The sequence below is a fragment of the Blastochloris sulfoviridis genome, assembly GCF_008630065.1.
Lineage (GTDB): Bacteria > Pseudomonadota > Alphaproteobacteria > Rhizobiales > Xanthobacteraceae > Blastochloris > Blastochloris sulfoviridis.
Genome location: NZ_VWPL01000017.1, coordinates 1 through 55,983 on the forward strand (window position 1 = coordinate 1; position 55,983 = coordinate 55,983).

Annotated in this window: 53 protein-coding genes, 1 tRNA gene and 1 pseudogene (1 of these 55 only partly in view); 21 read left to right on the forward strand and 34 right to left on the reverse strand. The window is 67.7% G+C overall.

Translation table 11 applies throughout. The features are described from left to right. Positions 1-227: 227 nt before the first annotated feature. The 3 genes from F1193_RS10540 to F1193_RS10550 form a co-directional block, all read right to left on the reverse strand. Positions 228-1,904, reverse strand: a complete 1,677-nt coding sequence (locus F1193_RS10540; protein WP_150097650.1) for an NAD+ synthase — start codon at positions 1,902-1,904, stop codon at positions 228-230. A gap of 150 nt (positions 1,905-2,054) precedes the next feature. Then, entirely contained in the window at positions 2,055-2,411 is a 357-nt protein-coding gene (locus F1193_RS10545; RefSeq protein WP_342781809.1) for a diacylglycerol kinase, read from the reverse strand. 177 nt (positions 2,412-2,588) lie between these two features. Then, positions 2,589-3,974, reverse strand: a complete 1,386-nt coding sequence (locus F1193_RS10550; RefSeq protein WP_150097651.1) for a class II 3-deoxy-7-phosphoheptulonate synthase — start codon at positions 3,972-3,974, stop codon at positions 2,589-2,591. A gap of 518 nt (positions 3,975-4,492) precedes the next feature. Between F1193_RS10550 and F1193_RS10555 the strand changes: the two genes are divergently transcribed. The 3 genes from F1193_RS10555 (at position 4,493) to F1193_RS10565 (ending at position 6,356) form a co-directional block, all read left to right on the forward strand. Continuing rightward, on the forward strand, positions 4,493-4,726 hold the full coding sequence (locus F1193_RS10555) for a hypothetical protein (RefSeq protein ID WP_150097652.1): 234 nt from the start codon (positions 4,493-4,495) through the stop codon (positions 4,724-4,726). 251 nt (positions 4,727-4,977) lie between these two features. Next, positions 4,978-5,832, forward strand: coding sequence for an archaeosortase/exosortase family protein (locus F1193_RS10560; RefSeq protein WP_150097653.1), 855 nt, complete (start codon positions 4,978-4,980; stop codon positions 5,830-5,832). Next, positions 5,829-6,356: a hypothetical protein gene (locus F1193_RS10565; protein ID WP_150097654.1), complete on the forward strand. Its 528-nt coding sequence runs from the start codon at positions 5,829-5,831 to the stop codon at positions 6,354-6,356. The genes F1193_RS10560 and F1193_RS10565 overlap by 4 nt, the downstream gene beginning before the upstream one ends. Positions 6,357-6,385: 29 nt before the next feature. Here the strand turns inward: F1193_RS10565 and gor are convergent, their stop codons facing one another. The 4 genes from gor to rpiA all read right to left on the reverse strand — a co-directional run bounded on the left by gor (position 6,386) and on the right by rpiA (position 10,006). After that, on the reverse strand, positions 6,386-7,750 hold the full coding sequence (gene gor, locus F1193_RS10570) for a glutathione-disulfide reductase (RefSeq protein ID WP_150097655.1): 1,365 nt from the start codon (positions 7,748-7,750) through the stop codon (positions 6,386-6,388). Between the two features lie 407 nt (positions 7,751-8,157). After that, positions 8,158-8,712 carry a DUF2059 domain-containing protein gene (locus tag F1193_RS10575; protein WP_150097656.1) on the reverse strand — a complete coding sequence of 185 codons (555 nt, stop codon included), beginning with the start codon at positions 8,710-8,712 and terminating at the stop codon, positions 8,158-8,160. A 35-nt stretch (positions 8,713-8,747) separates the two neighbouring features. Beyond that, positions 8,748-9,281 carry a DUF2059 domain-containing protein gene (locus tag F1193_RS10580; RefSeq protein ID WP_170263524.1) on the reverse strand — a complete coding sequence of 178 codons (534 nt, stop codon included), beginning with the start codon at positions 9,279-9,281 and terminating at the stop codon, positions 8,748-8,750. Between the two features lie 8 nt (positions 9,282-9,289). After that, on the reverse strand, positions 9,290-10,006 hold the full coding sequence (gene rpiA, locus F1193_RS10585) for a ribose-5-phosphate isomerase RpiA (RefSeq protein ID WP_246164303.1): 717 nt from the start codon (positions 10,004-10,006) through the stop codon (positions 9,290-9,292). A gap of 135 nt (positions 10,007-10,141) precedes the next feature. Between rpiA and F1193_RS10590 the strand changes: the two genes are divergently transcribed. Together F1193_RS10590 and F1193_RS10595 are read left to right on the forward strand one after the other, a co-directional pair. Further along, positions 10,142-10,819: an HAD family hydrolase gene (locus tag F1193_RS10590; protein WP_210247350.1), complete on the forward strand. Its 678-nt coding sequence runs from the start codon at positions 10,142-10,144 to the stop codon at positions 10,817-10,819. 250 nt (positions 10,820-11,069) lie between these two features. Beyond that, positions 11,070-12,860, forward strand: coding sequence for a methyl-accepting chemotaxis protein (locus tag F1193_RS10595; RefSeq protein WP_150097660.1), 1,791 nt, complete (start codon positions 11,070-11,072; stop codon positions 12,858-12,860). A gap of 572 nt (positions 12,861-13,432) precedes the next feature. Here F1193_RS10595 and F1193_RS10600 read toward each other — a convergent pair. From F1193_RS10600 to F1193_RS10610, 3 genes are all read right to left on the reverse strand, one after another. Next, the gene (locus F1193_RS10600; RefSeq protein ID WP_246164306.1) at positions 13,433-13,729 is read right to left on the reverse strand and encodes a high-potential iron-sulfur protein; all 297 of its coding nucleotides are present in this window, start codon (positions 13,727-13,729) and stop codon (positions 13,433-13,435) included. Positions 13,730-13,793: 64 nt separating this feature from the next. Further along, positions 13,794-16,280 (reverse strand): MtrB/PioB family decaheme-associated outer membrane protein, encoded by a 2,487-nt coding sequence (locus F1193_RS10605; protein ID WP_150097661.1) that lies wholly within the window; start codon positions 16,278-16,280, stop codon positions 13,794-13,796. A 275-nt stretch (positions 16,281-16,555) separates the two neighbouring features. Next, positions 16,556-18,019: a DmsE family decaheme c-type cytochrome gene (locus F1193_RS10610; RefSeq protein ID WP_246164307.1), complete on the reverse strand. Its 1,464-nt coding sequence runs from the start codon at positions 18,017-18,019 to the stop codon at positions 16,556-16,558. Between the two features lie 837 nt (positions 18,020-18,856). Between F1193_RS10610 and F1193_RS10615 the strand changes: the two genes are divergently transcribed. Then, positions 18,857-18,931, forward strand: a tRNA-Val gene (locus F1193_RS10615). Between the two features lie 328 nt (positions 18,932-19,259). Here the strand turns inward: F1193_RS10615 and F1193_RS10620 are convergent. The 4 genes from F1193_RS10620 to F1193_RS10635 form a co-directional block, all read right to left on the reverse strand. Beyond that, a complete protein-coding gene (locus F1193_RS10620; RefSeq protein WP_150097663.1) occupies positions 19,260-19,460 on the reverse strand; it encodes a hypothetical protein in 201 nt (66 codons plus the stop codon). A 13-nt stretch (positions 19,461-19,473) separates the two neighbouring features. Beyond that, positions 19,474-20,136 (reverse strand): acyl-homoserine-lactone synthase, encoded by a 663-nt coding sequence (locus F1193_RS10625; protein WP_150097664.1) that lies wholly within the window; start codon positions 20,134-20,136, stop codon positions 19,474-19,476. Between the two features lie 87 nt (positions 20,137-20,223). Further along, positions 20,224-20,961, reverse strand: a complete 738-nt coding sequence (locus F1193_RS10630) for a LuxR family transcriptional regulator (protein ID WP_150097665.1) — start codon at positions 20,959-20,961, stop codon at positions 20,224-20,226. Positions 20,962-21,365: 404 nt separating this feature from the next. After that, positions 21,366-21,782, reverse strand: coding sequence for a DUF2177 family protein (locus tag F1193_RS10635; RefSeq protein ID WP_150097666.1), 417 nt, complete (start codon positions 21,780-21,782; stop codon positions 21,366-21,368). 557 nt (positions 21,783-22,339) lie between these two features. Between F1193_RS10635 and F1193_RS10640 the strand changes: the two genes are divergently transcribed. The 4 genes from F1193_RS10640 to F1193_RS10655 all read left to right on the forward strand — a co-directional run bounded on the left by F1193_RS10640 (position 22,340) and on the right by F1193_RS10655 (position 26,280). Then, the gene (locus F1193_RS10640; RefSeq protein ID WP_150097667.1) at positions 22,340-24,187 is read left to right on the forward strand and encodes a heavy metal translocating P-type ATPase; all 1,848 of its coding nucleotides are present in this window, start codon (positions 22,340-22,342) and stop codon (positions 24,185-24,187) included. A 455-nt stretch (positions 24,188-24,642) separates the two neighbouring features. Further along, positions 24,643-24,924: a BrnA antitoxin family protein gene (locus tag F1193_RS10645; RefSeq protein WP_150097668.1), complete on the forward strand. Its 282-nt coding sequence runs from the start codon at positions 24,643-24,645 to the stop codon at positions 24,922-24,924. Between the two features lie 139 nt (positions 24,925-25,063). Beyond that, on the forward strand, positions 25,064-25,375 hold the full coding sequence (locus F1193_RS10650) for a hypothetical protein (RefSeq protein WP_150097669.1): 312 nt from the start codon (positions 25,064-25,066) through the stop codon (positions 25,373-25,375). Between the two features lie 314 nt (positions 25,376-25,689). Beyond that, complete coding sequence (locus tag F1193_RS10655) at positions 25,690-26,280, forward strand: L,D-transpeptidase (protein ID WP_150097670.1); 591 nt, start codon at positions 25,690-25,692, stop codon at positions 26,278-26,280. A gap of 46 nt (positions 26,281-26,326) precedes the next feature. Here the strand turns inward: F1193_RS10655 and F1193_RS10660 are convergent, their stop codons facing one another. The 6 genes and pseudogenes from F1193_RS10660 to F1193_RS10685 form a co-directional block, all read right to left on the reverse strand. After that, positions 26,327-26,635, reverse strand: coding sequence for a HigA family addiction module antitoxin (locus F1193_RS10660; RefSeq protein WP_150097671.1), 309 nt, complete (start codon positions 26,633-26,635; stop codon positions 26,327-26,329). Between the two features lie 82 nt (positions 26,636-26,717). After that, positions 26,718-26,912 (reverse strand): annotated as a pseudogene (locus F1193_RS10665) (type II toxin-antitoxin system RelE/ParE family toxin); the annotation flags it as partial. Positions 26,913-26,968: 56 nt separating this feature from the next. Further along, positions 26,969-27,577, reverse strand: coding sequence for a histidine phosphatase family protein (locus F1193_RS10670; RefSeq protein ID WP_246164309.1), 609 nt, complete (start codon positions 27,575-27,577; stop codon positions 26,969-26,971). Positions 27,578-27,633: 56 nt separating this feature from the next. Beyond that, complete coding sequence (gene fabI, locus F1193_RS10675) at positions 27,634-28,452, reverse strand: enoyl-ACP reductase FabI (protein WP_210247351.1); 819 nt, start codon at positions 28,450-28,452, stop codon at positions 27,634-27,636. Between the two features lie 147 nt (positions 28,453-28,599). Next, positions 28,600-29,604 (reverse strand): DnaJ C-terminal domain-containing protein, encoded by a 1,005-nt coding sequence (locus tag F1193_RS10680; RefSeq protein ID WP_150097672.1) that lies wholly within the window; start codon positions 29,602-29,604, stop codon positions 28,600-28,602. A 252-nt stretch (positions 29,605-29,856) separates the two neighbouring features. After that, the gene (locus F1193_RS10685) at positions 29,857-30,273 is read right to left on the reverse strand and encodes an RT0821/Lpp0805 family surface protein (protein ID WP_150097673.1); all 417 of its coding nucleotides are present in this window, start codon (positions 30,271-30,273) and stop codon (positions 29,857-29,859) included. Positions 30,274-30,408: 135 nt separating this feature from the next. On the opposite strand from F1193_RS10685, the gene pdxH reads away from it, so the two are divergent. Beyond that, positions 30,409-31,029 carry a pyridoxamine 5'-phosphate oxidase gene (gene pdxH, locus F1193_RS10690; RefSeq protein ID WP_150097674.1) on the forward strand — a complete coding sequence of 207 codons (621 nt, stop codon included), beginning with the start codon at positions 30,409-30,411 and terminating at the stop codon, positions 31,027-31,029. Between the two features lie 165 nt (positions 31,030-31,194). Next, positions 31,195-31,950 carry an SDR family NAD(P)-dependent oxidoreductase gene (locus tag F1193_RS10695; protein WP_150097675.1) on the forward strand — a complete coding sequence of 252 codons (756 nt, stop codon included), beginning with the start codon at positions 31,195-31,197 and terminating at the stop codon, positions 31,948-31,950. A gap of 443 nt (positions 31,951-32,393) precedes the next feature. Here F1193_RS10695 and F1193_RS10700 read toward each other — a convergent pair whose 3' ends face one another. The 6 genes from F1193_RS10700 to F1193_RS10725 form a co-directional block, all read right to left on the reverse strand. Further along, positions 32,394-32,678: a GIY-YIG nuclease family protein gene (locus F1193_RS10700; RefSeq protein WP_150097676.1), complete on the reverse strand. Its 285-nt coding sequence runs from the start codon at positions 32,676-32,678 to the stop codon at positions 32,394-32,396. 24 nt (positions 32,679-32,702) lie between these two features. Then, the gene (ygfZ, locus tag F1193_RS10705; RefSeq protein ID WP_150097677.1) at positions 32,703-33,587 is read right to left on the reverse strand and encodes a CAF17-like 4Fe-4S cluster assembly/insertion protein YgfZ; all 885 of its coding nucleotides are present in this window, start codon (positions 33,585-33,587) and stop codon (positions 32,703-32,705) included. 80 nt (positions 33,588-33,667) lie between these two features. Further along, positions 33,668-34,408, reverse strand: a complete 741-nt coding sequence (locus F1193_RS10710; RefSeq protein ID WP_210247352.1) for a hypothetical protein — start codon at positions 34,406-34,408, stop codon at positions 33,668-33,670. A gap of 168 nt (positions 34,409-34,576) precedes the next feature. Continuing rightward, on the reverse strand, positions 34,577-34,846 hold the full coding sequence (locus tag F1193_RS10715) for a hypothetical protein (protein WP_150097678.1): 270 nt from the start codon (positions 34,844-34,846) through the stop codon (positions 34,577-34,579). 260 nt (positions 34,847-35,106) lie between these two features. After that, positions 35,107-35,718, reverse strand: a complete 612-nt coding sequence (locus F1193_RS10720; protein ID WP_246164310.1) for a TIGR02301 family protein — start codon at positions 35,716-35,718, stop codon at positions 35,107-35,109. A gap of 219 nt (positions 35,719-35,937) precedes the next feature. Continuing rightward, a complete protein-coding gene (locus F1193_RS10725; protein ID WP_150097679.1) occupies positions 35,938-36,309 on the reverse strand; it encodes a gamma-butyrobetaine hydroxylase family protein in 372 nt (123 codons plus the stop codon). Positions 36,310-36,551: 242 nt separating this feature from the next. On the opposite strand from F1193_RS10725, the gene moaA reads away from it, so the two are divergent. The 4 genes from moaA (at position 36,552) to F1193_RS10745 (ending at position 41,076) form a co-directional block, all read left to right on the forward strand. Further along, complete coding sequence (gene moaA / locus F1193_RS10730) at positions 36,552-37,571, forward strand: GTP 3',8-cyclase MoaA (protein WP_210247354.1); 1,020 nt, start codon at positions 36,552-36,554, stop codon at positions 37,569-37,571. A gap of 87 nt (positions 37,572-37,658) precedes the next feature. Then, entirely contained in the window at positions 37,659-38,165 is a 507-nt protein-coding gene (locus tag F1193_RS10735) for a hypothetical protein (RefSeq protein WP_150097680.1), read from the forward strand. A 373-nt stretch (positions 38,166-38,538) separates the two neighbouring features. Continuing rightward, the gene (locus F1193_RS10740) at positions 38,539-39,195 is read left to right on the forward strand and encodes a TRAP transporter small permease subunit (protein ID WP_150097681.1); all 657 of its coding nucleotides are present in this window, start codon (positions 38,539-38,541) and stop codon (positions 39,193-39,195) included. A 120-nt stretch (positions 39,196-39,315) separates the two neighbouring features. Beyond that, the gene (locus F1193_RS10745) at positions 39,316-41,076 is read left to right on the forward strand and encodes a TRAP transporter large permease (protein WP_150097716.1); all 1,761 of its coding nucleotides are present in this window, start codon (positions 39,316-39,318) and stop codon (positions 41,074-41,076) included. A 157-nt stretch (positions 41,077-41,233) separates the two neighbouring features. Here F1193_RS10745 and feoB read toward each other — a convergent pair whose 3' ends face one another. Both feoB and F1193_RS10755 read right to left on the reverse strand, forming a co-directional pair. Further along, the gene (feoB, locus tag F1193_RS10750; protein WP_150097682.1) at positions 41,234-43,099 is read right to left on the reverse strand and encodes a ferrous iron transporter B; all 1,866 of its coding nucleotides are present in this window, start codon (positions 43,097-43,099) and stop codon (positions 41,234-41,236) included. Between the two features lie 13 nt (positions 43,100-43,112). Continuing rightward, positions 43,113-43,382, reverse strand: a complete 270-nt coding sequence (locus tag F1193_RS10755) for a FeoA family protein (protein WP_150097683.1) — start codon at positions 43,380-43,382, stop codon at positions 43,113-43,115. A 306-nt stretch (positions 43,383-43,688) separates the two neighbouring features. On the opposite strand from F1193_RS10755, the gene rimO reads away from it, so the two are divergent. Continuing rightward, positions 43,689-45,026: a 30S ribosomal protein S12 methylthiotransferase RimO gene (gene rimO / locus F1193_RS10760; RefSeq protein WP_150097684.1), complete on the forward strand. Its 1,338-nt coding sequence runs from the start codon at positions 43,689-43,691 to the stop codon at positions 45,024-45,026. A 192-nt stretch (positions 45,027-45,218) separates the two neighbouring features. Here the strand turns inward: rimO and F1193_RS10765 are convergent, their stop codons facing one another. From F1193_RS10765 to F1193_RS10780, 4 genes are all read right to left on the reverse strand, one after another. Further along, complete coding sequence (locus F1193_RS10765) at positions 45,219-46,196, reverse strand: quinone oxidoreductase family protein (protein ID WP_150097685.1); 978 nt, start codon at positions 46,194-46,196, stop codon at positions 45,219-45,221. Then, on the reverse strand, positions 46,193-46,972 hold the full coding sequence (locus F1193_RS10770) for a TerC family protein (protein ID WP_150097686.1): 780 nt from the start codon (positions 46,970-46,972) through the stop codon (positions 46,193-46,195). The genes F1193_RS10765 and F1193_RS10770 overlap by 4 nt, the downstream gene beginning before the upstream one ends. 6 nt (positions 46,973-46,978) lie before the next feature. Then, positions 46,979-47,707, reverse strand: coding sequence for a CDP-alcohol phosphatidyltransferase family protein (locus F1193_RS10775; protein ID WP_150097687.1), 729 nt, complete (start codon positions 47,705-47,707; stop codon positions 46,979-46,981). A gap of 209 nt (positions 47,708-47,916) precedes the next feature. Further along, positions 47,917-48,903, reverse strand: coding sequence for a DUF2182 domain-containing protein (locus F1193_RS10780; protein ID WP_150097688.1), 987 nt, complete (start codon positions 48,901-48,903; stop codon positions 47,917-47,919). A gap of 83 nt (positions 48,904-48,986) precedes the next feature. Between F1193_RS10780 and F1193_RS10785 the strand changes: the two genes are divergently transcribed. Further along, positions 48,987-50,204, forward strand: a complete 1,218-nt coding sequence (locus tag F1193_RS10785) for a UbiH/UbiF family hydroxylase (RefSeq protein WP_150097689.1) — start codon at positions 48,987-48,989, stop codon at positions 50,202-50,204. A gap of 189 nt (positions 50,205-50,393) precedes the next feature. On the opposite strand, the gene F1193_RS10790 is transcribed toward F1193_RS10785, so the two are convergent. Further along, positions 50,394-51,488, reverse strand: a complete 1,095-nt coding sequence (locus F1193_RS10790) for a CaiB/BaiF CoA transferase family protein (protein WP_150097690.1) — start codon at positions 51,486-51,488, stop codon at positions 50,394-50,396. A gap of 150 nt (positions 51,489-51,638) precedes the next feature. Between F1193_RS10790 and F1193_RS10795 the strand changes: the two genes are divergently transcribed. Together F1193_RS10795 and hspQ are read left to right on the forward strand one after the other, a co-directional pair. Next, positions 51,639-52,682, forward strand: a complete 1,044-nt coding sequence (locus F1193_RS10795; protein WP_150097691.1) for an HpcH/HpaI aldolase/citrate lyase family protein — start codon at positions 51,639-51,641, stop codon at positions 52,680-52,682. 188 nt (positions 52,683-52,870) lie between these two features. Further along, the gene (gene hspQ, locus F1193_RS10800) at positions 52,871-53,200 is read left to right on the forward strand and encodes a heat shock protein HspQ (RefSeq protein ID WP_150097692.1); all 330 of its coding nucleotides are present in this window, start codon (positions 52,871-52,873) and stop codon (positions 53,198-53,200) included. 85 nt (positions 53,201-53,285) lie between these two features. Here the strand turns inward: hspQ and F1193_RS10805 are convergent, their stop codons facing one another. Beyond that, positions 53,286-54,254, reverse strand: coding sequence for an invasion associated locus B family protein (locus F1193_RS10805; RefSeq protein WP_170263527.1), 969 nt, complete (start codon positions 54,252-54,254; stop codon positions 53,286-53,288). 16 nt (positions 54,255-54,270) lie between these two features. Between F1193_RS10805 and F1193_RS10810 the strand changes: the two genes are divergently transcribed. Next, positions 54,271-55,983, forward strand: partial view of an extracellular solute-binding protein gene (locus tag F1193_RS10810; RefSeq protein ID WP_210247356.1) — the 5' portion only. The gene runs 117 nt beyond the window's last position; the window shows 1,713 of its 1,830 coding nt (coding positions 1-1,713); the start codon lies at positions 54,271-54,273; its stop codon lies beyond the right edge, outside the window.

Genomic DNA, 55,983 nt, shown 5'->3' on the forward strand with positions numbered 1-55,983 from the left:
GGTTAGCTCCTGGGGTCATTCCTCCCCCCCCGCTTTGGGGGTGTGGGGGCCGCGCTATCTATTCCCGGCGGGGGGGGGGCGGGGCCAATTCTCCAGCCTACGCCATATCTACCCCTCACCCGGCTCGACCTCGCTTCGCTCGGTCTCGCCACCCTCTCCCGCAAGGGGAGAGGGAAGAAGCGGCTCCCGGCCAGCGGTTGTTCCGCGCTGATCGGCTGGAAACCGTGTCACCCCGCCGCGTCCGGCCCCGGATCGCGGAAGCGGTTGGTGATGGGGTAGCGCCGGTCGCGGCCGAAGTTCTTCTCGGTCACCTTGACGCCGGGCGCCGCCTGCCGGCGCTTGTATTCGGCCAGCATCAGCATGCGCTCGACGCGGCGCACCGTCTCGACATCGTGGCCGGCGGCGGCGATGTCAGCGATCGGCATCTCCTTCTCGACCAGCCGCTCCAGGATGTCGTCCAGCACCTCGTAGGGCGGCAGCGTGTCCTGGTCGGTCTGGTTGTCCTTCAGTTCGGCAGTCGGCGGCCGGTCGATGATCGCGTCCGGGATCACCTCGCCGTCCGGGCCGAGCGCGCCCGCCGGCTTCCAGCGGTTGCGCAGGCGCGACAGCCGCCACACCTCGGTCTTGTAGAGATCCTTGATGGGGTTGTAGCCGCCGTTCATGTCGCCATAGAGCGTGGCGTAGCCGGTCGACATCTCGCTCTTGTTGCCGGTGGTCACCACCATCGACCCGAACTTGTTGGAGACCGACATCAGGATGGTGCCGCGGGCGCGCGACTGGAGGTTTTCCTCCGTCACATCGCGCGGCCGGCCGGCGAACAGCGGCTTGAGCGCCGCCTCCAGCCCCTCGACCGCCGGGGCGATCGGCACGATGTCGTAGCGCACGCCCAGCCGGGTGGCGATGTCGGCGGCATCCGACAGCGACTGGTTGGACGTGTAGCGATAGGGCAGCATCACGCAGTGAACGCGCTCGGGCCCCAGCGCGTCCACCGCCATCGCCGCGCACAGCGCCGAGTCGATGCCGCCCGACAGCCCCAGCACCACGCCGGGAAACCGGTTCTTGTCGACATAGTCGCGCAAGCCCAGCACGCAGGCGGCGTAATTGGCCTCGTCCTCGGCCGGCACGCCGGCATTCGGCCCCTGCCAGCAGCGCCAGCCGGTGGCGGTCCTGGTCCAGCGGGTGAGCGCGACGGTCTCGGCAAAGGCCGCAAGCTGCGCGGCCGGCGCCCGGTCGGCATTGAGCACGAAGGAGGCGCCGTCGAACACCAGCTCGTCCTGGCCGCCGACCTGGTTGAGATAGGCCAGCGGCAGGCGGGATTCGCTGATGCGCACCGCCACCACCGCCCGGCGCTGCTCGGCGACGGTGCGGCGATAGGGCGAGCCGTTCGGCACCAGCAGGATCTCGGCGCCGGCCGCGGCGAGGTGCGCCACCGGCTCGGGGCCCCAGATATCCTCGCAGATCGGCAGGCCAATGCGCGCGCCGCGCAGTTCGACCGGCTCCGGCAGCGGCCCCGGCACGAACACCCGCTTCTCGTCGAACACGCCATAGTTCGGCAGGTCGGCCTTGAACCGCAGCGCGACGATGGCGCCGCCATCGAGCACCGCCACCGCATTGTGGAGCCGCCCCGCCTCCACCCACGGCGTGCCCACGATCAGCGCCGGACCGCCATCCGCCGTCTCGCTGGCCAGCGCCGCGATGGCGGCGCGGCAGGCGGCGAGAAAGGCCGGCTTGAGCACCAGATCCTCGGGCGGATAGCCGGCCAGGAACAGCTCGGAAAACAGCACGATCTCGGCGCCGCCGGCCGCGGCCTCGGCGCGGGCGCGCCGCACCTTCTCGGCATTGCCGGCGATGTCGCCGACCGTGGGATTGAGCTGGGCTAGGGCGATGGCGAGGGTCTGGGGCATGGCTCACGTGTACGCCGCGCGCCCGCTCGCCTCAAGAGCGCAATCTGGGCAGGAGCGGACCCCGGCCTCGCGACAGAGACCGCGGAAGATCAATGGCTTGCGGCCACGATCCGACTCGATCCGTCAGGTCGCTTCACAATCCAAGCCGTTTCACAAACCAAGCCGCACGGCGATGGCGGCAGCCCACACCAGCAGCGCCACCGTCAGCGCGAACGACACCGCGGTCGAGCCCATGTCCTTGATCATGCCGATGTGCGGATGGCGCTCGGGCGTGACGTGGTCGGCGAGCTTCTCGATCGCGGTGTTCAGCATCTCGACCGCCAGCACCACCAGGAGCGCCGCGATCATCGCCACGAACCAGCCGATCGACGGCGACAGCAGCCAGCCCACCGGCAGGGCGAGGGCGAGCAGCACCATCTCCTCGCGCACCGCTGACTCGGTGCCGAGCGCGGCGGAAAGCCCGCGGATGGAGTTCAGCGTCGCGCGGTAGAGGCGGTGCACGGCCATCCCCGAAATGCCCGTCGATGCCTCGACATAGCATCGCGGCGGGGATCGGCCAATTTCGGCCTCGTCACCCCGGCCGAGCGGAGCGGGAGCCGGGATCATCATCCGGAAAAGGTCCCCTTTCTGCAAACGGTCCCGGGTCGCGCAGCTTCGCTGCTTGCCCGGGACGACGCGTGAGGGTTACTCCGCCGCCTCGACGTGCGGCCGGGTCTTGCCGTTGCGGGCCTTCTTGAGCAGGTCGGCGATCAGGAACGCCAGCTCGATCGCCTGCTCGGCATTGAGGCGCGGATCGCAATAGGTGTGGTAGCGGTCCGACAGGTCGTTCTCGCTGATGGCACGGGCGCCGCCGGTGCATTCGGTGACGTTGCGGCCGGTCATCTCCAGATGCACGCCGCCGGGGTGCGTGCCCTCGGCCGCGTGCACCGCGAAGAACCCCCTCACCTCCTGCAGGATCAGGTCGAACGGCCGGGTCTTGAAGCCGGTTCCGGCCTTCACGGTGTTGCCGTGCATGGGATCGCACGTCCACAGCACGGCGCGGCCTTCCTGCTTCACCCGGCGCACCAGGGCCGGATACTGCTCGCCGATCTTGTTCGCGCCATAGCGGGCGATGAGCTGGATGCGGCCGGGCTCGTTCCCCGGATTGAGGATGTCGAGCAGCTCCATCAGCCCATCGGCCGAAAGCGTCGGGCCGCACTTGAGGCCGATCGGGTTCTTGATGCCGCGGCAGTACTCGACGTGCGCGCCCTCCGGCTGGCGGGTGCGGTCGCCGATCCACAGCATGTGGCCGGAGGTGGCGTACCAGTCGCCGGTGGTGGAATCGACCCGGGTCAGCGCCTCCTCATAGCCCAGCAGCAGCGCCTCGTGGCTGGTGTAGACGTCGGTGGTGCGCATCTCCGGATGCGTCTCGGGATCGATGCCGCAGGCGCGCATGAAGTCGAGCGCCTCGGTGATGCGGTCGGCGAGCTGCTGGTAGCGGGCGGACTGCGGGCTGTCCTTGACGAAGCCCAGCATCCAGCGGTGCGCGTTCTCCAGATTGGCGTAGCCGCCGGTGGCGAAGGCGCGCAGCAGGTTCAGCGTCGCCGCCGACTGGCGGTAGGCCGAGATCTGGCGGCGCGGATCGGGCACGCGCGCCTCGGGCGTGAAGGCGATGTCGTTGACGATGTCGCCGCGGTAGGACGGCAGCTCGACGCCGTTCAGCGTCTCGGTCGGCGCCGAGCGCGGCTTGGCAAACTGGCCGGCGATGCGGCCGACCTTCACCACCGGCACCGCGCCGGCAAAGGTCATCACCACCGCCATCTGCAGGAAAACGCGAAAGAAATCGCGGATGTTGTCGGCCGTGTGCTCGGCGAAGCTCTCGGCGCAATCGCCACCCTGCAGCAAAAACGCCTCGCCCGCCGCGACCTTCGCCAGCGACTTCTTCAGCTTGCGGGCCTCGCCGGCGAACACCAGAGGCGGAAAGGAGGCAAGCTGCGTCTCGGTGGCCGCCAGGGCGGCCTGGTCCGGATAGTCCGGCACCTGCACGATCGGCTTGTTCCGCCAGCTCGACGGGCTCCAACGCTCAGCCATGTATCCAATCCTGACACCGCCACGGCGGAAGCGCCACGGCGGCTGCGTGCTTATACACCAGGGGTGTGCCCTGCAAAATCATACGGGATGCTTAGAGCCTTCTCCGCAGGCATCGAATCCGGCCACGCCCGATAAAGCGCGCCCCCCGAACGGCTTGGCGCCGTTTCCGCAGACGCCGGGTGGACCCGGATCGCCGAAGGGCGCCGCCTCAACGCCTTGGAGCGCCTTCATGCAGATCCACAGGACCGTCAATGACGGCAGCCGCCGGCGCTGACTCAAATCCTCAAGAGGCGCGCCGATCCTCCTGACGGGACTCGGATATGGCCGGGGCGGCGGCCGGGCGGCGGCGCGAAGCATTGCCGGCTTACCTTCCGCCGCGACACCAAAGGACTCCTTTTTGCGCGCATGTCACCCTCGCTTGGTTGCGATCATTTGTATTACCTAAGAGTTGCAACCGATTGACACCAGAAATTGCGCTGGCTAGAAATTCAACCGTCATTAGCTAGGAGCCGTCAATCATGGCGAGAAGTTCTTTGGTTCTTTGCTTGCTCCTGAACTTGGCGTTGGTTTCGCCGGCAGGTGCGTGGGGCTTTCATCCGGGCAATCCAGATCGCCCTCATGATCGCTTTCATGACCGTTCTCACGGCCATCCTCGCGGCGCGCCTGGTCCCGACGTCGACATCGGCCTGATCGGCCTGGCGATGGTTGGGGTTGCGACGGTCGTCGCGCTCCGCCGCAAGGGCAAGAACTGATCGCGAACGTTCGGGCCGGACGGAACCGTCATGCCCGAAGCTGCAACCGAGCTTGCGCAGGCTGCGTGATTTCGCCTGCGCCTGCAACCGAGCCTGCGCGGGTCGCATGAATCCGCCTCTCGCGGGCATGCACGGCCAGAAATGTCTTTTGGAACAAAGATGTGGATGACCGAGACAAGGCCCGGCCATGACGGCTGCGGTTCAAATTCAGAGGCCGCTGCCATAAGCAGCCGAACTGATCCAGTCTTGCCGTGACCGAGTGGAACGGACGTCCCAGCAACAGCACCCTGCGCAACAGCCTGTTTCGCGACAGGCATGTTCTGCTGATATTCCTGTGCTGCGTCGTTGTCGCGGTTGCGTGGCCGCGCGGGCAAAGAGTCTCCGATTCAATCGATGTTTCGAACTTTCTCGTCGACGCGGCGGCGGTCGGCGCCGGTGAACTGGTCGCCCTCACCGCCCTGTTTGTCGTCATCCAGCGGTTTCGCGACGACGTCCTGCTGTCGGCTCGCGACAATTGGCTCCTGGCCGCCGCAAGCTTTCCGATCGCCCTGGCCCCGCTGCACGCCGCCAGTGCGGCGATGGCGGCGGTCGGGCTCGCCTTCGCGTTCCGGAAGGACGCGCGGCTGGCGGCGGTCGGCCAGCTTCTTCTGGCGCTGGCCTCCTACGAGACCTTTGGTCCGCTGATATTCCGGCTGGTCCTGCCGCTCGTTCTCGCGTTCGAAGCCAGCCTTGCCGGCCACCTGCTGTCGCTGTTCGGCGACTTCACCCGCGACGGCGACATGATCGTGGCACCGAACGGTCACGCCATCTTCATCGAGGTGCCGTGCTCTTCGTTCCACAACCTGACATTCTCGATGCTGCTGTGCATGTCGCTGCTGAAGATCGAGAAGCTGACCATTTCCCGTTCGGATGTTCCGTTGTTCCTGGCCATGGCAGGCATCACCATCGTCTTCAACCTGACCCGGATCGGGCTGATGGCCCAGTCCGTGGCGTATTACGAGTTCTGGCACGACGGGCTCGGCGTCAAAATCTATTCGGTCGGCCTGCTGGCTTGTCTTGTCGCAACCTACGGCCTGTTCCGTCCTTCGACGGCTGCCCAAACATGACGGCGCGGACGGTTGCCGCCGCCGCCATCGCCCTTGCCGCCCTGACAGGATTCTTGAGCAAGCTCGCCGACACCGTCTGGCGTCCCAAAGTGACGGCATCGCTGGATCTGCCGCCGGGGACGACGCTCGGCCCCGAGCCGGCCGCGCTCATCGTGACATCGATTGTCTCGTCGCCCGCCGTCGGGGTCGAGATGCAGGCCCCCGGCTGCGACAAATCGATTTTCGGATTTCCATTTTCAATGCTGGTCGTCACCGGTCCGGGCATTGTCGAATATCAATACCGGAGCCAGGGATATGTCGTCGTCGATGCGCTCTATGGCGAGATCATTCCGGAGAATTCGTACCACGTCCGGCTCATCTACTATGCGAGAGCCGCCACGGAGAGGATATACCTCTCAACGGCGCCCAGCATGATGCCGTTCTTCATCCGGTTTGCCGTGCCCCAATCGTGCAGGCTCAGCCCATCCACGCTGGAGACCGCCTCGCGCGAGCTGGTGGATGCAATTCTCCGCGAGCGAGACTGACGCGCATTCCAGGTGCGCAGGAAATAGCCTCACCCCGGCTGCCACTTGGTGCGCAGCGTCACCAGCTCCTCGGCGGCTGAGGGGTGCAGCGCCATGGTGGCATCGAAGTCGGCCTTCTTCGCCCCCATCTTCACCGCGATCGCCAGGCACTGCACCATTTCGGCCGCCGCCTCGCCGATGATGTGGACGCCGAGCACCCGGTCGCTCTCGCCATCCACCACCAGCTTCATGAACACCTTGGTGTCGCGGCCGGAGAGCGTCGCCTTCATCGGCCGGAAGCTCGTCTTGTAGATGTCGATCGGCGCGCCGCCCGCCCGCGCCTCGGCCTCGGTGGCGCCGACGGTGCCGATCTCCGGCTCGGTGAATACGGCCGTGGGGATGGCGCCGTAGTCGACCGCCTCCAGCCGGCCGCCGAACAGCCCATCGGCCACCGCGTGGCCCTCGCGGATGGCGACGGGGGTGAGCGCGACGCGGCCGGTGACGTCGCCGACCGCGAAGATATGCGCCACGCTGGTGCGCGAGACCGCATCCACTGCCACCGCGCCGCGGGGGTCGAGCGCCACGCCGGTGTTCTCCAGGCCGAGCCCGCTGGTGTTGGGCATGCGCCCGGTCGCCGCCATCAGCAGGTCGGCCTCGATCTCGTCGCCGCCGGCAAGCTCGATACGCAAACCGGCATCCGCGCGCGCCGCCGCCCGGATGGTCTCGGACAGGCGGAAGCGGATGCCCTGCGTCTCCATCTCCTTCTGGATCGCCAGCCGGATGTCCTCGTCGAAGCCGCGCAGCACTCGCTCGCCGCGGTGGACCACCGTGACCTCGGCGCCGAGCCCCTTGAAGATGCCGGCGAATTCCAGCGCGATATAGCCGCCGCCCTGCACCACCACCCGCCGCGGCAGGCGATCGAGATCGAACGCCTCGTTGGAAGTGGCGGCAAGCTCGCAGCCGGGGAACACCGGCCGGATGGGATGGGCGCCGGTGGCGATCAGGATGTTGCGGGCGCGGATGCGCCGGCCGGAGCCCTTGAGCAGGACCGTGTGGTCGTCCTCGAACACCGCGCGTTCGGCAATGACCGTGACACCGGCCCGCTCCAGATTGGCGCGGTAGATCTTCTCCAGCCGGGCGATCTCGCGATCCTTGGCGGCGATCAGCGCCCGCCAGTCGTGCGCCGGCGTGCCGAGGCTCCAGCCGAAGGCCGCGGCGTCCTCGAACGCGTGGTCGAAGCGCGCGGCATAGACCAGCAGCTTCTTCGGCACGCAGCCGCGAATGACGCAGGTGCCGCCGACCCGGAACTCCTCGGCCACCATCACCCTGGCGCCGTAGCCGGCGGCGATGCGCGCCGCCCTGACCCCGCCGGAGCCCGCCCCGATGACGAAGAGATCGGCGTCGAATTCGCTCATGTTCGCCTCAAGGGGGAGGATGTCTCCTGCGGAAACCGGCCGATCACGCCGGAAGCCGCCTCATGAGGTTTCCAGATGATCCGCTCGGCTTCTTTCTTCCCTCTCCCCTTGTGGGAGAGGGTGGCGAGACCGAGCAAACGCGAGGTCGCGCCGGGTGAGGGGTAGATACGACAAACTCTGGAAAATTCACCCCTCACCCGCCTCGCGATCTGACGATCGCTCGGCACCCTCTCCCGCAAGGGGAGAGGGAAGAAGGGCGGCACCCAGCCGCCAGCTAGAGCGTCCGCCGATCTGATTGGATCCGGCGGACGCTCTAGGTTTTTGTTTTATCGCATTTTCATTCGCAAAACCGGTATCCACTTATGCGGAAAATGCTCTATTTGGCGCCGATCACGCCGCAGCGCGCCTCAGAGCTTGAGATCCTTGCCCGACGCCTTGAGCCGCGCGGCCGCCGCCTTCACCGCCTCGGGGGCGGCACGGCGCGTCCATTCCTGCAGCGCCTCGGGCATCTTGGTGCCGAGCTGCGGCTGCTTCTTGATGATCGATTGGCCGACCGGCGTCGAATAGAAGGTCTTCAGCGCGATCAGCTCGTCCTTGGTGTAGATGTCGAGCAGCACATCGACCACCGCCGCCTCGATCTCGGCGGCGCGCTTGAGCAGGAATTCCTCGAACAGCGCGTCGGAGAACGCGTTCATCGTATCGTTGCTGGCGCCGGGGTTCCTCTGGCGCACATTTCGTACGATCTGTTCGGAGATCGCCGGCAGCGCGCGCGACAGGCTGGCCGCCAGCTCGGCCGAGCGGGCATAGTCGCGGGCGATCGCCACGACCTGCGGATCGCGCGGCGCTGCGGGCTGCGCCGGCTGCTGCTGGGCCAGGACCGGCGCCGGCACCATGGGCGCGGCAAGGCAGGCCACGGCAAGACAGGCCACCGCCGCCGCGAACACGCGAGTGCGAACAGTCATCATCTTTCCCTCGACTTCGCTGCGCTGCGAACCACTCAGAGCTCGTGACCCTTCTTGCGCATCTCGACGCGCATCCGCGCCACCATCTGTTCGGAGAGCTTGGCGCTCCAGGCCTGCATGCGCTGGAAACTGTCCTGCAGCACCGCCGGCAGCACCGAGATGAACTTCCTGCCGGTCGGCGACTGGTAGAACGTCACCAGTTCGCGCAGTTCGGCCTCGGTGAAGCGCGAGGCGTAGGCCAGCGCGATGCCGTCGACCACCTCGGTGCGCTGGGCCAGGAATTCCGGCCGCAGGCTGGCCGCCACTTCGGCCAGCGGCGCTGCCAGATCGGGGTTGGTGACGACGAACATGTTGCGGGCCTGTTCGAGATAGGCCGGCACCATGTCGTCGATGGCGCGCAGCGAGCCGTTCAGCTCGATCAGCTCGCGCGCAAGCTGAACCTGGGCCGCAGACGGCTTGGCGGCCACGGCCTGCTGCGCGGCGGCCGGCTGCGACGGGGCGAACGCCGCCACCGCCAGGCCGAGCGCGAGAAACCCGCCTCGCAGGGTGGGCGCAGACAGAGAGGGCATGTGCATTTTCAAGACTCCGTGTTGGCCGATCGCGTCAGCACCTGCACGCCGCCGTCTCCGGCAACGATGGCCTTGGTCGCCAGCCCTATGAACAATCCGTGCTCCACCACCCCGGCAATCCCGGCGAGCCCGCAAGCCAGCGCCGCGGGATCGGGGATGGCGCCGAACCCTGCATCGAGGATGAAGTGGCCCCCATCCGTGACAAAAACGTGGCCATCCCGGGTCCGCAGGCGGACTTCGCCCTTGAGACCCTGCGCCTCGGCAAGGCGAAGGACCGCGCGCCGCGTCGCCTCCGCGCCGAACGGCACGATCTCGATCGGCAGGGGAAAACGGCCGAGCGTGCCCACCAGCTTCGCGGCGTCGGCGATCACCACCATGGCGCCGGAGGCGGCCGCCACGATCTTCTCGCGCAGCAGCGCGCCGCCGCCGCCCTTGATCAGCGCCAAATCCGGGCCGATCTCGTCGGCGCCGTCGACCGTCAAATCGAGCTCGGGCATGTCGTCGAGCGTGGCAAGCGTGAGTCCAACCTGACCGGCCAGCGCCGCCGTCGCCTCGGAGGTCGGCACGCAGCGCACGTCGAGCCCGCCGCGCACCCGCTCGCCGAGCAGCTCGACGAAGGCATTGGCGGTGGAGCCGGTGCCGAGGCCGAGCCGCATGCCGGGCTTCACCTCTTCCAGCGCGCGCGCCGCGGCGGCGCGTTTCAAGGCCTCGCTGTTGGCAGCCATCGGTTCCCCCTCCCCTGTCATTGTTCTCGCCTTGCGCGCATCGGGCTTTAGCACGGTCGCTCCACGACAGCCACGCCAGGCTGGACAGGCCGCCGCCAAGCCGCGATAGGAAGGGCTCCCCAACTGGATGAACCGATGTCCGCGCCCCCGATCGCCGTTTTCGACCTTGATGGAACCCTTGTCGACACGCTGCCCGACCTGATCGACGTGCTGGCCGACACGCTGGCCAGCCTCGGCCTGCCGCCATTATCGATCGCCGAGGGCCGGCGGCTGGTCGGCGCCGGCATCAAGCCGCTGATCGCCCGCGCCTTGGCCGAGCTTGGCCGCGACACCGACCCCGCCGAGCTTGAGCGCATCTATGAAGACTATGTGGAGGCCTACGCCGCGCGCATCTCGCGCCTGTCGCGCCCCTTCCCCGGCGTGACCGGCGCCCTCGACCGGCTGCAGGCCCAGGGGTTCCGCTTCGCGGTCTGCACCAACAAGGTGACCGCGCTCTCCATCAAGCTCCTGACCGAGCTTGAGCTGATCGACCGCTTCGCCATGGTGGCCGGCTACGATACGTTCCCGGTCAGGAAGCCCGATCCCGGCCACCTCCTCGGCGCCATCGCCGGGGCGGGCGGCGATCCGCGCCGCGCGGTGATGGTCGGCGATTCGAAGACCGACGTCGCCACCGCCCGCAACGCGGCGCTGCCGGTGGTGGCGGTGAGCTTCGGCTACACCGACGTGCCGCCCGAGGCGCTGGGCGCCGACCGGCTGATCGACCATTACGACGCCCTGCCGCAGGCGATCGCCGACCTGCTGCCGAAGGCTTAGAGCATTCTCCGCAAAAGTGGGAACCGGTTTTGCGAAAGAGAATGCGACAACTCAAAGAGTTGGAGCGGTCGCGTGTCCGCCGGACCGGCGGGCACGCACTGCAGCATCTCGTACACGGCTACCGCTAAGGCGGAATTAACCTTGGTTCGTCACATTGGAAACTGGACGACCGGGCGCATGCCCGGGCTTCGCGCGCGTCAAGCCAAGTATCGAGCCAAGCTTCAAGCCAAGTTTCGAGCCGAGCCAAGCCATGCTGAAACTGACGTTCCGACGGCGGCCCGCCGCCGCGGCTCTCCCCGAGGTCGCAGCCCCCGAACTCGCCGCGTCCCAAGCCGCGCCTGCCGCGGCCGACGGCGAAGACGGCATGGCGCTTCGCCTCGCCCGCATGCGCGAGGCACTCGATCTGGTGGAGGCGGACCTTGCCGTGCTGATCGGCGACGTCACCTCCGGTACCGACACGGTGCGCTCTGGCCTGCGCGCCACCACCGAAGCCCTGGGCGAGATCCGCGACCATTCCAGCCGCATCGCCGACCTCGCCCGCAAGGCCAATGCCGACGCCTGCCAGCTTGCCGCCGCCACAGAGGAACTGGCGGCTTCCTCCGGCGAGATCGGCCGCCAAGTCGACGAGGCCGGCCGGCTGACCGGCCAGGCCACCGAAGCGGCGGCCGAGGCCAGCCGCTCGGTCGACGGGCTGAAGACCTCGTCGAACGAGATCGGCCAGGTGGTCGGGCTGATCGCCTCGATCGCCAAGCAGACCAATCTCCTGGCGCTCAACGCCACCATCGAGGCGGCCCGCGCCGGCGACGCCGGCCGCGGCTTCGCGGTGGTGGCGCAGGAGGTCAAGGCGCTCTCTGTCGAGACCCAGAAGGCGACCGAGGAGATCGCCCGCAAGATCGACGGGCTGCAGTCCGACGCGGCAAGCTCGATCGACGCGGTGAACCGCATCACCGGCGCCATCGGCGCCATCCGCCCGGTGTTCACCGCCATCGCCGCCGCGGTCGAGGAGCAGGTCGCCACCGCCGGCGAACTGTCGCGCACCGCCGCCGAAACGTCTTCCTTCGTCACCCGCGTCTCGGACGGCGCCGCCGAGACCGAGGCCGCCGCCAACCGCATCTTCGACCGCGCCCGCCATATCGACGATGCCAGCGCGCGCGTCGCCGGGCTGGCCGACAAGCTGCGCGCCCGCCTGGTGGTGGTGCTGCGCACCAATGAGATCGGCGACCGCCGCCGCTTCGACCGCCTGCCCTGCGAACTGGCCGCCCGGCTCGATACCGGCGGCCGCATCGTCGACGGCCACACCCTCGATCTGTCCGAAGACGGCGCGCTGCTCCGCGCCAACGCCCCGGAGGCGGCCGCGGCCGTCCGCCAGGGTGCGGCGGGCGAGCTCGACCTTGCCGGCATCGGCCGGCTGCCGGCCCGCGTCGTCGCCACCTCCCCGCTCGGCCTCCATCTACAGTTCGTCCGCACGCCGGAGGCGGTACGGAGCGTCATCGACGCCAAGCTCGCAATCATCCGCACCGAGAACGAGGCGGCGGTCGCCAATGCCCGCGCCATGGCGGACGAGATCCAGGTGGCCTTCGAGGCCGCGATCGCCGACGGTCAGACCACCATCGAGGCGCTGCTCGACAATGCGGTGTCGCCAGTGCCGGGTACCGACCCGCCGCAATTCACCGCGCGGGCGCAAGGCCTGCTCGAAACCATCCTGCCGCCGATCCAGGAGCGCTATCTCAAGTCCAACCCCGCGCGGGCCTTCGCCATCACCTGCGACCGCAACGCCTTCGTGGCCGTGCACAACACGGTCTATTCGCAGCCGCAGCGGCCGGGCGAGCGCGACTGGAACGTCGCCAACTGCCGCAACCGGCGCTATTTCGACGACCGCACCGGCCTCGCCGCGGCGCGCAACACCCGGCCCTATCTGCTGCAGGTCTATGCCCGCGACATGGGCGGCGGCAAGACGGTGATGATCAAGGAAATCGACGTGCCGATCCGCATCCAGGGCAAGCACTGGGGCTCGGTGCGCCACGGCTACAGGATGGGGTGACGGACGCCACCGGACGGGGCGACGGGGCGATCGGCCCGTTTGTCCCGGCCCGCGCATGGCGTGGCGGGATCGTCTTTCTCCTTGCCGCGTCATCCCGGACGGCGCGCAGCGCCGATCCGGGATCGTCCTCCGGAAATACCGTCCCTCTTCTGCAAACGGTCCCGGGCCGCGCAGCTTCGCTGCTCGCCCGGGAGACCGAGTCATACCAACGGCGGCGATCGCCGCCGTTGGTTCTGCTTGCGAGTTTTCGCTAAATCTTTGATTTCCCGAAAGAAAATCCGCGAGAACCAACGGCCCCACGCGTCAGCGTTCGGGGCCGTTGATATAACGTGGCGGCCCGTCCGAAAAAAAGCCCCGGCGCAAACGGCGCGCGCCGTTCGGCCGAGGCTCGAAGTTGGTTGCCCTCATCGTCCCGGCCAGCGTGAGCGAGACCCGGGACAGTTTTTGAAAACACCGCGCCTCGCATTGCGCACGGCCCGGCGCGTCCGGCTCATACGGCTTCCGGCCGATCCTTTCGGGCGACCGGAAACCGCATGACGCCGCCCGGTCGAGGCGCGACGAGGCGGCCGGGCTCACGCCTTCTTGGCGTAGAGACGGCACCAGCCATTGGCGGCGATCTTGCCCTCCACCACCTGGCACGAGGCCGGGGCGACGAACATGCGGCAATTGTCGCAGCGCTGCGCGCCCTTGGGCGACTCCTGATAGCCCGAGGCCTTGTGGCTGGCCTTCTTGGCGACCTGGGCCTCGGCGTCGGTGGCGGCAAGGCCGATCGCAGCGCCCGCGCCCAGCACGTAGGCGCTGCAGACGAGCATGTCGCGGCGCGACAGCCGGCGGGACTTGGTGGTGGCATCCATGATCTTGGCATCCATGGGTCTTCCTCCTCCGTTTGATGGCCATTCCGGCCTGGTTATTGGTCGAATACGTTAGACAACTTCACCATTTCACCGCCAGCGACGCGGCGATCAGATGTGAGGTGTAATTGGGATTGTAGGCGGCCATGGAGATGTTGCGCACCATGTTGCCATCGACGAGATACATGTACGGCGTCGTCCAGTCGTTCTGCCAGTTTGTGACCTGGTTCTGCTCCCAGCTGTAGCGAAGCTTGACGTAGACATCGCCAACCAGCCCGACCTTGGTGACGAACTCCGGATCGACGTGGTATTTCAGAATGGCATCCAGGCGCTGATAGTCGTTCTTCACCGTCGGGAACGGCTGGCAGGCGCTGTTGACGGCGGCAAGGCATTGGCTGCTGTCGGTGTAGGGCTGCGCAGTCCAGTTCTCCTTGCCGTGGGCGTAGGCGTAGTTGAGCTTGAGTTCGAGCTTATCGGGAATGAGCTCGACGTTCGCCGACGCGATATAAGTGTCGACGTTCTCGTCCATGTTGCTGAAGAAATATCCAACACCCGGCGACATGACCGTCGGATCCTGGTAGCTCATCGTACCCTGGCTGCCATACAGATCACGATCGAAATTCTCGTGGACGTAAGCGAGCATCAGCGTCGTGCCGGGTGCGAACGAATAGGCGACCTCAATGCCGACATTCCAGCTATTATCCTTGGTCAGGCCAAGTTCGCCTGTTTGGCCAGTGCCATAATTCTGATAGATATTGAAAGGATTGGTCTCGTAGTCATCGAAGCGCAGGCCGGCGGTCGGGGTGATCGTCAGCCGCTCGATGCCCGACCATTCCAGCAACACATTGGCCTTCTGGCGGTTGCGGTCGGCCATGGTGAACTTCCGCATCAGCAGGTTGTTCACAGTAGTATCGACGCCGTCGTATTGGTAATAGGCGACCGATGCCAAGTCGTAATTGTTATAAGTCCGTCCGGCATACAGGTAGCTGGAGCGCAGACGCGTGTCATCGCCAAGTCGCGCGTCGAGAAACACCTTGCCGCTGAATTCATTGGTGACGTCCACGGAGCGTCGTCCGCGATCGTACTGCTCCCAGCCGACCGCGCCGCCGATGGTCAGGTTCCTGCTGGGGCGCCAAGTCAATTCCTCCGAAGCGTTTTGCTTGGTGTAGGAATAGGCCAAGTTGCGGCGGCGGAGCGCGACGTTGGAGGCATCCTCCTGCACGTATTGTGGCCAGTATATTTCCGGCGTATTATTGTTGTTATCATAATAACGATAGCGCAGCGTCGACTTGACATCCTTGCCGAGCCGGGTGGAGACGACGTTGTTCACCAGCAGCGTGTCCACCTTGGCGTCGGCGCTGTCCGTCGGCATGGTGCCGATCCCGAGGGCGGGATTGGGATTGATCGTGCGGTCGATGAACGCATCGTCCTGCCGCATCATGGTGTAGGACACGGTGCCCATATATCGGCTCTTGCCCGGCAGATCGACGCCGGCCGTGGTGGCGAAATTGTAGGCCTGGTTGTCGGGCGACAGGCTGACGCGGCCGCAGCGCGGATAGGTGTTGTTGGCTGTCGTCAACGCGCAGTTGGGGGACGAGCCGGGATTGGTGGCTGAGAACGGATTTTCGAACGTGAAGGAGTCGAAGTCGTTCTGATAGGACGACACGCTGGCCGAGGTGCGGACATTGAACTTGCCGCCCCACGGCGTTTCGTCGGCATACTGGCCCGACAGCTTGGCGTTCTGGGTGGTGTCGGCCACCGGCGCCGGCAGTTGCACCATCTGCTGAGCGCCCATGCCGCCGATGATCGCACCGGCGACCTGGGTGCCTTCGCGCCGCTCGTGCGAATAGTCGGCGCGCACATCCCAGTTCTGGTTCGGCGTCCAACGCTGCATGGCGGCGAACTTGTCGCGCTCGATGCCAATGTCGATGGTTTTGAGGTTGCCCTGGAGCGCGTTATAGATCGCCGTATTGGAGGCAAGGCCGCTATTGGCGATATTGCCGACCCATACCGGCGTGGTGAGGAAGTTCGTGCCGACACCCTCCCAGATGCTCTGGGCCGAGGCGCTGTAGAGGTGTGGGATCTGGTCCCAAGAATAGGTGCCGTAGAACTCACCGGCCTTCGACCAGTCGAAGACGAAGCGTTGGTTGTTGTTGCCGACATTATCGCCGCGGAAGTCGGCGAAGTAATCGCCGTCCTTGGTCTGTGCACTGATGTCAATCTTCTCCAGAAACAGGCCGGGGCTGATGTTGCCGTATTCCTCGAACTTGGCGCGATTGTCGCGGTCGGTATTGAAGATCGGCGACGGCTGCCCGCCCATCAGTGGATCGGTGCTGGTGCCGGCCGCGGTTGGCGGACCGGCCGGCAGAATCCCCGGCAGCGCGTAGCTCGGCGGCCGCTCAATGAAGGCGCGGAACCCAGCCTCGATCTCGCCCGAAATGTTCACGCCGCCATGTTCCTCGGCCTCAGCCGGAACCGCCGGTTCTGCGGCCAAAGCGCCCCGCGAAAGGGCTGATCCGGCCGCGATCAGCAGCACGCTGGTCAGCGCCATTCCCCCGTTGACCTTCATCACCCCCTCCTTCCCGCCAGCGCCGCACTTGCGCACGCATGCTACGTTTTCCCCATGCCCCGGCGGCTCGCCTTCGGCGGCCACTCTTGAGTGCTGTTGGCGGCCCGCCCCCTTGGCCGCGGTCTTCCCGGCGGCATGTCGAAGGCAGCCGCAGTCACCCGGCGGCCTGCCGATGGGTGGCCGCTTCTCTCAGCGTCGTGGAGGTCGAGGCCCGGCCGTACCGCGCCTCGGAGTTGCCGCCCGCCGCGCTGCGGGCAGCGCCGGCCGGCACCGCGTCAGCGGTGCCAGCGCGCGCCGGACGGGCTGTTCGAGCCGTGAATGTTCGTGTGGCAGTTCTGGCAGGAACTGCCGACCGCGTAGCGCAGGGCGTTGGCGGTCGCTCCGAGCACACCGAGGCCAGCCTGATTGTGCCGATTGGTATGGCAGCGCTGGCACAGCCGCTCGCGCGCCACCACCAGAAGCTTGTCGTGCATCGAGCCGTGCGGTTCGTGGCAGTTCAGGCAGTTTTCGCGAACCGGCGGATGCTCGAACAGGAACGGCCCGCGCTTCTCGGCGTGGCAGGTGTAGCAGGTGTCGTTGACCGTATCGCCCTTCAGCATCGCCTCGGTGGCCGAGCCGTGCGGATTGTGGCAGTTGGCGCAGGTGATCTTGCCCTCGCGGATCGGCATGTGCGCCGTGCGCAGCGATTGCGCGCGCCGGTCCTTGTGACACTGGAAGCAGGTGTCCATCACCGACGTCTTGGCGAGCTGGAAGCGCGGCGTCGTCTTGCGCATCACGGTGTGGCAGTCGACGCAGGCGACGTCGCGGTTCTCGTGCGTCGAGCCGCGCCAATAGGTCTGCTCGCCCTTCTCGTGGCAGCTCAGACATACACCGTTGGCGTCGGCCACCGAGAAGCGCGGGTCGGTCTTGCGGAAGGAGCGGATGTGGCCGGCCTCGCGGCCGCCGCCGGCATTGACGTGGCCGGAGCCCGGCCCGTGGCAGCTTTCGCACTCCATCTTGCCCTGGGGCGTCGCCTTCCCGGACAGGATGTTGCGGCCCATGATGGTCTTGGAGAATTCGTCGAACAGGCCGGCGTGGCACGTCTCGCACGGCTTGGAGCCGACATAGTAGCGCCCCTCCGGATCATCCGGCGCCGGCATGACCATCAGGGCGTGCCCTTCGGCCGCCGCCGCCGCCTTCGCCCGCTTCTTCGGCTTCGGCGCCGGCTGCGCGACGTCCGCCTGCGCGACCACGATCGGCTGGTCCGCCGCGCCAACCCCCTCGGCCGTCGCGTGGTCGGCTGCCAAGTGGTCGGCTGCCAAGTGGTCGGCTGCCAAGTGGTCGGCTGCCCCTTGGACCGCCGAATCGGCCCCGTCACCCTTCAGGCCATGGACCTTGAGGCCATGACCCTTCGAGCCATGACCCCTCGAGCCATGCCCCGTCGAGCGATCACCCTTCAGGCCATGACCCTCAAGGCCGGTCCCGGCTGGCCCGATACCGGCATGCGGAGAAGCTTTCCCGGCGCCTGCGCGCTCCGACAACGCGCCGTGGGCGGCGGTCGCCGCCGCCGCGTGGCCGGCGCCGGCCACGTCGCCCGCCACAACCTGCGGCACGCTCAACCCGACGTCGCGGGCATAGTCCGCCAAGGCCCGGTATTCGGCCATGAAGTCGCCACGGATGGCCCCGCCGGCATGCGGCGTCTCCGCCTCCACGGTGACCGCACCGAGCCACGCCGCGCTTCCCAGCACGACCAGCGCCACGGCTGATTTTTTTGATATACGAAATACTGAATACGATTTTCCGAAAGCCGAGCGTCGCCACCGGCTCCAACAGCCTGACAAATCCATTCTTTTAATCCCCCCAACCCCAAAGAACGCCAGCCAGCGTGACGCTGTCCGCCCCCGCGGATTGCCTTTTGAGAAACGGCTATTTTTCTTGTGTTGAAATCGGTACCAGTCAGGCGGTTACATCGGCAACCGAAAACTTGCCGCAATGACCGCCATGCGTATTCGTCCGGATAGCAACTTTCGGCAAGCGCGAGATCGGTACCGCACCGCAACATGGCGGCCCCGGCGCGCACGGCTGCTATCACAGGGCGAACGACAGAGGATGGCCACCACGGGCGGACATCGCTCGCCGCATGGCCAGCGCCGCACCGCATCACGGCGATCTCCGGCCGGCGACCCGGCCGTTTCGCCGGATCGTCGAATCACACCGCTTCCGGCTGATCCGGTTTCCGGCCGACCAAGCCTTCGAGCCGTCGTCCGATCGCCGATAACCCCGCTATCGGAAGGCTCTTGCAGAACCGGCGGCGGGCCGCTTCCGGGATCCCGACGGGATCAACCTGAAACCGTATCATCCGGGCGGATTCGTCTGGCGGCATCGCCAACCAGGCGCCGCCCGCGGTACCCTCCCGCGGTACCCTGCGGCGCAGGGCGCGCTGCGTTACGGTAACGGATTCCGAGCGACCTCTGGCTGGCGGTCGGCGCCCTCATTGGCTTGGCGTGCGCCGCCGGCGCAACGTCACCGCACATCGCCGCCAGCATCGTTCTTGACACCGCTCGGCCGCCCCCCCTAGAAAGCACTTCCGCTTCGGCGGGCGCGTAGCTCAGCGGGAGAGCACTCCCTTCACACGGGAGGGGTCACAGGTTCAATCCCTGTCGCGCCCACCATTTTTCCTCAACCCATCCGGTCGATATATCCGTCCAGCGACACGCATCGACGACCCCCAAGGGTCGCGATGACCTGGAGCGGCGGCATGTCGGTGGTTTCTTAATGCCAGTGGGCGCAGGGGTGGCCGCTGGTCCCGGTTGCGGAGTCGCGCGAAATCTTTGATTTCGGATGAGAAAATCCGCGGGAGTCGACCGCCCCACGCATCGGCGTCCGGGGCCGCTCGTACAATACGATTCTCGGGCTCGATCAGCCGGAAACCGTAGGATCGTCCGGGCTTCGTCTGGAAGGCTTCGAGCGCCGATCCGATAGGTCGGACCGGCGCGCGCTTTAATTGAGGCTCTTCCTGGTCTCGTCGCTCGGCCGGTGCGCGTGGGCCTGTTCGAGCTCAAGGCGGGCCATGGAGAGGCAATAGCCGGCGACGCTGCTCACGCGGCGCGCCTCATCCTCCAGATACGCGATAATCTGCACAAGAGACATCGTGCTCAGGTGCTCGAACAGCAGGCGAGCGTCGCGTCCATCTTCCGACATGTCTGATAATCCCCTACGTATCAAGATGATGAACCACGGGCTGTCGCAAGCCGCGCCGCGTCAGGACTGAGCCTTCGATCCCGAAACACTTCCTCGTGTTGGCCAGAACCTCGTCATCGACTTTGAACAAGAAGGCATTGCACCATTCACCCTCGATCTGCGTCGGCAATCCGAGCGGTTCGACCTTCCATCCCATCTCGAGGAAGCGCGGGGTCCACCACATCTCGCCGACCGCGCTGATGGCCGAGATGCCCTCGTCCAGCGCGAATTCGAAGATCCCGCACAATACCTCGCCGAGCGCCCGGCCGCCGGCCGCCTTTGCCGTCCCAGCAGCGCCGTTGGCACCACGTTGGTCCTTGGCGACGAAAATGCGCGTCCATTCGAACACATCGGCACGGCGCGGCACGCCGCGCGGCGCCAGATAGGGGAAGACCTCGCTCAGCAAATGCGGCTGCATCGAGGGAATGAGACGCGAGCCGCCGAGCAGTTTTCCCTTGTCGATCGAAAGAAGATAGATCGCATCGAGCGTGTCGAACTGGTCGATCTCTAACGGAACAGGCCGGTCGAGAGCCAGCCATTGCCGGTCACGCACATAAATATCGTAACGAACACGGAAATGTTGCGTCAGCTCCCCTTCGTAAAGATGCCTGTTCCGGCTGGTAATGACATGGATCATTACACCACTCCACTCGTTTCAAGCAGGGTAGCGCTCGCCATGATCGATGTCGCCTGTAAGAAATTACAGGAGATCTTTGCATATGCTTCAGCTAATGGAAATCTCGCCGAGCGTGATCGCCCGCGCCACGGCATGGGTGCGCGACACGGCCTGCAGCCGCTGCGCGGCCGTCGTAACATGATAAGTTACAGTCCGCTCGGAAATGCCGAGGATGCAGGACGTTTCCCACGCCGTCTTGCCAGCTGCCGTCCAGCGCAGAACCTCACGCTCACGATCGCTGAGAAGCCGCTTCGTCAGCGCCTTCTGGCCGGCGTGCAGACGCACCGCCCGGGCATGGGCGAACATGCCGACGAGATGGATCATCCGCCGCACATTGGGGCTCAGCTCCGGCTTGTCGCCGGCCACCGACACGCAGGCCTGCACGCTCCGGCTGGTCAGGATCGGCACGACGAAGCCGTCCCGCATGCCGACGCTCGCGGCCTCCGCCATGACCTGCCGCGCCCGCGGCTGACGCTCGGGGTCGACCGGTGCCTCGCCCCAGGTGAACGGATCGATCTGCGTGCGGCCAGCCTGGGCCACCGGATCGTCGCGGTAGAAATCCTTCTCAATGTAGCGCTCGTGCCAGCCAGCCGGCCAGCTATTGATCAGGAAGAACGGCGTCGGATCGGCGGGCGGATCGGGCAGCCCGGTGATCAGCACGACGCCGAACCCGAATGGATCCAGGCAGGAACGAAAGGTCTCGATCAGCTCGCGCGAACCAGACACCTTCTCGAGGCGTTCGACCGCCGTGAACGCCAGCCGAGCATGGTCAACCACGGATGCCATCGAGACCCCCAATTGTCACGGGATGATTAAACGCATCATTGGCCAAGCGCCATTCGGGCATGCCGCTTACGCCGCGCTTGGAGCGCCCACCAGCGTGTTTGGGACGCATAACAATAATGAACATGGATACAGCGTCAACAGCGGAAGACTCAAAGTCAATCACCAAGGTTCACGGACTGATCACAGCGCGAGCTTGACATTGATCACTGCAAATTGACCTTAAGTAATGTAGATCAGGCTTGCCCAGCGCACCTGCAAGTCTTTCCTAAGACGACTCGTCATAGCCGCAGCCCACCGAATCTCCTGCAGAAGATACCGCAACCCTCGGTTATTCGTCTACGCTATCTCTGCAATCTTTTGGTGTGAAAATGCGCTGGCCTCTCTCCCACGCCGACGCCATCGTCTCAGCCGACCGCACCGAATTGGCGGGCCAGATGGAAGCCCGCCCAGGCGCTCGCCGCCGTCACGGCCGTGCCCCAGGCGAGATCCACCATGGCCACCGCCGGCGGAAAGCCGCGCAGCGTCGCCAGATTGGTGAGGTCGTAGGTGGCGTAGGCGAACAGGCCGAACAGCGCGCCGTAAAGGAGCGCGGTGCCGGGCGCGTTGTCGGCGACGGCGGGCGCCATTGCGAAAATGACGATGCCGACGCCATAGAGCAGGTAGAAGGCCACAGCCGGCAGCAGAGCCGGCCGGTCGAGCAGCAACGGCCCGAGTTGCGACTGGTAGAAGCTGCGCGCCACCACCCCAAGCCACAAGAGATCGAGCGGCAGCATCACCACCAGCGCGCAGCCATAGAGAACAATCGCCTGCTTCACGCTCATGCCGCCCTCCCCTGCCCACCCGGCAGACCCGCATCACCAAATCCGTCCGACAAAGCCTGTATTTCGCAGTCTTGGCCGAAAAATCCCGTTTCCGAACAAGGGCTTTTCGCCGCCTCCGGCATCCCGGACGGATCACCCGGAAACCGTTGAATACCAACGGCCCCAAACGCTGATGCGTGGGGCCGTTGACTCTTGCGAATTTTCTTTAAGGAAATCAATGATTTCACGAAAATTCGCCAGCGGAGCCACCGGCCGGCTATCGCCGCCATTGATATAACGGCACAAGCCGCCGGCCGTTCCCGAACCATCCGTACCGATCGCCGCCGCCAACCGCGCGGAATTGTCCGCAAGCCATCGGTATATCATGTTAGGATAATTCCAAAGTGGTGGGTCAGGTGGCCACGCGCATCCCGAAACGCTCCCTTGCCGCTCCGTCTCGTACCCTGCTCCGCTTCGGAGTGCTGACACGTCCTCGCATTCGCGCGTTTTGCGCCAAAGCGGACGCAACGCCCCCCACCGTCGCGCTTGAGGCGTCCCGGCCGGCCGATCCGCCCCCGGTGCCCGATCTGGCTTCGGACGCCGCGCGGCCGTTTGCGCCCGTGCAGGCGGCGCGTATCGCCGTGGCGGCGCTCGCGGCCGCGGCAGTGTGGTTCGAAGTGTGGGAGCCGCTGGCGCCGCTCAGCCTCATCGGGGTGGCCGCGCTGATCTTCGCCGGCTGGCCGATCGCCAGGGAGGCGGCTTCGAACCTGCTCGCCCGCCGGATGACGATGGAACTGTCGATGACCATCGCCATCGTCGCCGCCGCCTCGATCTCGGAGTTCTTCACCGCGCTGGTGGTCACGGTGTTCGTGCTGGTGGCCGAGGAGCTGGAACGCCTCACCGCCGCCCGCGGCCGCCGGGCCATCGGCGACCTCGTCGAGTTCGTGCCGCGCGAGGCGCGGGTGCGCCGTGGCAGCGCCGTCGTCACCCTGGCGGTCGATGCCGTCGCGATCGGCGACCGGGTGCTGGTGATCCCCGGCGAGCGGATTCCGGTCGATGGCGCGGTGGTGGAAGGCCATTCCACGGTCGACCAGTCGCGCATCACCGGCGAGTCGATGCCGGCCGAGAAGACGGTCGGCAGCTTCGCCTATGCCGGCTCGATCAACCAGGACGGCGCCATCGAGATCGTGGTTGAGCGGGTGGGCCGCGACACCAGCTACGGCCGGATCATCGAGGCGGTCGAGAGCGCCGAGCGCTCGCGCGCCCCCGTGCAGCGCCTCGCCGACCGGCTCGCCGGCTATCTGGTCTATTTCGCCTTCGCCGCCGCCGCCACCACCTTCCTGGTCACCGGCGACGTGCGCGACACCATCTCGGTGATCATCGTCGCCGGCGCCTGCGGCATCGCCGCCGGCACGCCGCTGGCGATTCTCGGCGCCATCGGCCGCGCCGCCCGCATGGGCGCCATCGTCAAGGGCGGCATGCACCTGGAGACGCTGGGCCGCATCGATACGGTGGTGCTCGACAAGACCGGCACGCTGACCTTCGGCGAGCCGCGGGTGCAGGCGGTGCACGCCGCACCGGGCATCGCCGAGGACGAGGTGCTGCGGCTTGCCGCCGCCGCCGAGCTGCGCTCCGAGCACCCGCTGGCGCGCGCGGTGGTGCAGGCGGCCGAGGCGCGCGGGGTTGCGCTGGTCGAGCCGGCGGCCTTCACCAACACGCTGGGCCGCGGCATCACCGCCGAGATCGCCGGCGCGCAGGTGCTGGTCGGCAACCGCCGGCTGCTCGCCGAGACCGGCATCGCCGTGCCGGCGCCGCACGCGGCCGAAATCGGCTCCGAGGTTCTGGTGGCGCAGGCCGGGCGCTATCTCGGCCAGATCGTGCTGGCCGACCGGGTGCGCCCGGAGGCGCACGATGCGATTGCCGGCCTCACCGCGCTCGGCATCCGCACGCTGCTGCTCACCGGCGACAGCGCCGCCGTTGCGGATGCGGTGGCGCGCCAGATCGGCATCGCCGAGGTCGAGGCCGGCCTGCTGCCCGAGCACAAGCTGGCGCGCGTCGCCGCCCTGGTTGCCGGCGGACGGGTGGTGGCGATGGTCGGCGACGGCATCAACGACGCGCCGGCCTTGAGCCGCGCCGATCTCGGCGTCGCCATGGGCTCGGGCACCGACGTGGCCCAGGAGAGCGCCGACATCGTGCTGCTCGGCAACGATCTCCTCAAGTTCGTCGACACCGTGCGGCTGGCGCGCCGCACCCGCGCCATCATCTGGCAGAACTTCGCCGGCACCCTCGGCGTCGACCTCATCGGCATGGCGCTGGCGGCGGCAGGCTTCCTGTCGCCGCTCGTGGCGGCATCGATCCATGTCGGCTCGGAAATGGTGTTCCTGCTCAATTCGGCGCGCCTGTTGCCGCGCGGCTCCAACGGCTGACGGGCTGCTGGCGGTTTTTCACCTCATTGCCGATTGGTCGACGAGCGAGGCTCGACCGCGGCGGAATCGCGGCGTAATGTGGCCTTGCGCTGAGCGGCGGATCGGGCTGTTGTCCGCAGCGGATTCGTTTCGCGGCCTGCCGCAGCGCAACGTTCTCAGCCGTTGTGGGTGTGGCACCGTGCAGGACGGCCCGGTGCCCGTGCCCGCGGGCGTGCGCACCGGCGCGCGGGACCCGCGACAACGGATCTGTTCCACGCTCGGAGGCTTCCGGCGAGGACGTTCGGCACCGACGTCCGGCCCGGCCGCCCGAGCAGCTCTTTGCGAGTTGCCCTTGGCACGCTTTCCGCAAGACCGGAAGCCGGTTCTGCGACAGAAAACGCGCCAAATCAGGGGGTTAGAGCTTCCGGTTCAGTCGGACCGCTGAGGGCTCGAAGGCGCACAATCACGGAGGCCCGATGAACGGCAGCAGAACACGACGTCCGCTCGATGCGCGCAGCGCGGCCGAGGCGGCTTTCAAGGCCATCACCAACAAATCCCCTGCGCCGATCGAGCCGCGCGTCTCCGTCCGGCCGGTGCTGCCGGAATCGAAGGAGGTGTCGGTGCGGCCGGTGCTGCCGGAGGCCAAGGAGCAGGTGTCGCTGCGCCTCGATCAGGCCGTGCTCGACCATTTCCGCGCCGGCGGCCCCGGCTGGCAGGACCGCATCAACGCAGCGCTGCGCAAAGCCGCGGGCAAATAGAACATTCTCTGCAGGTGGGAACCGGTATTGCGAAATAGAATGCAACGAATCAACAACTTAGAGCGACCCGCCGATGCCGTCGGATCGGATGGCGCTCTAACCTTTACCGAACGTTCAGTGCCCACACCGGAGACCAGTCATGGCCGATGATAACAAGAGCAATCGCGACGGAGCGGGCAAACCCGGACTCCTGCAGTACGAACTCGACGCCCGCACCTTGCGCGAGAAGACCGAGCGACTGAAGGCCCTGCGGCTGGCGCGCGCTGCGGCCGAGCCGGGAGCCGATTCGAAGCCCGCCAAGATCCGCTCGGCCCCCCGCTCGGCCGGTTCGACGGCCGCCACCACCAAGGGCGGCAAGCGCACGTCGGGAAAATCCGGCAAGTCGGCGAAGTCGTCGAGCAGCCTCTCGGACTGGCTGAAGGACCAGGAGGCGCTGGGCCGCAAGCCCTGATCGCTCAAGGTGTTGCGGGCGCAGGCAAGGCCCCGGCGGCGGCGATTCGAATGGGGCTGGGCCTGACCGCCAGCGCACGCCGGGGCAGGAATGCCTCCGCGCAAGGCTTCCGGGGTTGAAGAACGCGGCGAAATATGGCGTTCATCCCTCAGCTGGGCCCGCGGCCGTGCCGTCCAGCCCGCACATCATTTGTATACCTTAAGGCTGCAAAGTTCTTCGTCGCGGACCGTCGTCCGCGACGCTGCAAATCATAGCTTGTCCCCGTGCAAGACCTGGTTGCACGACGGCAAAGGTTAGGACCGAGAAGGATCGCCATGCGCTCGAAGCTGCTCGCGTTTGTCACCCTCGCCGTGGCCGCCGCCGGCCCGACGACGGCCGGCGCCACCTATGACGAACGTTATCCGCACACCTACACCTATGAGCGGCGGGGCGGCGGCATCGGTTACGAGAAGTTCGGCGCCTCGCCGATTCCGCGCCAGACGGTGCGCTATGACGGCCCCTACAGGCCGGGCACGGTGATCATCGACACCGCTGAGCGTCGTCTCTACCTGGTGCAGCCGGGAGGAACCGCTCTGAGGTACGGCATCGGCGTGGGACGCCAGGGCTTCCAGTGGTCGGGCGTCAAGACGATCTCGCGCAAGGCGGAATGGCCGGACTGGCGGCCGCCGTCGCAGATGCTCCGGCGCCGGCCCGACCTGCCGCGCTACATGCCGGGCGGTCCCGACAATCCGCTGGGCGCGCGGGCGATGTATCTCGGCTCCTCGCTCTACCGCATCCACGGCTCCAACGAGCCGGAGACCATCGGCCAGGCGGTGTCCTCGGGCTGCATCCGCATGACCAATGACGACGTGATCGACCTCTACAATCGCGTGCGCGTCGGCACCACCGTGGTCGTCCGGCGCTGAGAGACCGGACTGCCGAGGGGGGACGCAGCCGCGCCCCCTGCCACCCTCACGCCGCCGTCAGCGTCGGGATCTTCTCGATCTCGGCGCCAAGCTCCTTGCGAGCGACGTCGAGGTCGTAGGTCCGCTGCAGCGACAGCCACAGTTCGGGACCGTTGCCGCACAGCTTGCCCAGCCGCAGCGCCATGCCGGGCGTCACCGGCTGCCTCTCGGCAAGGATGTCGTAGAGGCTCTGGCGCGAAATCCCGAGCAGGCGCGCGATCTCCGCCTTCGGGATCGCCAGCGCCGGAATGACATCCTCCCGCAGCAGTTCGCCAGGATGCATGGGCGGCAAACCAGCCGTCAGCTTTGCCGTCATCAGTGGTAATCCTCCGATCGACGTCGACCGCGTCCTCGCCGGCCCAGCCGAATGTGACCCGCCAGTTGCCACTGGCATCGAGCGCGTAGCGGCCCTTCTCGCCGCCCTTCAGAGCATGAAAGCGCAGGCCGGGGATATTCAGTTGCTCTGGCCGGCTCGCCGCATCCAGCGCCAGCAGAATGCGCCGAAGCCGTGCCGGGTTCTGCACGCTCAGCTTGGAGACGTCGCCGGTCGCGGCAAACCGCTCCAGCCCCTCGCTCCGGAATGAGCGGATCATGTTTCGGTAGCGTAAGGCGATGCCTTACATGCCTCAAGCGAGAGCTTACACCGCCCTCACCGCCACTCGGCCCAGCCCTCGCCGACCACGCAGACGCGATTCTGCGGCACGTTGAACCGGCACGCCTCGCTGGCGGTCATGCTGCCGAACAGCACCAGCAGCGCCCGCGTCACCCCGCCATGGCTCACCACCACGGCGTCGCCGGCCAGCGTCTCGCACCAGCGCTCCAGGCGATCGGCAAGGTCGACGTAGCTCTCCCCGCCCGGCGGCGTGTGGGTCCAGGTGCTGCGGTCGCGGGCGGTGGCACCGGCGGGATCGGCGGCACGGATCTCGGGCCAGGTCAGCCCCTCCCAGCGCCCGAACGACAGCTCGGCAAGCCGCGCATCCACCGCATAGGCTTCCGGCGTCAGGCCGAGCGTTGCGCGCAGAAGCTCCATCGTCTCGCGCGCCCGCACCAGCGGGCTGGCGACGAACGCGACGGACGCGAGGGCGGCCGGCGGCACGACGCCCGCCAGCCGGCGTGCCGATTCGGCGGCCTGCCGGCGTCCGGTGGGATTGAGCGAAATGTCGCGCCGCCCCTGCAGGCGGCCTTCGCGGTTCCAGTCGGTTTCGCCGTGGCGGATGAGGTAGAGCATCGTCCGCGAGGGGGTGCCGGTCCTATGCAAGACGTGCAACTCCTGCGCAAGGCTCGTGTCCGTTGCGCAGGGTCCGACGGACCGCGTCAGTCCTTGGCCAGGGTCAGGTCCGGCGCGTCGGGGTTCTTCATGCCGACGACGTGGTAGCCGGCATCGACATGGTGGATCTCGCCGGTGACGCCGCGCGACAGGTCCGACACCAGATACATGCCGACGTCGCCCACCTCATCAATGGTGACGGTGCGGCGCAGCGGCGAGTTCAGCTCGTTCCATTTCAGGATGTAGCGGAAGTCGCCGATGCCGGAGGCGGCGAGCGTCTTGATCGGCCCGGCCGAGACCGCGTTGACGCGGATGCCGGTGGGGCCGAGGTCGGCGGCGAGATAGCGCACCGAGGCCTCCAGCGCCGCCTTGGCCACGCCCATCACGTTGTAATGCGGCATCCACTTCTCGGCGCCGTAATAGGTCAGCGTCAGCATGGCGCCGCCGGACTGCATCAGCTTTTCCGCCCGCTGAGCGATGGCGGTGAAGGAGTAGCAGCTGATGAACAGCGACTTGTTGAAGTTGTCCGCCGAGGTCTCGATGTAGCGGCCGGTGAGCTCATCCTTGTCGGAGAACGCGATGCAGTGGACCAGGAAGTCGAGCCCGCCCCAAACCCGCTTCACCTCCTCGAACACCTGGTCGATGGTCGCCGGATCGGTGACGTCGCAATGGCCGACCACGGCCGCATCGAGTTCTGCCGCCAGCGGCCGCACCCGCTTCTCCAGCGCCTCACCCTGATAGGTGAAGGCGAGTTCCGCCCCCTGCGCATGGCAGGATTTGGCAATGCCCCAGGCGATCGACCGGTTGTTGGCGACCCCCATCACGAGGCCGCGCCGGCCCTTCATCACGCCCGAACCACCACTCATGTCAGCCTCCGCCGTAACCGCCTCCCTATGGCACGGCCGCTCAGGCGGCAGCAAGCCGCGATCGAGCGAGCGCATATCCGGCAGTGGATAGACTTTCGTCCGCTTGCGGACCTGACACGCTCAGGGTGCCGTCGCGCGCAGCGCAACTCACAGCGCCTGCGCGCGCCACTTGCGCATCAGGGCGTCAAGCTCCGGGTCGGCGGCATCGGGCAGCGCGATCTTGAGCGTCACCAGCAGGTCGCCGGCCCCGCCCGAAGGGTTGGGCAGGCCGCGTCCGCGCAGCCGCAGGGTGCGGCCGCTCGAACTCATCGGCGGCACGGTCAGCTCCACCGCGCCCTCGAGCGTGTCGACCCGCACCTTGCCGCCCAGCACCGCATCGGCGAGCGGCACCGCCGCCTCGGTGCGCAGATCGGCGCCGTCGGGCTTCAGCGTCGGGTGGGGCGCAACCTCCACCGTGACCAGCGCATCGCCGGGCTGGCCCTGGCGCAGCGGGCTGGCCTGGCCGAGGCCACGCAGCCGCACCGTCTGGCCGGAGGTGATGCCGGCCGGAATCGTCACCTCGACCTCCTTGCCGGTGGGCAGCGACACGCGCGTCTTGGCGCCCTTGGCCGCCTCCGCCATGGTCACCGTCACCTGGACGGTGACGTCCTCGCCGCGGCCGGTCGCCTGGCCGAAGCCGCCCTGGAAGCCCCCCTGGGGGCCGCCCTGCGGCCCGCCCCGGCCGCCGAAGGCGCCGAAGATGTCGCCCAGTATGTCCTCCATGCCGCCCGGCCCGGCGCCGCGGCCGGCGCGGCGCACGCCGTCGGGGCCGAAGGTGAAGGTCTCGAAGCCACCCGCCGGCCCGCCGAAGCCGCCGAAACCGGGGTTGAATCCGCCTTGGCCGCGCCCACCGGCGCCGGGATGAACCCCCTCGAAGCCGTGGAAGCGCGGCTTGCCTTCGGCGTCGATTTCGCCGCGGTCGAACTGCTTGCGCTTGGTCTCGTCGCCGAGGATCTCGTAGGCGCTGTTGAGTTCGGCGAACTGGGTCGCCGCGTTGGGGTCGGTCTTGTTGGCGTCCGGGTGCAGCTTCTTGGCGAGCTTGCGATACGCTTTCTTCAGCTCATCGTGCGTCGCCTTGCGGCCGACGCCGAGCACGTCGTAAGGGTCGCGCATCCTTTGTCTTCTCCCGCGATCGTATGCCGAAGCTCCCGGCGTCCGTTCAGGCCCGCCGAGGCTTCGCCTCGCTCACCCTGAAGGTGGGGACTGCCGCGGCAGGATACAACGGTTTGCGCCCGGCTGCGGCATCCCGCTGCGACGAGCGCCCATAGCATTTTCCGCAAAAGTGGGAACCGGTTTTGCGTAAGAAAATGCGAAATCCCAATAACCTAGGGCATCCGATCTGATGCGGTCAGATCGGATGGCGCTCTAGGTCTTGACGGCGAGCGGCCGCACCGCCTGCACCTTCCAGCCGTGCTTGCCGTTGAGGCAGGCCTCGCCCTGGTGCCACGTTTCATTGTCGCCGAAGACGCGCGACAGCAGGAAGGTGCGGCAGGTCTTTCCCGCCGCCGAGGCCACCGCAGCCGACAGCGGCGTGATGCTGCCGCGCGCACCGGTGAGCGGATTGTCCCACATCACGCTGGCGCCGGCGTCGGTGCGGCTCATCGCCTGGCTCAGCGCACCGCGGGCGGCGCGCCAGTCCATGTCGGGCACCGGCGTCAGCGCCGGCGGCGTCTTCACCGAGCCGGTGACGGTCGTGTCGTCGGCATCGTCGCCGAACAGCCCGCCCATCGGGATGGAAATGGCGGCGCAGCCGGACAGCAGCAGCCCGAGCCCGACAGCCATCGCGGCGGCGCCGAGGCGCCGGCACGAACGCGCGGTTTTCTCCTCCCGCCGCGCTCGACTATAAAGCCGCGCCGGCTCGTACGCACCGCTGGCAACCACGAATCGCTTCACTCCGCACACGCGAGACCGGTGCAAATGGAAACGCCATCCTGGTTAACGACTGGTGATTTCACCGCGGCCGACGAGCCGTTTCGCCTGTTCCAGGCGTGGCTTACCGATGCGGAAGCGAGCGAGCCGAACGACCCCACCGCCATGGCGCTGGCCACCGTCGATGCAGACGGCCTGCCCAATGTGCGCATGGTGCTGCTGAAGGGAGTCGATGACCGCGGCTTCGTCTTCTACACCAACACCGAGAGCCAGAAGGGTCGCGAGCTCGACGGCCAGCCCAAGGCGGCGGTGGTGTTCCACTGGAAGAGCCTGCACCGGCAGGTGCGCGTGCGCGGGCCGGTGGAGCGGGTGAGCGACGCCGAGGCCGACGCCTATTTCGCCACGCGCCCGCGCGGCTCGCGCATCGGCGCCTGGGCGTCAGCGCAGTCGCGGCCGCTGGAGAGCCGGCTGGCGCTGGAGAAGTCGGTGGCCATCTTCACCGCCCGCTACGCCATCGGCGAGGTGCCCCGCCCGCCGCACTGGACCGGCTATCGAATCCTGCCGGTATCGATAGAATTCTGGCATGATCGGCCCTTCCGCCTCCACGATCGCCTCCAGTTCCGCCGGCAGGCCGATGGAGGCTGGCAGAAGAGCCGTCTCTACCCCTAGAGCATTCTCCGCAGAAGCGAGTACCGGTCTTGCGAAAGAGAATGCGATAAACCAAGACCTTGGAGCGTCCGCTCGATCCGATCGGATCGGCGGATTCTCTGGTGTTCCAACCTTAGTGTTGCCGCTGCGCGATCCTGCCCGATCGCCAGCCCGCCGGAGCGTCCGATGAGTTTCTCCCAGTCCAACCAGCCGGGCCGCACGCTTCTGCTCACCGGCGCCTCGCGTGGCATCGGCCACGCCACGGTGAAGCGCTTCGGCGCCGCCGGCTGGCGCGTCATCACCTGCTCGCGCCACCCCTTCCCGGAGGAGTGCCCGTGGGCGATGGGGCCGGAGGACCACATCCAGGTCGATCTCGGCGATCCCGACGACACGCAGCGGGCGATCGGCGAGATCCGCGCCCGCCTGCCGGCCGGCGAGTTGCACGCGCTGGTCAACAATGCCGCGATCTCGCCCAAGGGCACGGGCGGGGCGCGGCTCGGCACCATGGATTCGGCGCTCGACATGTGGCGCAGCGTGTTCCAGGTGAACTTCTTCGCGCCCATCATGCTGGCGCGCGGCCTGGTGGAGGAGCTGAAGGCCGGCCAGGGCGCGGTGGTCAACGTCACCTCGATCGCCGGCGCGCGCGTCCACCCGTTCGCCGGCGCCGCCTATGCGACCTCCAAGGCGGCGCTGGCGTCGCTGACCCGCGAGATGGCCGCCGATTTCGGCCCGCTCGGCGTGCGCGTCAACGCCATCGCCCCAGGCGAGATCGACACCTCGATCCTGTCGCCGGGCACCGAGAAGATCGTCGAGGAGCAGATCCCGATGCAGCGGCTCGGCACGCCCGACGAGGTGGCCAAGATCATCTATGTGCTGTGCACCGAGTGGTCGTCCTACGTGAACGGCGCCGAGATCATGATCAATGGCGGCCAGCACGTGTGAAGCGCATCCAATGACCTGAGCCTCGTCGTCCCGGGCAAGGGCCGCAGGCCCGCGATCGTCCGCTGTTTCACGTCGTCCCGGACGGCGCGTAGCGCCGAGCCGGGACCGTGCGCAGGAAGGGGGCCATTTTCGGATGACGATCCCGGCTCTCGCTCACGCTCGCCCGGGATGACAAAGCCCGTAGGGTGCAATAGCGAAAGCGTATTGCGCCAATATAGCGTCAGGAAACCGTGGCGGAATACGCTACACTGTTCTGTCATACATGGTTTTTTCGACCAGCTTTCAAGACGTGGATGGCCGGGACAAGCCCGGCCATGACGGTGTTGCAGCGGCGTTCATTTTTTTGAAACACTCGAACGCCTGAAATTTATACACGTCAACTGTTATCCTCGTCATGGCCGGGCTTGTCCCGGCCATCCACGACTTCCTTTTTCTGAATTCGATCAGATCAGAGTTTCGTACAAATCGTCCCAGTCCGGGTTCACGACGTGGATCAGGCGAACCTTCCAGGCCCTGGGCCAATGCTTGATGTTCTTCTCGCGCTGGATTGCGTCCGGCAGCGTCGAGAACTCCTCGAAATAGACCAGGCGGTGCAGGTCATAGCGAGCCGTGAAGCCCGCAACGACATGCGTCTTGTGCTGCCAGACGCGGCGGATCAGGTCACTGGTCACGCCGACATAGAGCGTGCCGTTCGGACGGTTGGAGAGGATATAGACCCATCCCGCCATCCGAATTCACCTCGTCCAGAGCCCTCACCCCTCCCCGGGGAACGCGAAGGTCGCCCAGTCCGGCTTGACCGGCGTCAGGTGCACCCCGCCGCAGACCAGCGGCAGGCCGGCGGCCAGCGCATCGGCCACCCGGTCGAGCCGCAGCAGCGCAAGCCCCCGCCCCTCCACCGCCGAGCCCATGGTGCCCACCGTCTTCTCGCCCGCCAGCACCGGCAGGCCGCCCTCGGGGAGAAAGCCGCCATCGGCCGCCACCACCGGCACCACGCGGGTGCGCGCCGTGCCGCGGTGCTGCATGCGCGCCACCACCTCCTGGCCGATGAAGCAGCCCTTCCTGAAGTCGATACCGGCGAGCTGGTCCATGTCCGCCTCGTGCGGAAAGGTCTCGCTCAGCACATAATCGAGGCCCGGCTCGGGAACCCCGAGCGCGATGCGGTGGCGGTGAAAGGCGCGCTCGTCCTCCAGCGTCGCACCGGCGTCGATCAGCGCGTCCTCGGCGCCCTCGCGGTCGATCACCGCGCGATAGCCGAGCGCCGGCAGGCGTGGATCGGCCACCGCGTGCGACAGCGTGCCCGGCGCCCCCTCGCCCCACAGTGCCACCACCACGGCCTCGCCGCCGACCTCGGCGACCGTCACCTTGGCGCGCAGGCGGTAGAGGCCGAGCTTGGCGACAAGCTCGTCCACCTGCGAGCGCGCGACGTCGAGCAGGAAGCCGCCGCCCTCCTCGGCCGCGATCTCGCTGACGATCGCCTCGGCCACCATCTTGCCCTGCGGCGTCAGCAGCGCCGCGTGGCAGGCCCGCTGCGGCGACACGCCTGCCAGGCTGTTGGTCAGGAGCCGGTCGAGAAAGCTGCGCGCCTCCTCGCCGCCAACGGCGACCACGGCACGGTTGGTGAGGATGGTGGCGAACATCGGCTCCTCCCATCGGGCTTCAAGCTGTTGTTTTATTGCATTATTTCGCAGGACCGCAATGCCGTCCCGCGGGCCGCGCGCTACTCGCCGGCCACGAAGAAGTGCCACACCCCGTCCGGCGCGATGCCGACGCGATAGAAGGCGTAGGCGCCGAACTCCACCATCTCGCGATAGTCGGAGCCGGTGACAATGCGGAACAGCTCGACCAGCTGCTCGGGGTCGAGATTGCGGATCGGGTAGCGCGCGAAATACGGCCAGATGAACATTTCCTGCGGCGTGCCCTGATCGACATGGACGAAGGGCGCCTCCATCACGTCGAGCAGGATGCCGAGGACCTCCACGCCCTTGGAATCGGGAAAGGCGGCCTGCCAAAGCGCCAGGGGGTCGCGGTCGTTGCCGAAGGTGAAGATCGGCATCAGCTCGTTCGACTGCATCACCGTGGCCACCTTCTCCAGGCTGCCGCTCCTCGCCGCCTCCAGGATGCGGGCCCGCATGCGCGCCACCGGCTCGGGCAGGCGGGCGGAGTCGGTGATCACTTCCGGCGGCGCGCTCTCACCGCCCTTGGTATCGCCCGGCCGCACGGCGTGGGCGCCATTGGCCGGGGCCTGCGACCGCGCCGTATTGCCGCTGGCCGGCGTCGCGGCGTTACCGGGCGGCGTAACCTGGGGCGTAACCTGGATGGTCTCGGTGCGCACCTTGTTCTGAGCCAAGGCCGAGTTGTGCACCAAGACACTCCCGGCCGCCAGCACCGCGCTCGCGGCGAGCAGCACAGACAGCACACGGAACCGGCGAATCAGGGAGGCGGCGCAGACTCGGATCATGCGCGGTGGTTAGCGCACCGGCGTGGCGTCAGCGAGGCATTCGTGCGCGAATGCCTCGCGCCCGAAGTCCACTTTGCGAAGGAAGTCCACTTTGCGAAGGAAGTCCACTTTGCGAAGGAAGTCCAATTTGCGAGCACGGCCTTCCGGCTCGATCCGCCGGAAAGCGCCTCACTGCTGGACGCGGTACACCGTGTACTCGCCGGCACGCACCCGCGCGGCCAGGCCTTCGGCGAAACTGGCTGCCGGCTGCTCCCCATAGACCGCGACAAGCTCCTGGAACGCCAGGAAGATCGCTGCCTGGACGAGGCAGTCCGGGTCGAGCCCGTCCACCGTCGCCTCGTCCCATGCCTCGCCAAGATAGGTCAGCGCTGCCCGGCGCTGCTCGGCATCGGCGACGGCCTCGGCCGCATGGGATACGCTTTCGGAAGGTTCGGACACGACAGCACTTCTCCGCAGCCCCCCTGGGGCAGAACGGGGCACACGCTAGCACGTCCCGCGCGGCCGTCGCGGCGATCCTGAAGAAACTATTAATAAATCTATTCGAGAAGGTTAACGCTAACCGCCGGATTTTACCGGTCATGCGAAATCCGGCCTCAAGGCTCGCAATCCCGTCGCCCCGTCGCCGAAAAATCCCTTTTCGATCAAAATCTTTGGCGCTTGCATTTCCGGGATCACGACGTGATCCACCGGAATCCGCATCAGTTGCCGTAGCGGGCGACGATGTCGTGGGCGAGCTTGGAGCCCTCGGTCAGATAGCGCTGGACGGCGAGATTGGCCGCCGGGGTGCATGTGCGGTAGGAGCGCTCGAACGCGACATAGCCATTGTTGAAGCCGCGCGTCAGCGTCTCCTTGCGGTCCTCGGTCGGGGCCTCCGCCTCGATCAGCGCCTGCATCTCGTTGCGCCAGCGCTGTCCTTCCGAAGCCCCGCACAGCGGGCGCAGATAATGCAGCGCGCCCATGATCTCGGCGATGCGCAGCAGGTCGCCCTCATAGGGCGGCGGCACCGAGGCCGGCATGGCAGGCTTGGCCTCCTCGCTCTCGCCCGGCGGCCGCGCGGCGGCGCCCCCGGCCGCTCCACCGCTGGCGCTGCGCCCGGACGGCGACGGCTTGCGCGGCGTCGATTGCGGACGCTCCTTCAGGTTCATCGGCGGCGGTGGCGGACGCCGCGGCGCAAACAGGTCGAAGAAGAACCAGCCGCGCTGCGGCGGCGGCGGCCCGGACCGGTTGATCAGCCCGCCGGGCGGGCGCGGCTGCGCCTCGGCGGCCGAAACCGCCACCAGCGAAAGGAAGAGTATCAGGAGGTGCCGCATCACGCACACCTATGCCTCGCGCCGCGCCCCGGGACAAGTGATCCTGCGACACGCCCTGCGGCTTCGGGATGATCCCGCCATGAGCGACGACGCCCGGTCGCCGCAAATCCTGCCATTCGCACGGGGGCGTGCATTCGGGCTCGCGGCGATCGTGCGGCGGGGCTCGGAGACCGCTTGGAAACGCGGCCGAACTCCGTATCACCGGCATCGCCCGCGCAATCACCTGCGCTCGCGCGACAGGCCCTTGGCGGCCAATTCGGCCAGATAGCGCTGCCAGCGCTCGCCGTGCTCTTCGCCCAGCTCCGCGAGGAAGCTCCAGGCATAGAGGCCGGTGGAATGCCCGTCGTCGAAGACGAGGCGGACCGCGTAATTGCCGACCGGCTGGATCTCGGCAATCGCCACATCGATCTTGCCGGCAACGGTCTTGCGCTCGCTCGGCGTGTGGCCTTGCACCTCGGCCGAGGGGCTCTCGACGCGCAGATATTCGGCACCGAGGACGAAGCTGCGGCCGTCGTCGAACGTGACCGTCAGGTTGCGGCGGTCCTTGCTCAGGCGCAGTTCGACCGGCCAGGCACGGCCCGTCTGAGACATAAGGGACTCTGGAGACGTGCGGGGCTCGTGAGACATCGGGCGTTCCCTTCCGCTGCCGGGCCCGGCCCGGCGGCCGTGCATCCGTGCCGCGGGCAAGTGCCGCGGACCTATCCACTTGTCTGTATCGCCCCGGACGAAGATGATCACAAGCGGCCGGCGACAAAGACCCGCGAGAAAGACCAGCAAGATAGACCGGCGTGGGAGGAGCAGGGATGCGACTCGACCACCCGCCCGACGCGGGAATGGGTATGGCGCGGCCGGCCTCGGTGCCGATGGTCGACTCGTTCGGCCGCCATATCCATTACCTGCGCGTGTCGGTGACCGACCGCTGCGACTTCCGCTGCGTCTACTGCATGAGCGAGGCCATGTCGTTCCTGCCGCGGCAGGAGCTGCTGTCGCTTGAGGAGCTCGACCGGCTGTGCAGCGCCTTCGTCGCCAGGGGGGTGCGGCGGCTGCGCCTGACCGGCGGCGAGCCGCTGGTGCGGCGCGACGCGATGACGCTGATCGCGTCGCTGTCGCGCCATCTCGCCACCGGCGCGCTGGAGGAGCTGACGCTCACCACCAACGGCTCGCGGCTCGCCAAATTCGCCTCAGCCCTCGCCGACAGTGGCGTCCGGCGGGTCAACGTGTCGCTCGACACCCGCAATCCCGACACCTTCCGCGCCATCACCCGCTGGGGCGGCTTCGAGACCGTGCTGGCCGGCATCAAGGCGGCCCGCGCCGCCGGCCTGACGGTGAAGATCAACACCGTCGCCCTCAAGGGCATCAATGACGGCGAGATCGAGGAGCTGATCCGCTGGGCGCATGGCGAGGGCATGGACCTCACGCTGATCGAGGTGATGCCGCTCGGCGAGATCGGCGGGGACCGTCTCGACCAGTATTTGCCGCTCTCTCTGGTCCGCGCCCGGCTCGCCCAGTGCTTCACCCTCACCGACATCGCCCACCGCACCGGCGGCCCCGCCCGCTACGTGCAGGTGGCCGAGACCGGCGGCCGGCTCGGCTTCATCACGCCGCTGAGCCACAATTTCTGCGAAAGCTGCAACCGCGTGCGCGTCACCTGCACCGGCACGCTGTTCATGTGCCTCGGCCAGGAGGATGCCGCCGACCTCAGGGCGCCGCTGCGCGCCTCGGCCGGCGACGAGCTTCTCCACGCCGCGATCGGCGCGGCGATCGCGCGAAAGCCCAAGGGCCACGACTTCGTCATCGACCGCCGGCGGTCCGAATCGGCGGTCGGCCGCCATATGAGCGTCACCGGCGGCTAGAGCATTCTCCGCAGATGTGGAAACCGGATTTGCCGAAGAGTCGGCGGACGTCCTAGAAATCCGGCGGCTGAGAATAGGGAAAGACCGATGAGAGCCGATATCGCCGCCCTGTGCGGCGCGCTTGCCATTCTGCTCGCCGGCTCTGCGGCGGCGCAGCCGCCGGCCGATGCGTGGGTCACCTACAGGAACCCGCGCTTCGGCACGACGGCCGAGGTGCCGCGCCATCTCGTGCCGCGGCAGATGCCCGACCCGACGAACGGCGACGGGCGCACCTGGACCAGCGCGGACGGACGCGCCACGGTGACGGTGTTCGGCGCCTTCAACGCGCTCGACCTGACGCCTGAGCGCTATGTCGAGGACATCCACGCCGACCGCCTTCCCCACGCCAGCTATAGGCGGATCGCCGACACGTGGTTCGTCATTTCCGGCACCAAGGACGGCGTCGTCTTCTACGACCGCTGCAATTTCACCGGCGATCTGCGTGTGCAGCATTGCATCGCGCTGAGCTATCCCGAAGGCGACGCCCCCGCCTGGGATGCGGCGGTGGCCCGCATCAGCAAATCGCTGCGCATCGGCCGCGGCCTCGACGGCTGACCTCCCCTGCCCCGCGGCAATCGGCTGAATCGATTTGACGCTGACCGGCATGGCGCTTAGAGCATTCTCCGCAATAGTGGATACCGGTTTTGCAGAAGAGAATGCGACAACTCAATCACTTAGAGCGTCCACCGGCTTCGATCGGATCGGCGGACGCTGTGGAGCATTCGGCGCAGAGGCGGGAACCGGTTCTGCGTAAGAGAATGCGATAACTCAAGAGATTCGAGCACCCGCCTGCGTCGTTGGCATTGGTGGGCGCTCTTGTGGTGCGCTCCCGGCACCTGCATCCCGCAGATGTCGGGACAAATCGCCGTACGAGCGAACCACAGCGAACGCCGCCGGCCACGCTGGCGGCCGGCGGGGGACGAAGCCTATGAAGCTGCTGCTCGGTTTCAGCCGCGCGGTCGACGCCGCGAACCGCACGATCGGCCGTGCGGCAAGCTGGCTCATCCTGGTGGCCATCCTCGTCTCGGCCGGCAACGCCCTGATGCGCAAGCTGTTCGACATGTCCTCGAACGCCTGGCTTGAGCTGCAATGGCAGTTGTTCGGCGCGGTGTTCCTGCTGTGCGCCGCCTGGACCCTGCTCACCAACGAGCACATCCGCATCGACATCGTCAGCAACGCACTGCCCAAGCGGGTGCGCGACGGCATCGACGTGTTCGGGCACGTGGTGTTCCTGCTGCCGTTCACGCTGGTGATGATCGTCACCTCGGTGCCGTTCTTCCTGTCCTCCTACCGGGTGGACGAGCAGTCGATGAATGCCGGCGGCCTTCCCATCTGGCCGGCGAAATTCCTGGTGGTGGCGGGCTTTGTGCTTCTGTTCCTGCAAGCGCTGTCCGAGCTGATCAAGCGCATCGCCATCATGGCCGGCACCATTCCCGATCCGCACCTCGCCAGCGAAGGGCCGGCGGCCATCGCGGTTCTCGACCGTTCCGCCATCGGGCCGCAGGTTCCTTCTGCTCGGGATCCTTCTCCGCGGGATCCCGCCCCGCTGGAGCGACCCGCCTCCAAAGACTCGTCCTCGCTCTAAGCCTCGTTACGGTGCCCCATGGCTCTGCTACGCACGATCCGGGTGACGCTTCTGCTGGCGATGCTCGCCATGCTGGCGCTGTATTTCGTCATGCCTGCGAAGGCGGCCGTTCCGGCGGATCTGGCCGGCTTCCTGGAACACAACATGGCGCCGATCATGTTCGCGGCGCTGGTGGTGTTCCTGCTGCTCGGCTATCCGGTCGCGTTTGCGCTGGCGGCGAACGGCCTTCTGTTCGGCCTGGTGGGCATCGATCTCGGCCTGTTCCGGCCCGACTTCCTGCAGGCGCTGCCCGAGCGCGTCTTCGGCACGATGAACAACGACGTGCTGCTGGCGATCCCGTTCTTCACCTTCATGGGGCTGGTGTTGGAGCGCTCGGGCATGGCCGAGGACCTGCTCGACACCATCGGCCAGCTCTTCGGGCCGGTGCGCGGCGGTCTCGCCTTTGCGGTGATCTTCGTCGGCGCCCTGCTCGCCGCCACCACCGGCGTGGTCGCGGCGTCCGTGATCTCGATGGGGCTGATCTCGTTGCCGATCATGTTGCGCTACGGCTATGACCGGCGGATCGCCACGGGCGTCATCGCCGCCTCCGGCACGCTGGCCCAGATCATCCCGCCCTCGCTGGTGCTGATCGTGATGGCCGACCAGCTCCAGCGGCCGGTCGGCGACATGTATGAGGGCGCGTTCATCCCCGGCCTTGTGCTGGCCAGCCTCTATGCGCTGTGGGTGTTCATCGTCTCGATGGTCAAGCCCGAGGCGGCGCCCGGCCTGCCGCCCGACGCCCAGACGCTGCGCGATCCCGACGGCAAGACCCGCCGGCTGTCGCTGCTGGTGGTGACGGTGATCTCTACCCTCGGCGCGATCGTGCTGATGCGGACGTTCAGCACCGTCAAGGCGGGCGCCGACTATGTGGTGCTGACCTTGTCGGCAACCATGATCATCGGCTTCGCGATCGCGCTCGCCAACCGCCTGCTGCGGCTGAAGCTGCTGTCGCGGCTCGCCGAGGAGGTGGTGTTCGTGATGGTGCCGCCGCTGGCGCTGATCTTCCTGGTGCTCGGCACCATCTTCATCGGCCTCGCCACGCCGACCGAGGGCGGCGCCATGGGCGCCACCGGCGCGCTGCTGCTCGCCGCCTTCAAGGGACGGCTCAATTTTCGGCTGGTGCAGCACGCGACCGAAGCCACCGCCAAGCTCTCCGCTTTCGCCATCTTCATCCTGCTTGGCGCGCGGGTGTTCTCGCTCACCTTCTACGGCGTCAATGGCCACCGCTGGGTCGAGGAGCTCCTGACGTCGCTGCCGGGCGGCGAGACCGGCTTCCTGGTGTTCATCAACCTGCTGATTTTCGTCCTCGCCTTCTTCCTCGACTATTTCGAGCTGGCCTTCATCATCATCCCGCTGATCGGGCCGGTGGCCGACAAGCTCGGCATCGATCTCGTGTGGCTCGGCGTGATGCTGGCGATCAACATGCAGACCAGCTTCCTGCATCCGCCCTTCGGCTTCGCGCTGTTCTTCCTGCGTTCGGTCGCGCCGAAGGACAGCTTCATCGACCGGGTCACCGGGAAGCACACGGCCGGCATCACCACCGCCCAGATCTATTGGGGCGCGGTGCCGTTCGTGATCATCCAGCTCATCATGGTGGCGCTGGTGATCTTCTTCCCCGGCATGGTGATGCACTACAAGTCCGCGCTGCCGAAGGTCGACCCCTCGACCATCCAGATCGACATCCCGATGCCGCTCGGCAGCGATCTGCCGCCGCCGAACCTGCTGCCGCCCGCGAACCTCACGCCACCTCCGGACCTTGCGCCGCCTCCTGATCTCACGGCACCGCAAGATCTCGCGCCGCCGCAGGATCGCACAAACGAAACCGCGCCGCCGCAGCAATAGAAGCTGCGGCCCTTGCCACGACCTCGCGGTCGCAGTCTCGCGGTCACACGGTTTCCGGCTGATCAAGCCGGAGAACCGTGTCAGCAGATCGGAAAGCGGCGCGGCGGCACGCGGCGACGGCCGGCAACGCCGGTGGCCTGGACAGGAGCCGGCACGATCACGTCAGGGCGCGGGCGATCCAGTAGGTGGCACCGGCAGCGACATAGGCCAGCACCAGCAGATAGCCGAACTGGAACGCCGTCCAGCCGCGCGAATTGGTCTCGCGCCGCGACACCGCCAGCGTCGAGAAGCACATCGGCGCATAGATGTACCAGGCGAGGAAGGCGAGCGAGGTCGGCATCGACCAGGCATTGCGCAGCGTACTGACCAACCCTTCGGCGACCATGGTGTCGGAGCCGGACAGCGCATAGACGGTGCCGAGCGCGCCCACCGCCACTTCGCGCGCCGCCATGCCCGGCACCAGCGCGATGCAGATCTCCCAGTTGAAGCCGATCGGCGCGAACACATAGGACAGCGCGTGGCCGATCGAGGCGGCGAAGCTGTAATAGATCGCCGGCTGGGTGGCGCCTTCCGGCGGTGCGGGGAAGCTCGCCAGCGCCCACAGCACCACCGAGGCGGCAAGGATGGTGGTGCCGGCGCGCACCAGGAACGCCTTGGCCCGCGACAGCAGGCCGAGGACGAGGTCGCGCAGCGCCGGAAGCTGGTATTTCGGCAGCTCCATCAGGAACGGCTGCGCCCGCCCGCGCGTCAGGGTCAGCCGCAGCACCGCGGCCATCGCCAGCGCATTGACGATGCCGGCGAGATAGAGCCCGAACAGCACCATCCCTTGCAGGCCGATGCCCCAGCCGATCGGATCGTTCGGGATCACCGCGGCGATGATCAGCGTGTAGATCGGCAGCCGCGCCGAGCAGGTCATCAGCGGCGCGATCAGGATGGTGGTCAGCCGGTCGCGCGGATTGTCGATCACCCGCGTCGCCATGATGCCGGGGATGGCGCAGGCGAAGCTGGACAGGAGCGGCAGGAAGGCGCGGCCATTCAGGCCGACCGACCCCATCAGCCGGTCCATGATGAAGGCGGCGCGCGCCATGTAGCCGGTCTGTTCCAGCACCAGGATGAAGAAGAACAGGATCAGGATCTGCGGCAGGAAGACGATGACGCTGCCCACCCCGGCGATGGCGCCATCGGCGATCAGGCTGCTCAGCCGCCCCGCCGGCAGGTGCGTCCGCACCGTCTCGGCAAGCCACGAAACGCCGTCGTCGACCCAGCCCATCGGCGCCTCGGCCCAAGCGAACACCGCCTGGAACACCACGAACACCAGCGCCATGAGGAAGAGCGGCCCGACCACCGGGTTGAGCAGAACGGCGTCGAGATGGCGGGTGATGCGGCTCGCCGTGCCCTCGGCGATCACCACCTTGTTGGCGATCTCGCGGGCGCGGCGCTGCAGCGCGCGCAGGCCGGCGGCATCGAGCGGCCGGTAGTCGTCGGACGAGGCCGAGCGGCGCGCCATCTTGTCCAGCACGCCGGGCAGGCGGCGGCGCAGTTCCTCCAGCCCGCCGCGGCGCACCGCGACGGTGGGGATCACCGGCGCGCCGAGTTCCTGCGACAGGCGCTCGATGTCGATGCGGGTGCCGTTGCGCTCGGCAAGATCGACCATGTTGAGCGCCACCACGAACGGAATGCCGAGGCGCTGAACGTCCAGCACCAGCCGCAGATGCAGCCGCAGATTGGTGGCATCGATGACGCAGATCAGCGCGTTCGGCGGCGCCTCGTCGGCGCGCCGGCCCAGCAGCACGTCGCGGGTGATCTCCTGGTCGCGGCTTGCGGCATCCAGGCTGTAGGTGCCGGGCAGGTCGACGATGTGGAAGCGGGTGCCGTCATCCAGCGTCACGCTGCCCCAGCGCCGCTCGACGGTGGCGCCGGCATAGTTGGCGACCTTCTGCCGGCTGCCGGTGAGGCCATTGAACAGGGCGCTCTTGCCGCAATTGGGAACGCCGGCGAGCGCGATACGCGGTAGGTGGGGCATGAGTTGGGTGAGGTCAAGCTTCGAGCGGGGTGACGACGATCAGCCCAGCCTCGCGCCGCCGGATCGCGATCATCTGCCGATCCACGCGCACGCCCAGCGGATCGCCGAGCAGGCCGCGATGCATCACCACCACCGTCTTGCCTTCCTCGAAACCGATCTCCAACAGCCGCCGCTCGGACTCATTGTCGTCGTGGCAGGGCGAGATGCGGTTGATCAGGGCGCTGCGGCCCTTTGGAAGATCGGCTAGCGTGAGGGCTGGCTCCGACATGACATCCTCGGTCATCAGCGGACTGCAATTCTTTCGCGCCTTTACGGGAGCGGTGTCAAGCAATCAAACGCACCTCATCATCATTCTAAACAACAACCTGTTTGGACTAATTATAGACTGAACAGGACACGCCGGCAGCGCGACCTCGCCCCCTCGGCGCCCAGCTTGAGGGCACACGCTTGGCGGCCCCGACGATCTCGGCTAGAGCACTCTCCGCAGAAGCGGGAACCGATTTTGCATAAGAGATTTCAATAATTCAGAGACTTAGAGCACCGGAAGGCTTTGAGTGCCGGAAGGCTTTGAGTGCCAGGAGCCCCGCTGATGCACGATGAAACGCCTTCCCGCCCTCCACCGCGCGTGGGGCTCGTCTCTCTCGGTTGTCCCAAGGCGCTGGTTGATTCCGAGCGCATCCTGTCGCGGCTGCGCGCCGAGGGCTACGCATTCTCGCGCAAGTACCAGGGCGCCGACGTCGTCATCGTCAACACCTGTGGCTTTCTCGATTCCGCCAAGGCCGAGTCGCTCTCAGCCATCGGCGAGGCGATGGCCGCGAACGGCCGGGTGATCGTCACCGGCTGCATGGGCGCCGAGCCCGACGCCATCCTCGCGCGGTTCCCCAACGTGCTGGCGGTCACCGGGCCGCAGCAGTACGAGCAGGTGGTGGCCGCCGTCCATCAGGCCGCGGCGCCTGCGCACGATCCCTTCCTCGATCTCGTGCCGCCGCAAGGTATCCGGCTGACGCCGCGCCATTATGCGTATCTCAAGATCTCGGAGGGCTGCAGCAACCGCTGCAGCTTCTGCATCATCCCGCATCTGCGCGGCGACCTCGTCTCGCGCCCCGCTGCCGACGTGCTGCGCGAGGCGGAGGCGCTGGTGAAGGCCGGCGTGAAGGAGCTCCTGGTCATCAGCCAGGACACCTCGGCCTATGGGCTCGACCTGAAATACGCCCCCTCGACCTTCCAGGACCGCGAGGTGCGGGCGAAATTCCTCGATCTCGCCCGCGAGCTGGGCGCGCTCGGCGCGTGGGTGCGGCTGCACTACGTCTACCCCTACCCGCACGTCGACGAGGTGATCGAGTTGATGGCGGAAGGAAGGGTGCTTCCCTACCTCGACATCCCGTTCCAGCACGCCGCGCCCGATGTGCTGAAGGCGATGAAGCGCCCGGCGGCGCAGGAGAAGACGCTGGAGCGCATTAAACGCTGGCGCGAGATCTGCCCAAACCTCGCCATCCGGTCGAGCTTCATCGTCGGCTTCCCCGGCGAGACCGAGGACGATTTCGCGTTCCTGCTCGACTGGCTGAAGGCCGCCGAGCTTGATCGGGTCGGCTGCTTCAAGTTCGAGCCGGTGGCGGGGGCAGCCGCCAACGCTTTGCCCGATCAGGTGCCGGACGAGGTCAAGGCGCAGCGCCACAAGCGGCTGATGGAGGCCCAGCAGGCGATCTCGGCCAAGCTGCTCAAGCGCAAGGTCGGCAGCCGGCAGAAGGTGATCGTCGATGCCGTCACCGCGTCCGGTGCAGTCGGCCGCTCGGCCGCCGACGCGCCGGAGATCGACGGCACCGTGCATGTCGCCGCGCGCCGGCCGCTCAAGGTCGGCGAGATCGTGACGGTGAAGATCGAGCGCGCCGACGCCTACGATTTGCACGGCAGCGTGGTGGGGTACTGAGCGCCATCGACGCCCTGTCGCCCCGGCCAAGCGCCGAAGGCGCGCGAGCCGGGGCCGCCCGCAGGATGGGGTGCCTTTTTCGGATGACGATCCCGGCTCTCGCTGACGCTCGGCCGGGATGACGACAGGGAGAGGTCGTCGTCCCGGCCAAGCGGCTGAAAGGCGCGCGAGCCGGGATGACACGGCGTCAGCCTACGGGATCAGCAACGTCGCGCCGGTGGTCGCCCGCCCCTCCAGCGCTTCGTGCGCGCGGCGCGCCTCGGCCAGCGGGAAGGTCTGGTGGACCTCGATCTTCACCACGCCGCGACGGATCGCCTCGAACAGCTCGGCCGAGATCGCCTCAAGATCGGCGCGCCTGGCGATGTGGGCGAACAGCGACGGCCGCGTGGCAAAAAGCGAGCCGCGCTGGGACAGCATCATCAGGCTGAACGCCTCGACCGGCCCTGAGGCATTGCCGAACGACACGAACAGGCCGAACGGCTTGAGGCAGTCGAGCGAGCCGGGAAACGTCGCCTTGCCGACGCTGTCATAGACCACGTCGCACTTTTCGCCCTTGGTGATCTCGGCCACCCGCGCGACGAAGTCCTCCTCCGAATAGAGGATGACGTGGTGGCAGCCATGGGCGCGGGCGAGCTCGGCCTTGGCCTTGGAGCCGACCGTGCCGATGACGGCGGCCCCAAGATGCGCCGCCCACTGGCAGGCGATCAGGCCGACGCCGCCGGCCGCGGCATGGAACAGGATGGTGTGGCCGGGCCCGACCTTGAACGTCCGCCGCAGCAGGAACGCCGCCGTCATGCCCTTGAGCAGGGCCGCCGCTGCCGTGCGGTCGTCGATGTCGTCGGGTAGCCGGATCAGCCGCTCGGCCGCGACCAGCCGCGCCTGCGCGTAGGCGCCGCCATGGACGACATAGCCGACGCGGTCGCCGGGTCGGACTGTCTCCACCCCCGGCCCCACCGCCTCGACCACGCCGGCCGCCTCGCCGCCCGGCACAAAGGGCAGCCCGCCGGCCGGCTGGTAGAGGCCGGTGCGGAAATAGGTGTCGACATAATTGAGGCCGATGGCGGTGTGGCGCACCCGCGCCTCGCCCGGCCCCGGATCGCCGACCTCGACATCCTCGAACGTCAGCACCTCCGGCCCGCCGAAGCGGTGGACCCGCACGGCCTGGGTCATTGTCCCGTCTCCTGCATCGGCCGGTCGGGCACGTCCGCCGTGATCACGCCGTCGGCGCGGCGTCGGCGCTTCTTGCTCGCCAGCACATTGACCAGTTCCACACCCGCCGCGAACGCCATGGCGAAATAGATGTAGCCGCGCGGAATGTGGAAGCCCATGCCGTCCGCCACCAGCGCCACGCCGATCAAGAGCAGGAACGCCAGCGCCAGCATCTTGGTGGTAGGGTGCTCGGTGATGAAGTGCGACACCGGCCCCGAGGCCACGTACATCACCGCAACGGCGATGATCACCGCCAGCACCATGATCTCGATGTCCTCGGCCATGCCGATGGCGGTGATGATGGAATCGACCGAGAACACGATGTCGATGATGATGACCTGGAAGATGACGAAGGCGAAGGCGGAGCCGACCGCTGATTTCTTGTCGCCATTGTTGGGATCGTGCTCGATCTCGGCGTGAATCTCGTGCACGGCCTTGTAGAGCAGGAACAGGCCGCCGGCCGCCAGGATGATGTCGCGCCAGGACACCGCCTTGCCGAAGGCCGTGAACAGCGGATCGGTGAGGCCGATCAGCCATGTCAGGAACATCAACAGCACGATGCGGAAGATCAGCGCCAGCGACAGGCCGATCTGGCGGGCGCGCTTGGCCTGTTCGGCCGGCAGCCGCGACACCAGCACCGAGATGAACACGATATTGTCGATGCCGAGCACCACTTCCATCACCGTCAGTGTGACGAGGGCGGCCCAGGCGCCGGGGTCGGCGATCCATTCGAACATGAGAAACTACCGCTCCACAGCGTGCGGGCGGAACAGGCCCGCGAGGATGAAATAGAGGGCGATGGCGCAAAGGGCCGCCGTCACCGCCGGATCTGGCCGCATATCGGTGACGACGGCCCAGAGCGCAAGCGCCGCCCAGGCCGTCAGCATGGCAATGTTAAGCCCGCGCAACCGCCTCACCCGCAGCGGATGGACGAACACCACCGGCAGGAAGGTCAAGACGGTGAACGCCACCACCCCCGCCGCCGCGAGCCAGGGCTCTGGGTGCAGCAGCAGCAGGTAGAACACCACCACGTTCCACACCGCGGGAAAGCCGCGGAAATAATTGTCGCCGGTCTTCATCTGCCGGTCGGCGAAATAGAGCGCCGAGGATACCAGGATGGCGGCGAGGCAGGGGATTTCCGCCACCGGCGGCAGCAGCCCGGCCGCGAGAAGCGCATAGGCCGGCACCACCACATAGGTGAGATAGTCGACCACGAGGTCGAGCGCATCGCCCGACCAGCGCGGCAGAAGCTCGGCCACCCGCAGCCGGCGCGCCAGCGTGCCGTCGACGCCGTCGACCACCAGCGCCACCGCCAGCCAGCCGAACATGGCGGCGAAGCTGCCCCGTACCGCGGCGTCGAGCGCCAAGAGCCCGAGCACCGCGCCCGAGGCGGTGAACACATGCACCAGGAAGGCCGCCCACCGGCGGCCGCGCAATCCCGCCGAGGGCGGCGACAGATCGGGCGCCGTCATCGCCAGCCCCGGTCAGCGGCGCACCGGCATGGTGCGGACGCTCGAATGGCCGGTGTTCGTTTCCTCGACACGCGCTTCGCTCCTGCTCATGCGGTTTCCGGTTGATCCCTTCGGATACCGGAAACGGTCTCGCCGAAAAATCCTTGAACCGATGAGGATTTTTCGGCGATCGGAATTCGGCTCCCCAGCCTGGTCGGCCGGAAACCGTGTCAGGCCGCCCGCGGCCAATGGCTCCACACCTCGCTGCCGACGATCGCGGCCCCGATGACGAGGAGCACGACGCCGATGGCCCGGCTGAATCGGGTGGTCTCGGCGACCTTCTCGATCAGCATGATGACGCCGAGCGCCGCCATCCACACCAAATTCATCACCCCCACCGCGAACATCACCGCCATCAGCGCCCAGCAGCAGCCGAGGCAGAGCAGGCCCTGCCGCACCCCGAGGCGGAAGCCGCCGCCGGCCGAGGCCGCCCAATGGGCGAGGAAGAACGGGAACGGCCGCTGGCAGGCGGTGACGCAGCGGTATTTCAGATCGGAGAACTGGTAGGCACCGGCCAGCAGGAACACCGCGCCCGAGAACAGGCCGGACACCGATGTCATCGCCGGATCGAGCAGCCTCGCCGCGGTGAGCCCCCACTGCCCGAGCCCCAGCGCCAGCCCGGCGACCAGCCACACCGCCACATAGCCGCTGGCGATGACCGCCGGCGAGGCCGCCCGCTCGCCGCGGGCGGCGGCGGCATCGGCCATTTCGGCATAGGTGAGGATCATCGGCGCCGCGGTCGGCAGCATCATCGCGAACGCCATGGCGCCCCACATCGCCACCACCAGCGCCACGTCGGCGAGCCCCCACGGCCCGGAACCCGGCATGCCGAAATGCACCATGCCCGGCTGGCACAGCGAGGCCAGCAGCGCCCGGCCGAGTTCGGTGCGCGTCTCCGGATTGAGCAGCCGGTCGAACAGCACCATGCCCGGCCCCAGCGTGCCCGCCTCGCCGGTCTCGGCCATCTCGGCCACCATGATCGCCAAGTAGGCCCACCCCAGCGCGGCCAGCACGACGATGGCGCCGATGGCCAGCGGGCGCGGGCGCGCGAACAGGCGCCCAAGTCGTGCCTCGGCGGGCGAACGGGCCTCGGCAGGCGAACGGGCCTCGGCGGGCGGCAGCGCCTCGAACGGGTCACGGCGGAGGCCATCGGTCACGGCGTTCCCTCCCCCATCGGTCTTACGGCAACTTGCCGGACCATGGTATCTCGCACGGGAGTATGTGGTCTCCGGGAGTGGACATGACAGACGCCGAAGCCGTCGAGGATGTCGAAATCGCCGTCGTCGGCGCCGGGCCGGCCGGGCTCGCCTGCGCGCTTGCGCTCGCCTCGACCGGCGCCGAGGTGGCGCTGATCGGCCTGCCGCCGCCGCCCGAGGACAACCGCACCACCGCGCTGCTCGGCGGCTCGGTCACCGCGCTGGAGACGCTCGGCGTGTGGGCCGGCCTCGACGAGCGCGCGGCGCCGCTGCGGGCGCTGCGGCTGATCGACGACACCGGCGGCCTCATCCGCGCGCCCGAGATCACCTTCCGCGCCGCCGAGCTGGGGCTCGACGCCTTCGGCTGGAACGTGATCAACCGCGACCTGGTGGCGGCCCAGCGCGCCCGGCTCGGCGCCTATCCGCGGCTCAGGCGGCGCGAGGTCCAGGTCGCAGCGATCGAACTGACCGGCGCCCACGCCTTCGTCCGCCCGGTCGAGGGCGACACCGTCCGCGCCCGGCTGTTGGTGGCGGCCGATGGCCGGAACTCGCTCGCCCGCGCCGCCGCCGGCATTTCCGTTTCGCGCCGCCGCTACCCGCAGACCGCGGTCACCCTCAACCTCGCCCACACCCTGCAGCACGACGACACCTCGACCGAGTTCCACACAAGCCGCGGCCCGTTCACGCTGGTGCCGCTGAAGGGCGAGCGGTCGAGCCTCGTCTGCGTCACCACGCCCGAGGATGCCGAGGCGCTGATGGCGATGGCGGACGCGGCCCTCGCCCGCACGCTGGAGCGGCGCGCCCAGTCGCTGCTCGGCCAGTTCCGCATTGATGGCGGCCGGGCGGCATGGCCGCTGGCGGTGGAGACCCCGAGCCGGCTCGCCGCCCGCCGCGTCGCGCTGATCGGCGACGCGGCGCACGTGGTGCCGCCGATCGGCGCCCAGGGGCTCAATCTCGGCCTGCGCGACGGCGCCATGCTGGCCGAACTGGTGGCCGAGGCCCGGCGCGAGGGCACCGACGTCGGCGACGACAAGCTGCTCGGCCGCTACCACCGCGCCCGCCAGCTCGATATTTCGAGCCGCGCGTTTGCCATCGACATGCTCAACCGCACGCTGCTGTCGGCGTTCCTGCCCGCCCAGTTCGCCCGCAGCACCGGGCTGTGGCTGATCGACCGCCTGCCCGGCCTGCGCCGGCTGGTGATGCGCGAGGGGATGGGGCCCCGGCTCGGCGAGCCCAGGCTGATGCGCGGCGAACCGCTTTGAGCGTGTGAAGGCCTGTCATCCCGGGCAAGGGCCGAAGGCCCGCGACCCGGGATCGTTCGCCATTATTCCGTCGTCCCGGACCGCGCGAAGCGAGGAGCCGGAACCGTTTGCAGGACGAGGATCTTGTCTTGAGAACGATCCCGGGTCTCGCTGACGCTCGCCCGGGATGACGAGGCCCGCAGGCGCGGCTCACCCCGGCAGCTTCGGCGCCGGCAGAACGGTCTCGGGCCGGCGGAAGCCTTCGGCGAGCGGCAGCGGCAGCGCCGGGATCTCGACGCCCTCGGCGAGCGCCACACGCCGCCGGAACAGGCCGCGATTGACGAAGTGCGGATCGGCCAGCGCCTCCTCCAGCGTCGCCACCACCGTGGCGCAGCAATTGGCGGCCTTGAGAATCGGCCCCCAGTGCGACGCCGGCTGGCTGCGCACCAGCGCGGCGATGGCCGCGCCGGTCGCTGCCGGATCCTTCGTGTCGTCCTGCAGGTCTTCCGGCAGGCCGACCGCCGTGCAGAACGTCTCCCAGAACTTGTCCTCCAGCGACCCGCAGGCGACGAGACGGTCGTCGGCGGTGGGATAGAGCCGGTAGCGCGGCGACTCGGCGGTCGGCCCGGCGTGGGTGATGGTGGCAGAAGCCGCCCTGCCCCAGTGATAGGCGAGATTGAGCCAGCCGAACGTGAACATGGCGTCGGTCATGCCGATGTCGATCCGGCAGCCCTGCCCCGTCTTGTCGCGCTGCAGCAGCGCCAGCAGGATGTTGATCACCGCCGGCATGGTGCCGCCGCCGATGTCGGCCGCGTGCACCGGCGGCAGGGCCGGATTGGCAACCGGCGTGTCGGCGAGCAGGCCCGCGGTCGCCACGAAATTGAGGTCGTGGCCGGCCTCCTGGGCGCGCGGCCCCTCCTGGCCGTAGCCGGAGATCGAGCAATAGATCAGGCGCGGATTGATCGCCTTGACGTCGTCATAGCCCAGGCCGTGGCGGGCCATCACCCCGGGGCGGAACTGCTCGATCAGGATGTCGGCGCGCGCGATCAACGGCCGCAAGGCTTCGACCTGCGCCTTGTCCTTGAAGTCGACGACGTAGCCCTGCTTGCCGCGGTTGAGCATGGCGAACGGCATCGCCGTGCCGCCGATCTGCGGGGAGAAGCCGCGCATCGACTCGCCGTCCGGCCGCTCGATCTTGATCACCTCGGCGCCGGCCTCGGCCAGCATCAGGGCGGCGAGCGGCCCGGGCAGCAGCGTGGAAAAATCGAGCACGACAAGGCCCGACAGCGGCAAGGTGGGGGACATCGGCGGCCTATCCGGCAGGTTGAGGGAGGACGGTTGCGGCAGTAACCTGTCGCGTAACCGCCGCCACCAGCGCGGTCAATCCGCGACCAAAGCAGGACTTCCGCGCCATTCCGGCATGGGCTACGCGGTATCTTCGGGAGGACCACGCCAATGAAGCTGCCGCGCGATTTCTTCAAGCCCCTCGCCATCGGCGCCCCCGCTCCCCTGCGCGAGCTGCCGGTGCGGCTGGAGCGCATGATCCATTTCGTGCCGCCGCACATGGAGAAGGTGCGCGCCAAGGTGCCCGACCTGATCGCCAAGGTCGACGTGGTGCTGGGCAATCTGGAGGACGCCATCCCGATCGAGGCCAAGGAGGCGGCGCGGCGCGGCTTCATCGAGATGGCCAAGGCGTCCGACTTCGGCTCGACCGGCCTGTGGACCCGCATCAACGCCTTGAACTCGCCCTGGGTGCTCGACGATCTGTTCGAGATCGTCCGCGAGGTCGGCGACAAGCTCGACGTGGTGATGCTGCCCAAGGTCGAGGGACCGTGGGACATCCATTATCTCGACCAGCTCCTGGCCCAGCTCGAAGCCCGCCATCAGGTGAGAAAGCCGATCCTGATCCACGCGATCCTGGAGACCGCCGAGGGCGTCAAGAATGTCGAGGCCATCGCCGCGGCCTCCCCGCGCATGCACGGCATGAGCCTGGGCCCGGCCGATCTTGCCGCCTCGCGGGCGATGAAGACCACGCGGGTCGGCGGCGGTCACCCGGACTATCGGGTGCTGGCGGACGCCACCGAGGCCGGCTCAGCCCGCGCCAGCGCCCAGCAGGATCTGTGGCACTACACGGTGGCCAAGATGGTCGATGCCTGCGCGTCGGCCGGCATCAAGCCGTTCTACGGCCCGTTCGGCGACTTCTCCGACGAGGCCGCCTGCGAGGCGCAGTTCCGCAACGCCTTCCTGATGGGATGCGCCGGCGCGTGGTCGCTGCACCCGACCCAGATCGACATCGCCAAGAAGGTGTTCTCGCCCGACCCCGGCGAGGTGCGCTTCGCCAAGAAAATCCTCGACGCCATGCCTGACGGCTCGGGCGCGGTGATGATCGACGGCAAGATGCAGGACGACGCCACCTGGAAGCAGGCCAAGGTGATCGTCGACCTCGCCCGCATCGTCGCCGCCAAGGACCCCAAGCTCGCCGCCGAATACGGGCTGTGACGCGGTTTCCGGACATCCGGTTTCCGGTGCGCCACGTACCGGGATCCGGGCGCGATCACCGGCGGTCCGGACCGGACCGATCACAACCTGCTGATGCGGCACGAAACCCGTTTCCCGCAACCGGTGCGGCGCCTTGACACCCTTTCGGTGGTCTCATAGGTGACCAGCCGTCCGGGGTTCGGGTCGCAATGAAAGCAAGGGTCGCCAAATTCCGCATCGGCGCTGTGGTCCGTCACCGCTACCATCCGTTTCGCGGCGTCGTGTTCGACGTCGATCCCGTCTTCAACAACACCGAGGACTGGTGGCTCGCCATCCCGGCAGAGACCCGGCCCGACAAGAACCAGCCCTTCTACCATTTGTTCGCCGAGAGCGCCGACACCGAGTACGTCGCCTACGTCTCCGAGCAGAACCTGCTGCCCGACACCTCCGGCGAGCCGGTCCGCCATCCGCAGGTGGCCGAGGTGTTCGAGGCCGATGGCCAGGGCGGCTATCGCACCCGCTCCACGGTGATGCACTGAGCGCGACGCACGGAACCCTCCACCACACTAACGAAAAGGGCGCGCCGCCGGCGCGCCCTTCGCAAATCGGCATAGGCTGCTGAGATTACTTCGGCGCGGCGGCGCTCGGCGTTCCGCCGCCCTGTTCGAGCAGCTTCTTGCGCAGTTCCTCGGCGCGCTTCTGCATCTCGTCCTGCAGCTTCTTCTGCTGCTCCTCGACCGCCTTGGGGTCGAGCGGCGGACCATCATACGCCTTGGTGAAGCCCGCAAGCGGGATCGGGAAGCTCACCGGCCGGCCGGCCTGGTTGACCACCTGGATCGCCACCCCCTGCGCCGCCTTCAGCTTCTTCACGAAGTCGGCATCGATCTCCAGCTCGCCGAAGCAGCCGTTCGGGAAGCAGATGGTAAACTTGCCATTGACCGGCGGCTGCTTTTCAACCACCACCCGGAAGCCCGGCTGCAACTGCACGGTCAGCGGCGTCACGACGGCAAAGGTTTTCTTCGGCTCGCCCTTGGTTTCGCGCACCAGCACCGACGCCAGGAACTGCCCCGTCTCGGCACGGAGCTCCATGGTAACGAGGCAGATCTCCTTCTTGGCCTCCTTATCGGTGCTGCACAGCTTGGTCCAGGGCGAGGAAATGAGCTGCGGCGCCTGGGCCTGCTCGCCCGGCTTCGGAGCCGGCTTGGGCACGACAGGCTGGGCCGGGGCGGTTTGGGCCGAGGCTTCGGCAGCGAAACCGATGGCCAGCAGCGCCGTGGCGACCGATAGAGCGAGGCGGCGCGCCGTCGGCTGCAACGCGGACCGGATCGGGAACATCATGCGGAACTCCCTCGTGCGCCTGCGCAGTTCCTCGAACCGCGATTCCGACGCTTTAGGCGGTCCTTCACGGCGAATTGAGGCATCAGCGTGGCGTGGCGGCACGGCCGGGCTGCCGAAGGCCCCGAATCCCGCCATGCTGCCGCCCGAGGGTGGGGACAGGGTCCGCACGCAACGGCCGTGCCGCGTGGAATGTTGCGGTGCGCCGCCTGCCGATCGCCCGCCGACCATAGGTTTCGCCAGCGCCGGGTCCGCCATGCCTCGCCCCGCTTTCATGCCTCGCCCCGCTTTGCCTCGCCGCTGGGCCGCTTTGTTCGCTCTGATTGCCGCCCTCGTTGGCGGTTTCGTCGGTCCGGTGGCGGCGGCCGGACCGACGCACGCCATCGCCAACCACGCCCTGGCGATGCACGGCGAGCCGGCGCTGCCGGCCAGCTTCCAGGCCCTACCCTATGTCAAGCCGGATGCGCCCAAGGGCGGGCGGCTGGTGCAGGGCGTGGTGGGCACGTTCGACAGCCTCAACCCGCTGATCGTTCGCGGCACGCCGGCCGCCGGCATCCGCTCCTACGTGGTCGAAAGCCTGCTCGCCCGCAATCTCGACGAGCCCTTCACACTCTATGGCCTGCTCGCCCAGTCGATGGAGACCGACGCCGAGCGCACCTTCGTCGCCTTCACGCTCGACCCCCGGGCGCGCTTCTCCGACGGCCGGCCGGTCACGCCCGAGGACGTGGTGTTCTCGTATCGATTGCTGCGCGACAAGGGCCGGCCCAACCACCGCACCTATTATGCCAAGGTCAAGTCGGTCGAGGTGACCGGCGAGCGCACGGTGCGCTTCGACCTCAAAGGCTCCGACGACCGCGAGCTGCCGCTGATCCTCGGCCTGATGCCGGTGCTGCCCCGCCATGCCCTCGATCCCGAGACCTTCGACCAGACCAGCCTCGCCCCGCCGCTCGGCAGCGGCCCCTATGTCGTCGCCGAGGTCCGCCCAGGCGACTCGCTCACGCTTCGCCGCAACCCCGACTATTGGGGCCGCGACCTGCCGATCAATCGCGGCCTCTACAATTTCGACGAGATCCGCTTCGACTATTACCGCGACGCCAACACCCATTTCGAGGCATTCAAGCGCGGGCTTTACGACGTGCGCTTCGAAACCGACCCCGGCCGCTGGAAGACCGGCTACGATTTCCCGGCCGTCCGCGACGGACGGATCGTGCGCGAAAGCGCCTCGGACGGCCTGCCCGAGCCGGTCACCGGCTTCGTGTTCAATCTGCGGCGGCGGCTGTTCGCCGACGTGCGGGTACGGCAGGCGCTGATCGAGCTGTTCGATTTCGAGTGGCTCAACACTAGCTACTATTTCGGCGCCTATCGCCGCACCGGCAGCTTCTTCCAGGGCTCGGACCTGTCCGCCCTCGGCCGGCCGGCGAGCGAGGCCGAGCGCCGCCTGCTCGCCCCCTTCGCCGACGCCGTCCGCCCCGAGGTGATGGACGGCACCTACGCCCCGCCGGTCTCCGACGGCTCGGGGCGCGACCGCGACAGCCTGAAGCGGGCGCTGGACCGGCTGGACGCCGCCGGCTACCAGCTCGACCGCGGCACGCTGCGCACCAAACGCGGCGAACCCCTCTCGTTCGAGATCCTGGTCGCCACCAAGGACCAGGAGCGGCTCGCGCTGGCCTATGCGCGGATGGCGCAGCGGGCGGGGGTCAGCGCCTCGGTACGCCTTGTCGACAGCGTGCAGTACGAGCGCCGCCTGCAGACCTACGACTTCGACATGATCCTCAATACCTGGACGCCGTCGCTGTCGCCAGGCAACGAGCAGGCGTTCTATTTCGGCTCCAAGGCGGCCGACGTGCCGGGCACCCGCAACTACATGGGCGCCAGGAATCCGGCCGTCGACGCCATGATCGAGGCGGTGCTGGCGGCGCGCGACCGCGAGGCGCTGGTGGTGGCGGTGCGCGCGCTCGACCGGGCGCTGATCTCCGGCCTCTACATC

Excerpts from the sequence above, each read along its gene's own strand:
- ygfZ (WP_150097677.1), bottom strand. The coding sequence starts at position 33,587 with ATGTTCGCCACCATCCTCACCAACCGTGCCGTGGTCGCCGTTGGCGGC.
- F1193_RS10645 (WP_150097668.1), top strand. The coding sequence starts at position 24,643 with ATGAACGGCAGCAGAACACGACGTCCGCTCGATGCGCGCAGCGCGGCC.
- F1193_RS10740 (WP_150097681.1), top strand. The coding sequence starts at position 38,539 with ATGAAGCTGCTGCTCGGTTTCAGCCGCGCGGTCGACGCCGCGAACCGC.
- F1193_RS10540 (WP_150097650.1), bottom strand. The coding sequence starts at position 1,904 with ATGCCCCAGACCCTCGCCATCGCCCTAGCCCAGCTCAATCCCACGGTC.
- F1193_RS10595 (WP_150097660.1), top strand. The coding sequence starts at position 11,070 with ATGCTGAAACTGACGTTCCGACGGCGGCCCGCCGCCGCGGCTCTCCCC.
- gor (WP_150097655.1), bottom strand. The coding sequence starts at position 7,750 with ATGAGCGAATTCGACGCCGATCTCTTCGTCATCGGGGCGGGCTCCGGC.
- F1193_RS10790 (WP_150097690.1), bottom strand. The coding sequence starts at position 51,488 with ATGTCCCCCACCTTGCCGCTGTCGGGCCTTGTCGTGCTCGATTTTTCC.
- rimO (WP_150097684.1), top strand. The coding sequence starts at position 43,689 with ATGCACGATGAAACGCCTTCCCGCCCTCCACCGCGCGTGGGGCTCGTC.
- F1193_RS10555 (WP_150097652.1), top strand. The coding sequence starts at position 4,493 with ATGGCGAGAAGTTCTTTGGTTCTTTGCTTGCTCCTGAACTTGGCGTTG.
- feoB (WP_150097682.1), bottom strand. The coding sequence starts at position 43,099 with ATGCCCCACCTACCGCGTATCGCGCTCGCCGGCGTTCCCAATTGCGGC.
- F1193_RS10630 (WP_150097665.1), bottom strand. The coding sequence starts at position 20,961 with ATGGCATCCGTGGTTGACCATGCTCGGCTGGCGTTCACGGCGGTCGAA.
- F1193_RS10720 (WP_246164310.1), bottom strand. The coding sequence starts at position 35,718 with ATGCGGCACCTCCTGATACTCTTCCTTTCGCTGGTGGCGGTTTCGGCC.
- F1193_RS10770 (WP_150097686.1), bottom strand. The coding sequence starts at position 46,972 with ATGTTCGAATGGATCGCCGACCCCGGCGCCTGGGCCGCCCTCGTCACA.
- F1193_RS10650 (WP_150097669.1), top strand. The coding sequence starts at position 25,064 with ATGGCCGATGATAACAAGAGCAATCGCGACGGAGCGGGCAAACCCGGA.
- F1193_RS10545 (WP_342781809.1), bottom strand. The coding sequence starts at position 2,411 with ATGGCCGTGCACCGCCTCTACCGCGCGACGCTGAACTCCATCCGCGGG.
- F1193_RS10605 (WP_150097661.1), bottom strand. The coding sequence starts at position 16,280 with ATGAAGGTCAACGGGGGAATGGCGCTGACCAGCGTGCTGCTGATCGCG.
- F1193_RS10735 (WP_150097680.1), top strand. The coding sequence starts at position 37,659 with ATGAGAGCCGATATCGCCGCCCTGTGCGGCGCGCTTGCCATTCTGCTC.
- F1193_RS10685 (WP_150097673.1), bottom strand. The coding sequence starts at position 30,273 with ATGGCTGTCGGGCTCGGGCTGCTGCTGTCCGGCTGCGCCGCCATTTCC.
- F1193_RS10635 (WP_150097666.1), bottom strand. The coding sequence starts at position 21,782 with ATGAGCGTGAAGCAGGCGATTGTTCTCTATGGCTGCGCGCTGGTGGTG.
- F1193_RS10785 (WP_150097689.1), top strand. The coding sequence starts at position 48,987 with ATGACAGACGCCGAAGCCGTCGAGGATGTCGAAATCGCCGTCGTCGGC.
- F1193_RS10805 (WP_170263527.1), bottom strand. The coding sequence starts at position 54,254 with ATGGCGGACCCGGCGCTGGCGAAACCTATGGTCGGCGGGCGATCGGCA.
- F1193_RS10620 (WP_150097663.1), bottom strand. The coding sequence starts at position 19,460 with ATGTCGGAAGATGGACGCGACGCTCGCCTGCTGTTCGAGCACCTGAGC.
- F1193_RS10700 (WP_150097676.1), bottom strand. The coding sequence starts at position 32,678 with ATGGCGGGATGGGTCTATATCCTCTCCAACCGTCCGAACGGCACGCTC.
- F1193_RS10775 (WP_150097687.1), bottom strand. The coding sequence starts at position 47,707 with ATGACGGCGCCCGATCTGTCGCCGCCCTCGGCGGGATTGCGCGGCCGC.
- F1193_RS10600 (WP_246164306.1), bottom strand. The coding sequence starts at position 13,729 with ATGGATGCCAAGATCATGGATGCCACCACCAAGTCCCGCCGGCTGTCG.
- F1193_RS10625 (WP_150097664.1), bottom strand. The coding sequence starts at position 20,136 with ATGATCCATGTCATTACCAGCCGGAACAGGCATCTTTACGAAGGGGAG.
- F1193_RS10660 (WP_150097671.1), bottom strand. The coding sequence starts at position 26,635 with ATGACGGCAAAGCTGACGGCTGGTTTGCCGCCCATGCATCCTGGCGAA.
- F1193_RS10680 (WP_150097672.1), bottom strand. The coding sequence starts at position 29,604 with ATGCGCGACCCTTACGACGTGCTCGGCGTCGGCCGCAAGGCGACGCAC.
- F1193_RS10575 (WP_150097656.1), bottom strand. The coding sequence starts at position 8,712 with ATGACTGTTCGCACTCGCGTGTTCGCGGCGGCGGTGGCCTGTCTTGCC.
- F1193_RS10695 (WP_150097675.1), top strand. The coding sequence starts at position 31,195 with ATGAGTTTCTCCCAGTCCAACCAGCCGGGCCGCACGCTTCTGCTCACC.
- fabI (WP_210247351.1), bottom strand. The coding sequence starts at position 28,452 with ATGAGTGGTGGTTCGGGCGTGATGAAGGGCCGGCGCGGCCTCGTGATG.
- rpiA (WP_246164303.1), bottom strand. The coding sequence starts at position 10,006 with ATGGCTGCCAACAGCGAGGCCTTGAAACGCGCCGCCGCGGCGCGCGCG.
- F1193_RS10795 (WP_150097691.1), top strand. The coding sequence starts at position 51,639 with ATGAAGCTGCCGCGCGATTTCTTCAAGCCCCTCGCCATCGGCGCCCCC.
- F1193_RS10590 (WP_210247350.1), top strand. The coding sequence starts at position 10,142 with ATGTCCGCGCCCCCGATCGCCGTTTTCGACCTTGATGGAACCCTTGTC.
- pdxH (WP_150097674.1), top strand. The coding sequence starts at position 30,409 with ATGGAAACGCCATCCTGGTTAACGACTGGTGATTTCACCGCGGCCGAC.
- F1193_RS10710 (WP_210247352.1), bottom strand. The coding sequence starts at position 34,408 with ATGATCCGAGTCTGCGCCGCCTCCCTGATTCGCCGGTTCCGTGTGCTG.
- F1193_RS10755 (WP_150097683.1), bottom strand. The coding sequence starts at position 43,382 with ATGACCGAGGATGTCATGTCGGAGCCAGCCCTCACGCTAGCCGATCTT.
- F1193_RS10655 (WP_150097670.1), top strand. The coding sequence starts at position 25,690 with ATGCGCTCGAAGCTGCTCGCGTTTGTCACCCTCGCCGTGGCCGCCGCC.
- F1193_RS10725 (WP_150097679.1), bottom strand. The coding sequence starts at position 36,309 with ATGTCTCAGACGGGCCGTGCCTGGCCGGTCGAACTGCGCCTGAGCAAG.
- F1193_RS10550 (WP_150097651.1), bottom strand. The coding sequence starts at position 3,974 with ATGGCTGAGCGTTGGAGCCCGTCGAGCTGGCGGAACAAGCCGATCGTG.
- F1193_RS10580 (WP_170263524.1), bottom strand. The coding sequence starts at position 9,281 with ATGCCCTCTCTGTCTGCGCCCACCCTGCGAGGCGGGTTTCTCGCGCTC.
- hspQ (WP_150097692.1), top strand. The coding sequence starts at position 52,871 with ATGAAAGCAAGGGTCGCCAAATTCCGCATCGGCGCTGTGGTCCGTCAC.
- moaA (WP_210247354.1), top strand. The coding sequence starts at position 36,552 with ATGGGTATGGCGCGGCCGGCCTCGGTGCCGATGGTCGACTCGTTCGGC.
- F1193_RS10565 (WP_150097654.1), top strand. The coding sequence starts at position 5,829 with ATGACGGCGCGGACGGTTGCCGCCGCCGCCATCGCCCTTGCCGCCCTG.
- F1193_RS10765 (WP_150097685.1), bottom strand. The coding sequence starts at position 46,196 with ATGACCCAGGCCGTGCGGGTCCACCGCTTCGGCGGGCCGGAGGTGCTG.